Annotated in this window: 52 protein-coding genes (2 of these 52 cut by a window edge); 23 read left to right on the top strand and 29 right to left on the bottom strand. The window is 64.7% G+C overall.

Features of this window, described 5'->3' with window-relative positions; genetic code table 11:
- The 5 genes in view from C0J29_RS27650 to echA20 are tightly spaced (at most 30 nt apart) and all read right to left on the bottom strand, a layout consistent with a single transcriptional unit that may run on beyond the window.
- Positions 1-1,049, bottom strand: partial view of a fatty acid desaturase gene (locus C0J29_RS27650; RefSeq protein WP_120794185.1) — the 5' portion only. 961 nt of this gene lie to the left of the window's left edge; 1,049 of the gene's 2,010 nt are visible here — the first part of the coding sequence; it begins with the start codon at positions 1,047-1,049; its stop codon lies off the left edge, out of view.
- A 30-nt stretch (positions 1,050-1,079) separates the two neighbouring features.
- The gene (gene ipdC / locus C0J29_RS27645) at positions 1,080-2,147 is read right to left on the bottom strand and encodes a (3aS,4S,5R,7aS)-5-hydroxy-7a-methyl-1-oxo-octahydro-1H-indene-4-carboxyl-CoA dehydrogenase (protein ID WP_120794184.1); all 1,068 of its coding nucleotides are present in this window, start codon (positions 2,145-2,147) and stop codon (positions 1,080-1,082) included.
- A complete protein-coding gene (gene ipdB / locus C0J29_RS27640) occupies positions 2,147-2,890 on the bottom strand; it encodes a cholesterol ring-cleaving hydrolase subunit IpdB (protein WP_120794183.1) in 744 nt (247 codons plus the stop codon). Before ipdB ends, ipdC begins: the two co-directional genes overlap by 1 nt.
- Complete coding sequence (gene ipdA / locus C0J29_RS27635) at positions 2,887-3,768, bottom strand: cholesterol ring-cleaving hydrolase subunit IpdA (protein WP_120794182.1); 882 nt, start codon at positions 3,766-3,768, stop codon at positions 2,887-2,889. The genes ipdB and ipdA overlap by 4 nt, the downstream gene beginning before the upstream one ends.
- Positions 3,765-4,523 (bottom strand): (7aS)-7a-methyl-1,5-dioxo-2,3,5,6,7,7a-hexahydro-1H-indene-carboxyl-CoA hydrolase, encoded by a 759-nt coding sequence (gene echA20, locus C0J29_RS27630; protein ID WP_120794181.1) that lies wholly within the window; start codon positions 4,521-4,523, stop codon positions 3,765-3,767. The genes ipdA and echA20 overlap by 4 nt, the downstream gene beginning before the upstream one ends.
- A 65-nt stretch (positions 4,524-4,588) precedes the next feature.
- Here echA20 and C0J29_RS27625 point away from each other — a divergent pair, with 65 nt between their 5' ends.
- Both C0J29_RS27625 and C0J29_RS27620 read left to right on the top strand, forming a co-directional pair.
- Positions 4,589-5,386: an SDR family oxidoreductase gene (locus tag C0J29_RS27625; protein WP_174814872.1), complete on the top strand. Its 798-nt coding sequence runs from the start codon at positions 4,589-4,591 to the stop codon at positions 5,384-5,386.
- Between the two features lie 14 nt (positions 5,387-5,400).
- Positions 5,401-6,315 carry an SDR family oxidoreductase gene (locus C0J29_RS27620; RefSeq protein ID WP_065047534.1) on the top strand — a complete coding sequence of 305 codons (915 nt, stop codon included), beginning with the start codon at positions 5,401-5,403 and terminating at the stop codon, positions 6,313-6,315.
- Positions 6,316-6,392: 77 nt separating this feature from the next.
- Here C0J29_RS27620 and C0J29_RS27615 read toward each other — a convergent pair whose 3' ends face one another.
- The 3 genes from C0J29_RS27615 to C0J29_RS27605 are packed head-to-tail and all read right to left on the bottom strand — an operon-like array spanning position 6,393 to position 8,412.
- The gene (locus C0J29_RS27615) at positions 6,393-6,848 is read right to left on the bottom strand and encodes a nitroreductase family deazaflavin-dependent oxidoreductase (RefSeq protein WP_065163944.1); all 456 of its coding nucleotides are present in this window, start codon (positions 6,846-6,848) and stop codon (positions 6,393-6,395) included.
- A 9-nt stretch (positions 6,849-6,857) separates the two neighbouring features.
- Positions 6,858-7,244: a DUF8021 domain-containing protein gene (locus C0J29_RS27610; protein ID WP_065163945.1), complete on the bottom strand. Its 387-nt coding sequence runs from the start codon at positions 7,242-7,244 to the stop codon at positions 6,858-6,860.
- 4 nt (positions 7,245-7,248) lie between these two features.
- Positions 7,249-8,412, bottom strand: coding sequence for a steroid 3-ketoacyl-CoA thiolase (locus C0J29_RS27605; RefSeq protein ID WP_120794180.1), 1,164 nt, complete (start codon positions 8,410-8,412; stop codon positions 7,249-7,251).
- A 132-nt stretch (positions 8,413-8,544) separates the two neighbouring features.
- Between C0J29_RS27605 and C0J29_RS27600 the strand changes: the two genes are divergently transcribed.
- From C0J29_RS27600 to C0J29_RS27575, 6 genes are read left to right on the top strand one after another with little or no spacing between them, the layout of a single operon-like run.
- On the top strand, positions 8,545-9,795 hold the full coding sequence (locus C0J29_RS27600) for a cytochrome P450 (RefSeq protein WP_065047540.1): 1,251 nt from the start codon (positions 8,545-8,547) through the stop codon (positions 9,793-9,795).
- 5 nt (positions 9,796-9,800) lie between these two features.
- Positions 9,801-10,805, top strand: coding sequence for an acyl-CoA dehydrogenase family protein (locus C0J29_RS27595; protein ID WP_120794179.1), 1,005 nt, complete (start codon positions 9,801-9,803; stop codon positions 10,803-10,805).
- The gene (gene fadE29 / locus C0J29_RS27590) at positions 10,806-11,969 is read left to right on the top strand and encodes an acyl-CoA dehydrogenase FadE29 (RefSeq protein ID WP_055581950.1); all 1,164 of its coding nucleotides are present in this window, start codon (positions 10,806-10,808) and stop codon (positions 11,967-11,969) included.
- The gene (locus tag C0J29_RS27585; RefSeq protein ID WP_120794178.1) at positions 11,966-12,916 is read left to right on the top strand and encodes a bifunctional MaoC family dehydratase N-terminal/OB-fold nucleic acid binding domain-containing protein; all 951 of its coding nucleotides are present in this window, start codon (positions 11,966-11,968) and stop codon (positions 12,914-12,916) included. Before fadE29 ends, C0J29_RS27585 begins: the two co-directional genes overlap by 4 nt.
- Positions 12,913-13,308, top strand: a complete 396-nt coding sequence (locus C0J29_RS27580; RefSeq protein WP_120794177.1) for a MaoC family dehydratase — start codon at positions 12,913-12,915, stop codon at positions 13,306-13,308. The genes C0J29_RS27585 and C0J29_RS27580 overlap by 4 nt, the downstream gene beginning before the upstream one ends.
- Positions 13,309-13,320: 12 nt before the next feature.
- Positions 13,321-14,478, top strand: a complete 1,158-nt coding sequence (locus tag C0J29_RS27575; RefSeq protein WP_065047575.1) for a lipid-transfer protein — start codon at positions 13,321-13,323, stop codon at positions 14,476-14,478.
- Positions 14,479-14,660: 182 nt separating this feature from the next.
- Here the strand turns inward: C0J29_RS27575 and C0J29_RS27570 are convergent, their stop codons facing one another.
- From C0J29_RS27570 to kstD, 3 genes are all read right to left on the bottom strand, one after another.
- Positions 14,661-18,290, bottom strand: coding sequence for a PE-PGRS family protein (locus C0J29_RS27570; RefSeq protein WP_120794176.1), 3,630 nt, complete (start codon positions 18,288-18,290; stop codon positions 14,661-14,663).
- Positions 18,291-18,458: 168 nt separating this feature from the next.
- Complete coding sequence (locus C0J29_RS27565; RefSeq protein ID WP_120794175.1) at positions 18,459-19,322, bottom strand: MaoC family dehydratase; 864 nt, start codon at positions 19,320-19,322, stop codon at positions 18,459-18,461.
- Between the two features lies 1 nt (position 19,323).
- Positions 19,324-21,006, bottom strand: coding sequence for a 3-oxosteroid 1-dehydrogenase (kstD, locus tag C0J29_RS27560; protein ID WP_120795004.1), 1,683 nt, complete (start codon positions 21,004-21,006; stop codon positions 19,324-19,326).
- 72 nt (positions 21,007-21,078) lie between these two features.
- Here kstD and C0J29_RS27555 point away from each other — a divergent pair, with 72 nt between their 5' ends.
- From C0J29_RS27555 to C0J29_RS27535, 5 genes are all read left to right on the top strand, one after another.
- Positions 21,079-21,864, top strand: a complete 786-nt coding sequence (locus C0J29_RS27555) for a 2-keto-4-pentenoate hydratase (protein ID WP_120794174.1) — start codon at positions 21,079-21,081, stop codon at positions 21,862-21,864.
- Positions 21,865-21,886: 22 nt separating this feature from the next.
- Positions 21,887-22,801, top strand: a complete 915-nt coding sequence (locus C0J29_RS27550) for an acetaldehyde dehydrogenase (acetylating) (RefSeq protein WP_120794173.1) — start codon at positions 21,887-21,889, stop codon at positions 22,799-22,801.
- On the top strand, positions 22,798-23,847 hold the full coding sequence (gene dmpG / locus C0J29_RS27545; RefSeq protein WP_120794172.1) for a 4-hydroxy-2-oxovalerate aldolase: 1,050 nt from the start codon (positions 22,798-22,800) through the stop codon (positions 23,845-23,847). Before C0J29_RS27550 ends, dmpG begins: the two co-directional genes overlap by 4 nt.
- 221 nt (positions 23,848-24,068) lie before the next feature.
- The gene (locus tag C0J29_RS27540; RefSeq protein ID WP_162951573.1) at positions 24,069-24,752 is read left to right on the top strand and encodes a hypothetical protein; all 684 of its coding nucleotides are present in this window, start codon (positions 24,069-24,071) and stop codon (positions 24,750-24,752) included.
- Between the two features lie 5 nt (positions 24,753-24,757).
- Positions 24,758-25,282 carry a hypothetical protein gene (locus C0J29_RS27535; protein WP_120794170.1) on the top strand — a complete coding sequence of 175 codons (525 nt, stop codon included), beginning with the start codon at positions 24,758-24,760 and terminating at the stop codon, positions 25,280-25,282.
- Positions 25,283-25,305: 23 nt separating this feature from the next.
- On the opposite strand, the gene C0J29_RS34060 is transcribed toward C0J29_RS27535, so the two are convergent.
- Positions 25,306-25,932, bottom strand: a complete 627-nt coding sequence (locus C0J29_RS34060; protein WP_240743986.1) for a hypothetical protein — start codon at positions 25,930-25,932, stop codon at positions 25,306-25,308.
- Between the two features lie 120 nt (positions 25,933-26,052).
- Here C0J29_RS34060 and C0J29_RS27525 point away from each other — a divergent pair, with 120 nt between their 5' ends.
- The 4 genes from C0J29_RS27525 to C0J29_RS27510 all read left to right on the top strand — a co-directional run bounded on the left by C0J29_RS27525 (position 26,053) and on the right by C0J29_RS27510 (position 29,483).
- Entirely contained in the window at positions 26,053-26,343 is a 291-nt protein-coding gene (locus C0J29_RS27525) for a hypothetical protein (protein WP_120794169.1), read from the top strand.
- Between the two features lie 91 nt (positions 26,344-26,434).
- Entirely contained in the window at positions 26,435-27,562 is a 1,128-nt protein-coding gene (locus C0J29_RS27520; RefSeq protein ID WP_065042753.1) for a hypothetical protein, read from the top strand.
- Complete coding sequence (locus C0J29_RS27515; RefSeq protein WP_120794168.1) at positions 27,559-28,341, top strand: SDR family oxidoreductase; 783 nt, start codon at positions 27,559-27,561, stop codon at positions 28,339-28,341. Before C0J29_RS27520 ends, C0J29_RS27515 begins: the two co-directional genes overlap by 4 nt.
- On the top strand, positions 28,341-29,483 hold the full coding sequence (locus C0J29_RS27510; RefSeq protein ID WP_120794167.1) for a sulfotransferase family protein: 1,143 nt from the start codon (positions 28,341-28,343) through the stop codon (positions 29,481-29,483). The genes C0J29_RS27515 and C0J29_RS27510 overlap by 1 nt, the downstream gene beginning before the upstream one ends.
- A gap of 64 nt (positions 29,484-29,547) precedes the next feature.
- Here C0J29_RS27510 and C0J29_RS27505 read toward each other — a convergent pair whose 3' ends face one another.
- Together C0J29_RS27505 and C0J29_RS27500 are read right to left on the bottom strand one after the other, a co-directional pair.
- Positions 29,548-29,988: a hypothetical protein gene (locus C0J29_RS27505; RefSeq protein ID WP_120794166.1), complete on the bottom strand. Its 441-nt coding sequence runs from the start codon at positions 29,986-29,988 to the stop codon at positions 29,548-29,550.
- 5 nt (positions 29,989-29,993) lie between these two features.
- A complete protein-coding gene (locus tag C0J29_RS27500) occupies positions 29,994-31,178 on the bottom strand; it encodes a 3-ketosteroid-9-alpha-monooxygenase, oxygenase component (protein WP_120794165.1) in 1,185 nt (394 codons plus the stop codon).
- A 124-nt stretch (positions 31,179-31,302) separates the two neighbouring features.
- Here C0J29_RS27500 and C0J29_RS27495 point away from each other — a divergent pair, with 124 nt between their 5' ends.
- Positions 31,303-31,842, top strand: coding sequence for a gamma carbonic anhydrase family protein (locus tag C0J29_RS27495; RefSeq protein ID WP_120795003.1), 540 nt, complete (start codon positions 31,303-31,305; stop codon positions 31,840-31,842).
- On the opposite strand, the gene C0J29_RS27490 is transcribed toward C0J29_RS27495, so the two are convergent.
- Genes C0J29_RS27490 through C0J29_RS27465 form a run of 6 tightly spaced genes read right to left on the bottom strand, consistent with a single transcriptional unit; the run spans position 31,839 to position 36,797 of the window.
- Positions 31,839-32,213, bottom strand: coding sequence for a hypothetical protein (locus C0J29_RS27490; protein ID WP_120794164.1), 375 nt, complete (start codon positions 32,211-32,213; stop codon positions 31,839-31,841). The genes C0J29_RS27495 and C0J29_RS27490 overlap by 4 nt on opposite strands.
- Before the next feature lie 36 nt (positions 32,214-32,249).
- Positions 32,250-32,654, bottom strand: a complete 405-nt coding sequence (locus tag C0J29_RS27485) for a nuclear transport factor 2 family protein (RefSeq protein WP_120794163.1) — start codon at positions 32,652-32,654, stop codon at positions 32,250-32,252.
- Entirely contained in the window at positions 32,651-33,532 is an 882-nt protein-coding gene (locus C0J29_RS27480; RefSeq protein WP_120794162.1) for a TIGR03619 family F420-dependent LLM class oxidoreductase, read from the bottom strand. Before C0J29_RS27480 ends, C0J29_RS27485 begins: the two co-directional genes overlap by 4 nt.
- Positions 33,529-34,722 (bottom strand): thiolase domain-containing protein, encoded by a 1,194-nt coding sequence (locus C0J29_RS27475; protein ID WP_120794161.1) that lies wholly within the window; start codon positions 34,720-34,722, stop codon positions 33,529-33,531. The genes C0J29_RS27480 and C0J29_RS27475 overlap by 4 nt, the downstream gene beginning before the upstream one ends.
- Complete coding sequence (locus C0J29_RS27470; RefSeq protein WP_120794160.1) at positions 34,722-35,783, bottom strand: thiolase domain-containing protein; 1,062 nt, start codon at positions 35,781-35,783, stop codon at positions 34,722-34,724. The genes C0J29_RS27475 and C0J29_RS27470 overlap by 1 nt, the downstream gene beginning before the upstream one ends.
- Before the next feature lie 15 nt (positions 35,784-35,798).
- The gene (locus C0J29_RS27465) at positions 35,799-36,797 is read right to left on the bottom strand and encodes a Zn-ribbon domain-containing OB-fold protein (RefSeq protein ID WP_120794159.1); all 999 of its coding nucleotides are present in this window, start codon (positions 36,795-36,797) and stop codon (positions 35,799-35,801) included.
- Between the two features lie 67 nt (positions 36,798-36,864).
- Here C0J29_RS27465 and C0J29_RS27460 point away from each other — a divergent pair, with 67 nt between their 5' ends.
- Entirely contained in the window at positions 36,865-37,896 is a 1,032-nt protein-coding gene (locus tag C0J29_RS27460; protein WP_055582014.1) for an LLM class F420-dependent oxidoreductase, read from the top strand.
- A 57-nt stretch (positions 37,897-37,953) separates the two neighbouring features.
- On the opposite strand, the gene C0J29_RS27455 is transcribed toward C0J29_RS27460, so the two are convergent.
- Entirely contained in the window at positions 37,954-38,664 is a 711-nt protein-coding gene (locus C0J29_RS27455) for an acetoacetate decarboxylase family protein (protein WP_065161774.1), read from the bottom strand.
- A 45-nt stretch (positions 38,665-38,709) separates the two neighbouring features.
- Here C0J29_RS27455 and C0J29_RS27450 point away from each other — a divergent pair, with 45 nt between their 5' ends.
- Entirely contained in the window at positions 38,710-39,930 is a 1,221-nt protein-coding gene (locus tag C0J29_RS27450; RefSeq protein ID WP_120794158.1) for a cytochrome P450, read from the top strand.
- Between the two features lie 52 nt (positions 39,931-39,982).
- On the opposite strand, the gene C0J29_RS27445 is transcribed toward C0J29_RS27450, so the two are convergent.
- Positions 39,983-40,792 carry a crotonase/enoyl-CoA hydratase family protein gene (locus C0J29_RS27445; RefSeq protein WP_120794157.1) on the bottom strand — a complete coding sequence of 270 codons (810 nt, stop codon included), beginning with the start codon at positions 40,790-40,792 and terminating at the stop codon, positions 39,983-39,985.
- Between the two features lie 64 nt (positions 40,793-40,856).
- Here C0J29_RS27445 and C0J29_RS27440 point away from each other — a divergent pair, with 64 nt between their 5' ends.
- Positions 40,857-42,500, top strand: coding sequence for an acyl-CoA synthetase (locus C0J29_RS27440; protein WP_120794156.1), 1,644 nt, complete (start codon positions 40,857-40,859; stop codon positions 42,498-42,500).
- Positions 42,501-42,684: 184 nt separating this feature from the next.
- Here C0J29_RS27440 and C0J29_RS34055 read toward each other — a convergent pair whose 3' ends face one another.
- From C0J29_RS34055 to C0J29_RS27405, 6 genes are all read right to left on the bottom strand, one after another.
- Positions 42,685-45,396, bottom strand: coding sequence for a glycosyltransferase family protein (locus C0J29_RS34055; RefSeq protein ID WP_242460562.1), 2,712 nt, complete (start codon positions 45,394-45,396; stop codon positions 42,685-42,687).
- A 112-nt stretch (positions 45,397-45,508) separates the two neighbouring features.
- Positions 45,509-49,111, bottom strand: a complete 3,603-nt coding sequence (locus tag C0J29_RS34050; protein ID WP_242460561.1) for a glycosyltransferase — start codon at positions 49,109-49,111, stop codon at positions 45,509-45,511.
- Positions 49,112-49,231: 120 nt separating this feature from the next.
- A complete protein-coding gene (locus C0J29_RS27420; RefSeq protein WP_242460560.1) occupies positions 49,232-50,071 on the bottom strand; it encodes an FkbM family methyltransferase in 840 nt (279 codons plus the stop codon).
- Positions 50,072-50,345: 274 nt separating this feature from the next.
- Positions 50,346-52,754 (bottom strand): sulfotransferase, encoded by a 2,409-nt coding sequence (locus C0J29_RS27415; RefSeq protein ID WP_162951572.1) that lies wholly within the window; start codon positions 52,752-52,754, stop codon positions 50,346-50,348.
- A 69-nt stretch (positions 52,755-52,823) separates the two neighbouring features.
- Positions 52,824-54,611 (bottom strand): glycosyltransferase, encoded by a 1,788-nt coding sequence (locus C0J29_RS27410; protein ID WP_242460559.1) that lies wholly within the window; start codon positions 54,609-54,611, stop codon positions 52,824-52,826.
- A 191-nt stretch (positions 54,612-54,802) separates the two neighbouring features.
- A complete protein-coding gene (locus C0J29_RS27405) occupies positions 54,803-55,486 on the bottom strand; it encodes a class I SAM-dependent methyltransferase (RefSeq protein WP_162951571.1) in 684 nt (227 codons plus the stop codon).
- A 171-nt stretch (positions 55,487-55,657) separates the two neighbouring features.
- Between C0J29_RS27405 and C0J29_RS27400 the strand changes: the two genes are divergently transcribed.
- Entirely contained in the window at positions 55,658-56,833 is a 1,176-nt protein-coding gene (locus C0J29_RS27400; protein ID WP_244218046.1) for a class I SAM-dependent methyltransferase, read from the top strand.
- Between the two features lie 3 nt (positions 56,834-56,836).
- On the top strand, positions 56,837-57,616 hold the full coding sequence (locus C0J29_RS27395) for a TylF/MycF/NovP-related O-methyltransferase (protein ID WP_120794152.1): 780 nt from the start codon (positions 56,837-56,839) through the stop codon (positions 57,614-57,616).
- Positions 57,617-57,649: 33 nt separating this feature from the next.
- Here C0J29_RS27395 and C0J29_RS27390 read toward each other — a convergent pair whose 3' ends face one another.
- Positions 57,650-57,671, bottom strand: the end of a protein-coding gene (locus C0J29_RS27390; protein WP_120794151.1) for a glycosyltransferase family protein. The gene runs 821 nt beyond the window's last position; 22 of the gene's 843 nt are visible here — the last part of the coding sequence; its start codon lies off the right edge, out of view — the gene reads right to left on this strand; it ends in the stop codon at positions 57,650-57,652.

Below are 57,671 nucleotides of genomic sequence, written 5' to 3'. Positions count from 1 at the left end.
GGGACGGCGAAGGTGACCAGGGTGCTGTCGGCGGTGATGGGGTCCACGGACGCGACCGGGATGCGGTGCAGCACGGCATGCGGCGAACTGGATCGGGCCGGCATCCGCACCGGCAACAGCTTGGACAGCCGGCCGTTGAGATCCTTCCATTCCCGATACTCGTCGGGATTCAGCTGCTGCCCAAAAACGGTGTTGATGGCGGCGTTGCGCTCCAGGTAGGCCTCTTCGTTGCGTTTCCACGTCCGTAGGTATCGGTAGAACGGCACCGACGGGTGCAGGTGGTGCACCAGGTGGTAGTTCTGCGACAGCAGCACCGGGGTGAACAGCCATTCGGCGCCGACACGATTGCGGGTGGCGCGGTAGCGGTTGGTGCGCTGGGTGTCTTCCAGGCCGTGATGGGGCAGCCAGTCGAACCACCACGCCAGGATTGTCAGGCCGATGCGCTGCGGGATCAGGAAGACGACGAGCAGGATCCAGAAATTTCCGGTGACGATGGCCACGACCAGGCCGGTGAGCGACAGCGCCATCATCACCATGGTCTCGCCGACCTCGAGCACCGGCCGGCTGCGAGCACGCGGCAGGTAGTACCGCAGGTAGAAGTACTCCACCAGCGACCAGCGCAGCGGCAACTGCCACCACTTTCCGTGTGAAGCGAAGGTGTCCGGGTCCTGGTCGTCGTCGTTAGAGTGCCGGTGATGCTGGATGTGGATGTAGCCGAACGACGGGAACGCGACCACCGGGCCGACGAAGAGCCAGGCCAGCCGCCCCATCAGCCCGTTAACCCAACGCACGGAGCTGATCGAGTAATGCGACGCGTCGTGCACGACGGTGAACATCACGAACGTCACCGCGGCGTTCACCGGAATGGTCACCCACCACGGTGACCAGCCATTGATATAGCCGACCGTGCAGGTAACGAAGGCGGTCAGCGACGCGAGAAAGATCCCGATGGTGGGCAGCGCAAGCTTGGGTACCGCTTCACCCGGATCGGGCAGCGCATGCTGCGCGGCGGACCCGGAGGTTGCGGGTGCCTGCTCGACGGTCGACATAGCTGGAAGAGCTTAGTCGACACGCGTCAACTACTCCACTAGCTTCGCCGCGGCCTGCAGGTGCTCGATCGCCTCGGCCACCACCGACTCGATCAGCTCGGCGCATGAGGGCAGATCGTCGAGAATGCCGGCCACCTGACCCGACGCGAGCACGCCGGCATCGGTGTTGCCCTCGACCAGCCCGGCCTTGAGCAGCATCGGGGTATTGGCCGCCATCACCACCTGCGACCAGGTGAGCTCCTTGCCGTGCCGCATGGCCAGGCCGTCCTGGATCATCGACCGCCAGCTCATCTGCGACATCTGCTTGAACTTGGCGGCGTTGCGTACCGCCGCGGTGAAACCCCTTGCCCGCGAGCCGCTTTCCAGCTTCTCCACCAGACCGGTGCGCAGCACCCGGTGCGGCATGCCGTCGACGCGGGTGGTCACCACCGTGCCGTCCAAGGCCGACTCCAGGTACCGCCGCTTGACCGCCTCGGGGACCGTCGAATCCGAGGTGAGCAGGAAGCGCGTCCCCATGGCAACCCCGGCGGCGCCGTAGGACAACGCCGCGGCCAGTCCGCGTCCGTCGAAGAAGCCGCCGGCGGCGATCACCGGGATGCCGGTCCCCTTGACCGCGTCCAGGACCGACGGCAGCAGCAGCGTGGTGGCGACCGGGCCGGTGTGCCCACCGCCTTCGCCGCCCTGCACGATCATCGCGTCGGCACCCCAGCCGGCGACCTTGCGGGCGTGCTTGGCCGCCCCGATCGACGGAACGACCACCGCACCGGCCTCTTTGAGCCGCGCGATCAGTTCGGGCTTGGGTGCCAGCGCGAACGATGCCACCTTGACGCCCTCGCGGATCATCAGCTCGACCCGATCGCCGGCATCGGCGGCGTCGGCGCGGATGTTGACGCCGAACGGCTTGTCGGTGGCAGCCTTGACCTTGCCTATGGCGGTGGCCAACTCGTCCAGCGTCATGGTGGCCGAGGCTAAAATGCCCAACCCGCCGGCATTGGCCGTGGCCGACACGAGTCGCGCGCCGGCTACCCAACCCATCCCGGTCTGCACCACCGGATGCTCGATGCCGACCAGCTCGGTCAGCGGAGTTTTGAGCCGCACTACCGGATCTCTCTGTCGCGCAACGCCTTCGGGTCGATGACCTCACGGATCAGGCGCAGCTCGTCGTCGGTCGGTTGTCGCGTTTCGGCGGCCTCGTCGAGGCCGTGCACGTCGAACGAGGTGGCTTCGCGGACGTCGTCGGGAGCGACGCCGGGGTGCAGGGACTGCGCCCGCATGGTGTGCTCCGGCCCGCCGAAGTCAAAGACACCGAGGTTGGATACCACCCGGAAGACGTTGACGAACCGGAACGCCGGGTTGTCCGGATCGACCTTGTCGTAGCCGATGCCCGAGACGATGTCGACGGTTTCGGTGAACACCCGCTTGGAGTGGTTGCCGACCCAGTAGCTGGTGGCGTGGTTGATGGTGTTGCCCGGCGAGCCACGCACCCCGAACATCTGCCGGGTCGGCTGCTGCAGCGGACCGAACGCCGAGATGTTCTGATTGCCGTAGCGGTCAACCTGATTGGCGCCCATCACCACATGACGCCGGCCCCAGGACAGGGTCTCGAAGACCCGTCCGAAGGGCATCCAGCCCTCGACCGGGCCGGTCTTGCCCAGTGCCGGTGTGTCGGCGAGCAACTGCGCCTCGCCGTCGGTGAGCAGGATGTCGGGTGAGAACGTCAGCCGCGCCAGCCGGGCTCCCACCGCGGCCATGTTGGTCATCGGGCTGATCATGATTTCGCCGGCATCCCTGAACAATTCGGCGCAGGCGATCGCGCATATTTCGGCTCGGGTGGCGGTCATTTCGCTGCCTCCTCGGCGAACTTGCGCACGGCGGCCTGGTAATCGTCTTCGCTGCCGGACAGATACGTGGCCACGAACTGCTGCCAGCCGTCCTCGGTGGAGGCGGCTTCGGAGTAGTGCCGCTGGAACTTCTCGTCACGGCCGTAATCCGGTGCGGCGGTGGTGAAGTGGGCACCGCCGGGTGCCTCCACCACGCCGTCGACCATCATCCGGTTGATCAGCAGTGCCTGCGGCGGAACCGATTTCACGAGTTCCTCGGTGGACACCACCCGTTCTACCGACAGGAAACGCTTGTCGGCGGCCATCAGGAACAGGTCGTCGAAGTAGGGGTCGATGCCGGTGTATGCGGCGTTGCCCCGCTGGTCGCCGAGATTGAGGTGGGCAAACGCGATGTCGAGGCGCAGCGCGGGCATCGCGATCAGCTTCTCGTACCCGCCGTCGGTGGGATACGGGCTGGTGACGGTCTTGAGTTCGCCTTCCCAGAAGTCCAGCACCGCACTGCCGAGTCCGGCGCGGGTCGGCAGGAACGGCAGCCGTTGCGCGGCCGCCTGCAGGCCGTTGCGCAGCATGCCCTCGTCCATCTCGCGGGCCTCGATGGCGCCGCTGGTGCGGGCTTTGGCGAACCACGGGTCGTAGAAGGGTGGCGAATCCAGCGAGACGAAGCCGTAGTAGACCCGCTTGACCTTGCCGGCCGAACACAGCAGGCCCAGGTCCGGCCCGCCGTAGGTGACCACGGTCAGATCGGTGACGTCGGTGCGCAGCAGGGCGCGCACGAAAGCCATTGGCTTGCGCCGTGATCCCCAACCGGCGATCCCGATGGTCATGCCGCTTTGCACGTGCGCGACGGCGTCGTCCAGGGTCGTCGTCTTGTTGCTCATTCCTTCTTGCCCTTTGCCGTTCCGGCGAACGCGTCGCGGTGCTCGTCGGCGACGCCGACGAGGTTGAGCTCGAACGTAAACCCTTGTTCCATGCGGTAACTCGAGTTCACGCGTTGCACGTCGATCAGGTTCAGCGCCTCTTTGGCGGCCCGGATGACGCGGGTGTCCTTGGCGGCGATATCGCGAGCCACCCGGAGTGCGGATTCGTCCAACTCGGCACGCGGCACCACCTCGTGTACCGAGCCGAAGTGGTGCAGCGTGGCGGCGTCGACGGTGGCGGCGGTGAAGAAGAGCCGCCGCATCATGTGCTGCGGGACCAGGCGGGACAAGTGGGTGGCCGCGCCGAGGGCACCGCGCTCCACTTCGGGGAGTCCGAAGACCGCGTCGTCGGAGGCCACGATGACGTCGGCGTTGCCGACCAGGCCGATGCCACCGCCGACGCAGAAGCCGTTCACCGCGGCAATGACCGGGACCGCGCATTCGTAAACCGCGCGGAACGCAGCGAAGCAGCCGCGGTTCGCGTCGATCAGTGCGGTGAACCCTTCGGTCCGCTGCATTTCCTTGATGTCGACGCCGGCGTTGAAGCCGCGGCCTTCGGCGCGCAGGATCACCGCGTGGGTCTGTGGATCCCGCCCGGCGGCCGTGATCGCGTCGCCGAGTTCGAACCATCCCTGCGAGGGAATGGCGTTGACGGGCGGATAGTCGACGGTGACCGCGACTATGCCGGGTTCTGTGGTGGTGGAGGTGATCGTCATGGCACTTCCTGCTGAGTCTGCTGGGTCAGTTACCTAAGCAAGCACTTGCTTGGTACGCTAGCACAGTGACCGAGTCCCAATCAGCCCCCCGGAATGCTGAATCCATCAATCTGGGTCTGGCCGGGCGTGTGGTGCTGGTGACGGGCGGCGTTCGGGGTGTGGGCGCCGGCATCAGTTCGGTTTTCGCTGAGCAGGGCGCGACGGTCGTCACCTGCGCGCGGAGGCCCGTCGAGGGCTTTCCGCACGAGTTCCACAGCTGCGACGTTCGCGATGAAGAGGCCGTCAAAGCCCTGATCGAGTCGATCGTCGAGCGACACGGCACCCTCGACGTCGTCGTCAACAATGCGGGGGGATCGCCGTATGTGCTGACGGCCGGGTCCAGCCCGAAGTTCAGCCGCAAAATCATCGAACTCAATTTGATTGGTGGGCTTGTGGTTTCGCAGTTCGCCAACGACGTCATGCAGGCCCAGTCCGGCGGGGGGTCGATCGTCAACATTTGCAGTCTCAGTGGTCGACGGCCGAGCCCGGGCACCGCGGCCTACGGCGCGGCCAAAGCCGGCCTGGAGAGTCTGACCGAGACGCTGGCGGTGGAATGGGCGCCGAAGGTGCGGGTGAACGCCTGCGTGGTCGGCATGGTGGAAACCGAGCAGGCCGACCTGTTCTATGGGGACGCCGAGTCGATCGCGGCGATCTCCAAGAATGTGCCACTCGGCCGGCTGGCCAAGCCGGCGGACATCGGTTGGGCCGCAGCATTTTTGGCGTGTGACGCGGCATCGTACATCAGCGGCGCAACGCTGGAGGTGCATGGCGGTGGGGAGCCGCCGCACTATCTGGCGACCACGAACGCGGCCGCGATCAAGTAAAGGGAGAGGTAAGTATGGGTTTGCTCGACGGGCGGGTGGTCATCGTCACCGGCGCGGGCCGCGGCATCGGTCGCGCGCATGCGCTGGCGTTCGCCGCCGAGGGCGCACGCGTGGTGATCAACGACATCGGCGTGGGACTGGACGGGTCGGCCGGTGAAAGCCCGGCACAGCAGGTGGTCGACGAAATCACCGCTGCCGGTGGTGAAGCCGTGGTCAACGGTGACGACGTCGCGGACTGGACGGGTGCGCAGAACCTGATCGACACGGCGGTCGACACGTTCGGCGGCCTGGACGTCCTGGTCAACAACGCCGGGTTCATCCGCGACCGAATGTTGGCCAATACCAGCGAAAGTGAGTGGGACGCCGTCATCCGCGTACACCTCAAGGGGCATTTCGCCACCCTGCGGCACGCCGCGGGCTACTGGCGCCGGCAAATCAAGGGCGGCACCGTCGGACCGGATGACCTGCATGCCCGCATCATCAACACCAGCTCCGGCGCCGGCCTGCAGGGCAGCGTCGGGCAGGGTAACTACTCCGCCGCCAAGGCCGGGATCGCCGCACTGACCCTCGTCGGCGCGGCCGAGCTTGGGCGCTACGGCATCACCGTCAACGCGATCGCTCCCGCCGCCCGCACCCGGATGACCGAAGCCGTGTTCGCCGAGACCATGGCCGCGCCGGAGGACGGCGGGTTCGACGCCATGGCTCCGGAGAACGTCTCGCCGCTGGTGGTGTGGCTTGGCAGTGTCGAATCCCGCGGCGTCACCGGCAAGGTGTTCGAAGTCGAGGGCGGTCTGATCCGGGTTGCCGAGGGATGGGCGCACGGACCGCAGATCGACAAGGGCGCGAAGTGGGATCCCGCCGAGCTGGGTCCGGTGGTCACCGACCTGCTGGCCAAGTCGCGGACGCCGGTTCCGGTCTACGGGGCCTAGCGTTTCGCGTTGACTCTGCGTCCACGTTGCGAAAGTGCGAGTGAACTACGCCGTGGACGCAGGATCAACGCGGAAATCTAGGGGTCGCAGATGACGATCGGGATCGTCCGGTCCGTCCAGGCCTGATAGTCCTCGTAGCTGGGATACATATCCACCAGCTTCGGCCAGTACTGGGCGCGCTCCTCGTCGGTGGCATCGCGTGCGGTGAGGGCGAGCACTTCCTTCTTGATCTGCACCTGCACCTTGGGGTTGGCCTTGAGGTTGAGGTACCACATCGGGTTCTTGGCCGCCCCGCCCTTGGATGCCGCCACCACGACCCGGTTGCCGTCGCGCAGGAAGTACAACGGGCTGACCCGAGGTTCGCCGGTCTTGCGGCCGGTCGTGGTCAACAGGGCGACGGGGATGTTCTGGAAGGTGCCGCCCAGGCCTTCACCGCCGTTGCGGCGATACATCCAGGTGTTCAGCCGCGACATCCACTTGATGAAGTGATCGGTGAGCGGCGAGTTCAAGAAGCGTGGGGGAGACTTCGGCATGAAGCGATCCTAGTGCTGGATGAAGGGCCTGAAGCTGGCCCGGATGTGGTGGATCTCGGCCTTGCCGGAGACGCTCTCGGCCGGGATCACAAACGTCTCGTCGACCCGGGCCGCGATCCGGCGGCCGGCGAACGCCGCCTTGCTCAGGACGTCGTATTCGGCGTGCACCTCGTCGCCCTCGATGCGGTAGTGCGGCGGTGTCGCGTCGGCGATGACGCGGTACTGCAGCCCGCGATTGAGGCCGCGCCGCAGGTGATTTCCGGAGAAGCCGTTGGGTAGGCCCAGCTCGGTGCGGGTGCAGCCGGCCGCAAACGGCACCGCCTCGGCGTCGTGGCTGACCAGCGCGTCGATATAGCTCTGGGCCGCCGCGATGCGACTTTCCTCGGAGACGTGCACCGTCCTAGATGCGCTCGATGATGGTCCCGGTCGACAGGGCGCCGCCCGCGCACATGGTGATCAAGGCGGTGCTCTGGTCGGTGCGTTCCAGTTCGTGTAGCGCGGTGGTGATCAGCCGGGCTCCGGTGGAGCCCACCGGGTGGCCCAGCGCGATGGCGCCGCCGTTGACGTTGACCCGGTCCATGTCGGGCTCGTGCACCCGCGCCCAGGACAGCACCACTGACGCGAAAGCCTCGTTGATCTCCACGATGTCGATGTCGCCCATCTTCATGCCGGCCTTTTCCAGCACCCTGGCCGTCGATTGCACGGGACCGTCGAGGTGGTAGTAGGGCTCGGCGCCGACGTTGGCCTGGCTGACGATTCGGGCGCGCGGCCGTAACCCGAGCGCCTTGGCCTTGTCCTCATCCATCCAGAGCACCGCGGCTGCGCCGTCGGAGATCTGCGACGAGGTACCCGCCGTGTGAATGCCGCCCTCCATCACGGGCTTGAGCTGGCTCAGCCCCTCCAACGTCGTCTCGCGCAGACCCTGGTCGCGGGTGACCGGCGCGCGCTCGTCCGTCGGCCGCTTGTTCTCGTCGAGCACCGGCGCCACGATCGGCGAGATCTCACGCTCGAACCGGTTCTCCTCCCACGCCCGCTTGGCCTTCGCCTGGGAGGCGAAGCCGAATGCGTCGATCTCCTCGCGGGTGATGCCACGGCGCTTGGCGATGCGCTCGGCGGCCTCGAACTGATTCGGCATGTCGATGTCCCAGGACGCCGCGCGGATCGCCCCGCGGTCGGGGCCGGCGTTCGCGCCCAGACCCACCCGGCTCATCGCCTCGATACCGCAGGCGATGCCGATGTCGATGGCGCCGGTGGCGATCAATCCGGCGACCAGGTGGTTGGCCTGCTGGCTACTTCCGCACTGGCAGTCGATCGTGGTGGCACCGACGTGCTCGGGCAGTCCGGCCGTCAGCCACGCCACCCGGGTGATGTTGTTGGACTGTTCGCCGAACTGCGTGACGCAGCCGCCGACGAGTTGTTCGACGTCTCCGGCCTCAATACCGGCCTTCTCGACCAGTGCCTTCTGCACCGCCCCGAGCAGTTCGGTCGCGTGCAGGCCTGACAGCCATCCATTGCGCTTCCCGATGGGGCTGCGGGTGGCTTCGACGATTACCGGGTTACCCATGAAGCCAGGCTAGAACACGTTTCATTACTATGACAAGCGAGGATGGTTACCTGCCTTTTATCTGCGCAGGAGCCGTGTTTTACTGGCACTAGAACACGTTGCAAATAGTGTTGTAAAAGGAGCGCACCGTACATGGCACCCCCCAACATTCCCGCCGACTTCGACTTCCTTGACCCCGACGTCAACCTCGCAGGTTTGCCCGTCGAGGAGCTCGCCTGGCTGCGCAAGGCGGAGCCGATCCACTGGGTCGACATCCCCAACGGCGCGGGCGGGTTCGAGGACCACGGCTATTGGCTCGTCACCCGGCACGCCGACGTCAAGGAGGTGTCGCGGCGCAGCGACCTTTTCTCCAGCTGGATGAACGGCGCCATCCCGACGTGGCCACCGGAGATGAAGCGCGAGCAGGTGGAACTGCAACGCAGCGTCATGCTCAACATGGATGCACCCCACCACACCCGGTTGCGCAAGATCATCTCCCGCGGGTTCACGCCCCGGGCGATCGGGCGTCTGGAAGCCGAGCTCGCCCAGCGTGCCCAGAACATCGCCAAGACCGCGGCGACCGCGGGTAGCGGCGACTTCGTCGAACAGGTGGCGTGCGAGCTGCCGCTGCAGGCCATCGCCGGCCTGCTCGGCGTCCCCCAGGAGGACCGCGACAAGCTCTTCCGCTGGTCCAACGAGATGACCGGGGGCACCGACCCGGAATACGCCACCGTCGATCCCGCTCAGTCGTCGATGGAGCTGATCATGTACGCGATGGCGATGGCTGACGAGCGGGGTAAGAATCCCACCGACGACATCGTCACGACGCTCATCCAGGCCGACATCGACGGCGAAAAGCTTTCCGACGACGAGTTCGGCTTCTTCGTAATCATGCTGGCTGTCGCCGGTAACGAGACCACGCGCAACTCGATCACCCACGGCATGATCGCCCTGGCGAACAACCCCGATCAGTGGGAGCTGTTCAAGAAGGAGCGGCCGTCGACCACCGCTGACGAGATCATTCGTTGGGCCACACCGGTTTCGGCGTTCCAGCGTACCGCCAGCGAGGACACCGAGCTGGGCGGCGTGCAGATCAAGAAGGGCCAGCGGGTGGTGATGTCCTACCGGTCGGCCAATTTCGACGAGGACGTGTTCGACGACCCGCACAGCTTCAACATCCTGCGCGACCCGAACCCGCACGTCGGTTTCGGCGGCACCGGCGCCCACTACTGCATCGGCGCGAATCTGGCCCGTATGACGATCAACCTGATCTTCAACGCGGTCGCTGACCATATGCCGGACCTCACGCCGGTCGGTGAGCCGGAGCGGCTGCGCTCAGGCTGGCTCAACGGCATCAAGCACTGGCAGGTCGACTACACCGGCAAAAACGCGGTGGCGCACTGATCACGATGGACTTCAATCTCAGCGCAGAGCAAGAAGCCGTCGCCGACGTCGTCAAGTCGGTATTGAGCCGCGAATTGTCCTGGGCCGCAATGGCTGACGGCGGCGTGGCGGCGTTGGCGGTGCCGGAACGTCTCGGTGGTGACGGGGTGGGGCTGGCCGAGGTGGGCACCGTGCTCACCGAAGCGGGCCGCCATGGTGCCATCACACCGGCGTTGGTCACCCTCGGTTACGGCGTGGTGCCGCTGCTGGACCTGGCGTCCGAGGAGCAGCAGGACCGCTACCTCGCCGGCGTCGCGGGCGGTGGGGTGCTGACCGCGGCGCTCAATGAACCCGGGTCCGCGCTGCCGGACCGGCCGTCAATTGCGTTCAGCGGCGGACGGCTGTCCGGCGTGAAAGTCGGTGTGGGATATGCGGAATCAGCTGACTGGATGCTGGTGACGGCGGACAGTGCCGTGGTGGTGGTGTCGCCCAAGGCCGACGGCGTGGTGCTGGTCCGTACGCCGACATCCAACGGGTCCGACGAGTACACGGTGAGCTTCGCCGATGTGGCGATCGCCGATGCCGATGTGTTGGCCGGCGCGTCGGCGGCGAGGGTAAACCAGTTGGTGCTGGCCATGATTGGAGCTTATGCCGCCGGATTGGTGGCCGGGGCGTTGCGGCTGACTGCCGATTATGTGGCGGGGCGCAAGCAGTTCGGCAAGCCGCTGTCAACCTTCCAGACCGTTGCGGCGCAGCTGGCGGAAGTCTACATCGCCTCGCGCACCATCGATTTGGCGTCCAAGGCGGTGCTCTGGAAACTAGCCGAGGGACGCGACGCCGGCTCCGATCTCGACGTGCTCGGATACTGGCTGGCTTCGCAGGCGCCGCCGGTGATGCAGACCTGTCATCACTTGCACGGAGGCATGGGGATGGACATCACCTACCCGATGCACCGGTACTACTCCACGATCAAGGACCTGACCCGGTTGCTGGGCGGGCCATCGCACCGACTAGATCTGGTGGGAGTGTAGATGTTTATCGACTTGACCCCGGAGCAGCGCCAGCTGCAGGCCGAGCTGCGGGAGTACTTCACCAATCTGATTTCGTCCGACGAGGCGAAAGCGATGGAGCAGGACCGCCACAACGAGGCCTACCGCGCGGTGATCCGCCGGATGGGCAAGGACGGCAAGCTCGGCGTGGGCTGGCCGAAAGAGTACGGCGGCTTGGGTTTCGGCCCGATCGAACAGTCGATCTTCGTCAACGAGGCGCACCGCGCCGACGTGCCGCTGCCCGCGGTGACCCTGCAGACGGTGGGTCCGGTGCTGCAGCAGTTCGGCACCGAGGCGCAGAAGAAGAAGTTCCTGCCGGCGATCCTCGCCGGCGAGGTGCACTTCGCGATCGGCTACAGCGAACCGGAGGCCGGCACCGACCTGGCGTCGCTGCGGACCTCAGCGGTGCGCCAGGGCGACGAGTACATCGTCAACGGCCAGAAGATGTGGACCACCGGCGGACACGACGCCGACTATGTTTGGCTGGCGTGCCGCACCGACCCGGAAGCCGTTAAGCACAAAGGCATTTCGATCCTGATCGTCGACACCAAGGATCCCGGCTACTCCTGGACGCCGGTCATCCTGTCCGACGGCGCGCACCACACCAATGCGACGTACTACAACGACGTGCGGGTGCCGGCCGACATGCTGGTCGGTGAGGAGAACGGCGGATGGCGGCTGATCACCACCCAGCTCAACAATGAGCGGGTGATGCTCGGACCGGCCGGTCGCACCGCGGGCATCTATGACCGGCTGCACGAATGGGCGTCCAAGCCCGGTGGCAACGGCGTCACCCCGATCGACCATCACGATGTCAAGCGGGCACTTGGTGAGATCTACGCGATGTGGCGGGTCAACGAGCTGCTGAACTGGCAGGTCGCCGCGGCGGGCGAGGACATCAATGTGGCCGACGCGGCATCGACGAAAGTCTTTGGCACCGAGAAGATTCAGTACATCGGACGGCTGGCCGAAGAGATCGTCGGCAAGTACGGGAACCCGGCGGAGCCGGAAACGGCGGAGCTGCTGGAGTGGCTGGACTCGCAGACCAAACGCAACCTGGTGATCACCTTCGGTGGCGGCGTCAACGAGGTCATGCGCGAGATGATTGCGGCGGCGGGCCTCAAGGTGCCGAGGGTGCCTCGATGACCGATATCCAAGAAGCCATCGCGGAGATTGTCGCGGCTGGCGGCGGTAAGCCGCGCACCGGCCGGGATCCGGTGAACCAGCCCATGATCAACAACTGGGTCGAGGCCATCGGCGACCGCAATCCGATCTACGTGGACGAGGACGCGGCTCGCGCCGTGGGCCACCCGGGGCTGGTTGCGCCCCCGGCAATGATCCAGGTGTGGACCATGTTCGGGCTGAATGGCGCCCGCCCGGACGACGACCCCATGGGCCCGATGATGAAGCTGTTCGACGACAACGGTTACATCGGGGTGGTCGCGACCAACTGCGAGCAGACCTATCACCGCTATCTGCGGCCCGGCGAGGAAGTCAGCATCACCTCCGAAATGGGCGATGTGGTGGGGCCGAAGCAGACCGCTTTGGGCGAGGGCTTCTTCATCAACCAGCACATCGTGTGGCGGGTCGGTGACGAAGACGTCGCCGAGATGAACTGGCGCATACTGAAATTCAAGCCGGCCGCATCGGAGTCTGGTTCTGGTGTGCCCGACGACCTGGACGCGGACGCGATGATGCGTCCGGCGTCGTCGCGCGACACGGCGTTCTTCTGGGAGGGTGTCAAGGCGCACGAGTTGCGGATCCAGAAGCTGGCCGACGGTTCGTTGCAGCACCCGCCGGTGCCCGCGGTGTGGCAGGACCCGACCGAGCCCATTGACTATGCCGTGGCCAGTGGACGTGGCACGGTGTACAGCTTCGTCGTGCACCACGCGCCGAAAGTGCCCGGGCGCACTTTGCCTTTCGTGATCGCGCTGGTGGAACTCGAGGAGGGCGTCCGGATGCTGGGCGAGCTGCGGGGCGTCGATCCCGCCGCGGTGGAAATCGGAATGCCGGTGCGCGCAACGTATATCGATTTCCCGGCCGGGGATTCCGGGCCGGAGTGGACGTTGTACGCCTGGGAGCCCGAGGCATGAGCGCGCCTGCTGTGGGCTTTGCCCTGCCCGAACTGAAGTTGTACGGCGACCCGACGTTCATCATCTCAACGGCATTGGCTACGCGCGACTTTCAGGACGTGCACCACGACCGGGACAAGGCTGTTGCGAAGGGCTCGAAGGACATCTTCGTCAACATCCTGACGGATACGGGTCTGGTGCAGCGCTACATCACCGACTGGGCCGGGCCGTCGGCGTTGATCAAGTCGATCGGCCTGCGGCTTGGGGTGCCGTGGTACGCCTACGACACGGTGACCTTCTCCGGTGAGGTGACCGCGGTCGATGACGGGTTGATCACGGTGAAGGTGATCGGCGCCAACAGCCTTGGCAATCACGTCATTGCGACGGTGACGCTGACGATGGGGGACGCGTAGATGTTGTCCGGTTTGCTCAGTGGGCGAGCTGCCATCGTCGGCATTGGCGCGACCGACTTTTCCAAGAACTCCGGCCGGTCCGAGTTGCGGCTGGCCGCGGAAGCCGTGTTGGACGCGTTGGACGATGCGGGGCTGTCTCCGGGGGACGTCGACGGCTTGACCACGTTCACCATGGACACCAACACCGAGGTGGCGGTGGCGCGCGCGGCCGGCATCGGTGATCTGAAGTTCTTCTCCAAGATCGGTTATGGCGGCGGTGCGGCCTGTGCGACCGTGCAGCAGGCCGCTATCGCGGTGGCCACCGGTGTGGCCGACGTCGTGGTCGCCTACCGCGCCTTCAATGAGCGCTCCGGCATGCGGTTCGGCCAGGTGCAGACCCGGCTGACCGAGAACGCTGACTCGACCGGTGTGGACAACTCGTTCTCGTATCCGCACGGGCTTTCGACTCCGGCCGCGCAGGTGGCGATGATCGCCCGGCGCTACATGCATTGGTCGGGCGCGGGCAGCCGGGACTTCGGTGCGGTGTCGGTGGCCGACCGTCGGCACGCGGCGAACAACCCGAAGGCTTACTTCTACGAGAAGCCGATAACCATTGAGGATCACCAGAATTCGCGGTGGATCGCCGAGCCGTTGCGGTTGCTGGACTGCTGCCAGGAGACCGACGGCGCGGTGGCGATCGTGGTGACGTCGGCGGAGCGGGCGCGCGACCTCAAACACCGTCCGGCCGTCATCGAGGCGGCGGCGCAGGGATCAAGCCCTGACCAGTACACGATGGTCAGCTACTACCGGCCCGAGATCGGGTTGCCCGAGATGGGTGTGGTGGGGCAGCAGCTGTGGTCGCAGTCCGGTCTTTCGCCTGCTGACATTCAAACCGCGGTGCTGTACGACCACTTCACGCCGTTCACGCTGATTCAGTTGGAGGAGTTGGGATTCTGCGGCCGCGGCGAGGCCAAGGACTTCATAGCCGACGGTGCGATTGAGATCGGTGGGCGGCTGCCGATCAACACTCACGGCGGGCAACTCGGTGAGGCCTACATTCACGGCATGAACGGAATCGCCGAGGGTGTAAGGCAATTGCGCGGGACGTCGGTGAACCCGGTGCCGGACGTCGAGCATGTGCTGGTGACGGCGGGGACGGGCGTGCCGACGTCGGGATTGATTTTGGGCTGAGCTTGGGCGCCTGCGGTCACGATGCTTGAGGATTGGTGAACGGCGAAGTGTGAGCGGCCATCACACCCTCATTCGGGCTGTGCTGACTGCCTCGGCCCTTCCTCCAATACTTGCCAGTTCGCGCAGATACCTGGCGGAGGTTTGGCGGGTCTGGCCCTACGGACGCCCGCTCCAGTCGCGTGTCAACCGTTGGGGTTGATCACCGACACCGTGCCGCTCGTGGCGTTTGCGACATATACATAGCCGGTAGAGCTGATCGCCAACTCCCTTGGCTGCACGCCGGTTTCGATGGTGCCGACCACCGTGTTGGTAGCAGGGTCGATCACCGACACCGTATTGCCGCCGAAAGTGTTGGCGACGAAGATGTCGCCAGCTGCGGCACCGGTAGAGCTGACCGCGACCCCACCGTTGCCGCCGCTGGTGGGTAGGGTGGCAATTACCGTGTTGGTGGCAGGGTTGATCACCACCCCCCCGCCGCCGACGCCAACGGCGTAGACGTCACCAGCGAAAGCACCGGTAGAGCTCACGGCGAGCCCCTCAACTCCGAAACCGACGGGGATGGTGGCGACCACGGCGTTGGTGGTGGGACTGATCACCGCCACTGAGTTGCCCTCCTCGGTGCCGACGTAGATGTAACCCGCTTCGGGGCCGATGGCGCTGACTGCCACAGGGATGGGTCCCGCCCCGACGGCAATGGTGTGGATGACGCTGTTGGTGGTGGGGTCGACCACCGACACCGTGTTGCTGTTGAAGTTGGTGATGTAGATGTCGCCGGCCTCGGGGCCGGTGGGGCTGACCGCCACGCCGGTCGGGCCGGAGCCGGTGCCGATGGTGGCGACGACGGTGTTAGTGCTGGGGTTGATGACCGCGGTATCGCTGCCGTTGGGTACGTATACGTATCCGGCTTTGGGTCCCGTGGGGCTGACCGCGACCTGTTCCGCGCCACCGCCGACGCCGCCGAGGTTGAGGGTGGCGATGATGCTGTTGGTGGTCGGGTCGATCACCGACACCGTGCCGTCGAAGTGGGTGACGTAGATGTCGCCGGCTTCCGGGCCGACGGTGCTGATTGCGACTCCGCTCGCGCCGGCGCCTACCGAAATGGTGGTGGCGACACCGGTACCGCCGTGCCCGCCGGTGCCTGCGGCTCCGCCCTGCCCGCCAGTGGCCCCGACGCCTGCGCTGCCGGTTCCGCCGGTGCTACCCGTGCTGCCGGTGGTCGAGTAAATCCCGGTGCCGCCGACTCCGCCGTGGCCACCGTTGCCGCCGGTGCCTCCGGCACCGCTGGCGATGCCGGTTCCGCCGCCGCCGCCCTGCCCACCTTGGCCCCCGGCCCCACCCGTGCCGCCCACACCCGAGGTGTTGGTACCGCCGGTGCCGCCGATACCGCCTTGCCCGCCGGTCCCACCGTTGCCACCGGCGCCCTGGTTGCCGCCCGAACCGGCGCCCGCGGCCCCGCCGGTGCCGCCGGTGCCGCCGGTGCCACCGGATGCACCCGTTCCGCCGGTACCTGCGTCGCCCTTGGTGTCCGCCGCGCCTGCACCGCCGCCTCCTCCGGTTCCTCCGGTGCCACCGGTTCCGCCGTTGCCGGCGTTGCCGGAGACAGCGGGGCCCCCGAAACCGGTGCCACCGGCGCCGGCGGCGCCGCCGGTGCCACCGGTACCGCCTTGTCCGCCTTGGCCACCGGCCACGCCGAGGTTCAGGCTGTTGTCAGTACCTGGGCCGCCTTGGCCGCCACCACCCCCGGTACCGCCGTTTCCGCCCTTTCCGCCCGCGCCTTGCTGGCCTCCGCTCCCCGTTCCTGCGGCTCCGCCGGCCCCTCCTTGGCCGCCGGCTCCGCCGTCGGCCCCTTGAATGCCTTGGCCGCCACCCGTAGCGCCGGTGCTACCCGCTCCGCCGCTACCGCCGGTGCCGCCGATTCCGCCTTGGCCGCCGTTGCCGGCTGTCCCGGCGGCTGCGGTGCCGCCGGATCCGCTGCCCCCGGTGCCGGCGGCCCCGCCGGTGCCGCCGGTGCCACCGATCCCGCCGGCCCCGCCGGCCACCCCGGCATTAAGGCTGTTGTCGGTCCCGGTACCGCCGTGGCCGCCGGTTCCGCCGGTGCCCCCGGTGCCGCCCTGGCCGCCGGCGCCCTGCACACCGGTTGTGCCGCCATGGGCGTTTCCGGCGGCCCCGCCGGCTCCTCCTTGGCCGCCGGCTCCGCCGTCGGCCCCTTGGATGCCTTGGCCGCCGCCCGTAGCGCCGGTGTTACCCGCACCGCCGCTACCGCCGGTGCCGCCGATTCCGCCTTGGCCGCCGTTGCCGGCTGTCCCGGCGGCTGCGGTGCCGCCGAATCCGCTGCCCCCGGTGCCGGCGGCTCCGCCGGTGCCCCCGGTGCCCCCGGTGCCGCCGGCTCCGCCGGCCACCCCGGCGTTAAGGCTGTTGTCGGTGCCGGTACCGCCGTGGCCGCCGGTTCCGCCGGTGCCCCCGGTGCCGCCCTGGCCGCCGACGCCTTGCGCGCCGGTTGTGCCGCCATGGGCGTTCCCAGCGACTCCGCCTGCCCCGCCCTGGCCGCCGGCTCCGCCGTCGGCCCCTTGAATGCCTTGGCCGCCACCCGCAGCACCGGTGCTACCCGCACCACCGCTACCGCCGGTGCCGCCGATCCCGCCTTGGCCGCCGTCACCGGCTGTCCCGGCGGCCGCGATGCCGCCAAACCCGCTACCTCCGCTGCCGGCGGCCCCACCGGTGCCGCCGGTGCCCCCGGTGCCGCCGGCTCCGCCGGCCACCCCGGCGTTAAGGCTGTTGTTGGTGCCGGTACCGCCGTGGCCGCCGGTTCCGCCGGTGCCCCCGGTGCCGCCCTGACCGCCGGCGCCTTGCTGGCCGCCGGCACCGGCGCCGGGTCCGCCGCCGTCCCCGCCTTGGCCACCGTCACCACCGGCGAACCCCGTGGAACCCGTACCTCCGCCGCTAGTGCCCGCCGCACCAGTGTCGCCTTGACCGCCGGTGCCGCCCCTTCCCCCAGCGCCGCCATCGCCAGCGAACCCCGCTGTCCCTTGGCTGCCGAACAGTCCAGCGGCCCCGCCAGCCCCGGCGGCCCCACCTTGACCGCCGTTGCCCCCGGTGCCACCTACCCCACCCGTTGTCGCGTTACCGACGCCGCTGAGCCCGGCGGTACCGGTCCCGCCTGTACCGCCGGTGCCGCCACTACCGCCGCCACCGCCGTTGCCGAACAACAGACCGCCATGCCCTCCGGCCCCGCCGGCACCCCCCACGCCTCCGGCGCCGCCCGTTGCTCCGATTGCGCCGACGCCACCAGCGCCACCGCCTCCGCCGTTGCCCCACAACCCGGCATCGCCACCCCGCCCGCCAGCCCCCCCGGCTACTCCGGACCCACCATTGCCGCCATTGCCCCACAAAATCCCGCCGGCCCCCCCGGCCTGCCCGGTACCCGGAAGGCCATTTGTTCCGTCGCCAATCAGCGGGCGACCGAGTATGAGGTTTGTGGGCGCGTTGATCACGGCCAAGATGTCGTCTGCGAGGACCTGTAGAGGCGAGGCGCTGGCTGCCTCGGCGGCCATGTACGACGCCGCGGCGCTGGACATCGCCTGCACATATCGATCGTGGAATGCCGCCGCTTGAGCGCTGATTGCTTGGTATTCGTGCGCGTGCGTGCCGAACAGCGCCGCGACCAGGGTGGACACTTCGTCGGCTGCCGCTGCGGCCAAATCTGTTGTCCCAGCGGCCGCAGCAGCATTGGCTGCTTCAAGGTTCTCGCCGAGGCTGGTTAAGTCCGAGGCCGCCGCTGCAATCACATCGGGCGCTACCAGCAAGACAGGCATCCCGCACCTCCCATCGGTGACGGGCGCCCGGGACGCGTTGACTCGCATCGAAGACGAGCACTCGGCAGATGCGGAGCTTACGCTTCTCTCGGCTGACTCATACCCGGCGCAAAGAAACTTCCAGCAAACTCCCAGTTTCTAAGTTTGGCGGTAAAGTTCGGGCGCGGGCTAACCCGCAGGAACTAATTCCACGCCGCTGAGCACCACCGCGTTATCGCGCGCCGGCGCAACAACTCCGGCCAGGAAGCGGCCGTCTTCCTTCCACACGTTGACTTGCAGCGTCTCACCGGGATAGGCGACACCCGCGAAGCGAGCGCCATACGCCCCGACGGCAGCGGCGTCCCCGTCCAGCAATGCGTCGGTGATGGCCTTGCAGGTCATGCCGTAGGTGCACAAGCCGTGCAGGATCGGCTGGGGAAAGCCTGCGGCAGCGGCGAATTCGGGATCGGAGTGCAGCGGGTTGCGGTCGCCGCACAGCCGGTAAAGCAGCGCCTGCTGCGGCAGGATCGGCATCGCCAACTCCAGATCCGGCGCGCGGTCGGGCGCGGCATCCGAACCCGAGGGCCCGCGCTCGCCGCCGAAACCGCCTTCGCCGCGGGCGAAGATAGACCGCCGCTGCGTCCACAACACGTCACCGGAAGGCGCCGTCACCGTCGTCTCGCTCCAGATCACCGCGGCCTTGCCCTTGTCCCAGATATCGGTGAACCGGGTGACGGCCTTACCCGAACCCGAAGGGGGCAGCGGCCCAGGCACTTCCACCCGCTCCGACGCGTGCAACACCTTGCTCAGTTCGATGTCGATGCCCGGGAACTGCACGGTGGGTGGCTTGGTCATGTGGAAGGTGGCGGCGACGTTGCCGAAGGTGGGCAGCACCTGCGGAGTGTCGTCGATGAGGTAGCGCAGTTCGCGCGGGTCCATCGGGTCGGCGCCGGCCCCCAGGCCTAGCTGGTAGAGCTGGATATCGCTACTGGTCCAGGAGAATTCAATCGGATCCAGTTCCGCGGCCAGTGCGACTTCGACGTCGATCGGCATATCAGCGCGCTCCTGCGATGTGTAGTGCCGCCAGGTACCCGAACGTCATCGCGGGACCAATCGTGCCGCCTGGGCCGGGGTAGGTGTGTCCCATCACCGGCGCGCTGACATTGCCTGCGGCGTAGAGGCCTTCGATGACGCTGCCGTCGTCGCGCAGGGCCCGTCCGTCCACATCGGTGCGGATGCCGCCCTTGGTGCCCAGGTCACCCGGCACCATCTTGGCGGCGTAATAAGGCGCGTGGGTGAGTTCACCCAGGTTGGGATTCGGCTTGTTGGTCGGGTCGCCGTAGTACTTGTCGTAAGCACTCTCGCCACGGTGGAAGTCCTCGTCGACCCCGGCGCGGGCGAAGCCGTTGAAGCGCGCGACGGTCTTGGTGAATTCGTCGACGGGCAGGCCCGCCTTCCCGGCCAACTCCTCCAGAGTGTCGGCCTGGATGATCACGCCGGACTCCATCCACTTTCGCGGAATCCGTTGCCCCGCTTGTAATCCGGCGAATATGTAGCGATCCCGGTACTGCTGGTCGAACACCAGCCACGCCGGGATGTTTTCGCCCGGGCCGGGACCCTGACCGTACTGGCCGCCGTACATGTGATGGCATGCCTCGACGTAGGGCATCGATTCATTCATGAACCGCTTGCCGGACATGTTGACGATGATCGATCCCGGCGAGTTGCGCTCGGACAAGGCGAACCACGGGGCGCCCACCAGCGGCACCGTCGGGCCCCACCAGGCGTCCTCCATCAAATCCAATGCAGCGCCCAGCTTTTCGCCCGCAAGGATGCCGTCACCGGTATTGGCCTTGGCGCCGACGGTCCATTCGGTGGTGATGGGGGCGCGCTGATACTTCACCCGCATCTGCTCGTTGTGCTCGAAGCCGCCGGACGCCAGAATCACGCCCCGCCGGGCCCGGATCAACCGCGACTCGGCGGACTCCGGCGCCCCCGCCTCGCGCACATAGACCCCGCGCACCACCCCGTCCTCGACATAAAGGTCGGTGAGCGCGGTGTTCAGCACGACCGGAACCCCCGCCTGCTGCAACCCGATTCGCAGCGGCGCGATCAACGCCCGGCCCATGCCGACCAGGTTCTTGCCGGTCGACTTCGCCCACATGGTCCGCGCACCGACCTTCAGGCTGCGCAACACGCCGCGCGGGTGCCGCTTGAGCATGTTCAACCGCACGTAGTCCTGTTGCATGACAACCACATTGAGCGGCACCTTGCCGTAGGCAGGCTCCAGGCCCGCCTCGTCCGGACCCAGCTTGCGGGCGTCGAACGGTTTCGGCTCGATCGACCGGCCGCCGGCCCGTCCGCCCGGCGCTTCCGGGTAGTAGTCGGAGTAACGCGGCACCCAGCACATCTTCAAGGGCGTGTTCTTGAGCACGAACGACAGCATCTCGGGCCCGCGCTTCAGGTAGGTGTCGATGCGTTCGGGCTCCACGACGTCGCCGACGATGCCGTGCAGATAGGTGCGAGCCGCCTCGGGGGTGTCCTTCACCTTGTCGCGCCGCAGGACCTCGTTGTTCGGGATCCAGACGCCGCCGCCCGAGCGGGCGGTCGAGCCGCCGAAGTGGGGGGCCTTCTCGATGACTACTGTCGAGAGGCCGCGGTGGGCGGCGGTGAGGGCAGCCACCATACCGGCGCCGCCGCTTCCCACCACGACGACGTCGTACTCCTGTGCTGTCATGTAGAACACGTTATAGAATTGCCCGGGCTGGGCGCTACTGGCCCGGTCAAGCGGACGAAGGAACTTCGGTAAATGCTCAGTGATGCGACCCAAGAAGCGCTTGCCGCCGACCTGGCACAGGCCGAGCGGAGCCGCGAGGGAATCGCCCCTTTGACGCCCGCGTACCCCGACATCGACGTCGTCGATGCCTACCAGATCCAGTTGCTCAACATCCGTCGCCGGGTCGCCGAGGGCGCCCGGGTGGTGGGCCACAAGGTGGGGCTTTCGTCGCCGGTCATGCAGCAGATGATGGGCGTCGACGAGCCCGACTACGGGCACCTGCTCGACGACATGCAGGTCTTCGAGGATGTCCCGGTGCAGACGTCGCGGTACCTGTTGCCGCGGGTGGAGGTCGAGGTCGGTTTCATCCTGTCCGACGACCTGCCGGGTGCGGAGTGCACCGAAGACGACGTCCTGGCCGCCACCGAAGCGTTGGTGCCGTCGATCGAGCTGATCGACACCCGGATCAAGGACTGGCAGATCAAGATCTGCGACACCATCGCCGACAACGCCTCGTCGGCGGGCTTCGTGCTGGGAGCGGCCCGGGTGTCGCCGGCAGATGTCGACGTCAAGGCGATCGACGCGAAGCTGACCCGCAACGGAGAGTTGATCGCCGAGGGCCGCAGCGACGCGGTACTGGGCAATCCCGTCACGGCCGTTGCCTGGCTGTCCCGCAAGGTGGAAAGTTTTGGGGTGCGGCTGAAGAAGGGTGACATCGTGTTACCGGGATCGTGCACCTTCGCCGTCGACGCGCGGGCCGGCGACGAGTTCGTCGCTGACTTCGCCGGCCTGGGTGCCGTTCGGCTGTCGTTTGAATAAGTCTCAATAAGGGAGTCTTCTCATGCCTGCTAAGGCAAGCGTCGCCATCGTCGGATCGGGAAACATCAGCACCGATCTGCTCTACAAGCTGCTGAGATCCGACTGGCTGGAACCCCGCTGGATGGTGGGCATCGACCCGGAGAGTGAGGGTCTGGCGCGGGCCCGCAAGCTCGGGCTGGAGACGAGTCACAAGGGTGCCGATTGGCTCCTGGAACAGGATGAGAAGCCCGACCTGGTGTTCGAGGCGACCAGCGCCTACGTGCACAAAGCGGCAGCGCCCAAGTACGAGGCCGCGGGCATCCGGGCCATCGATCTGACCCCGGCCGCCGTGGGTCCCGCGGTGATCCCGCCGGCGAACCTGCGCGCGCACCTGGACGCGCCGAACGTCAACATGATCACCTGCGGCGGGCAGGCGACGATTCCAATCGTGTACGCCGTGTCCCGCGTCGTGGATGTGCCGTACGCCGAGATCGTGGCGTCCGTTGCTTCGGTGTCGGCGGGCCCGGGGACGCGCGCCAATATCGATGAATTCACCAAGACGACCTCGCGCGGGGTGCAGACCATCGGTGGGGCCGCCCGCGGCAAGGCGATCATCATCCTGAACCCGGCGGACCCGCCGATGATCATGCGCGACACCATCTTCTGCGCAATCCCCGAGGACGCCGACCGGGACGCGATCGCCCAGTCCATCCGTGACGTGGTCGCCGAGGTGCAGACCTATGTGCCGGGATACCGATTGCTCAACGAACCGCAGTTCGACGAACCGTCGGTGGTCAACGGCGGCAACCATGTGGTGACGACATTCGTCGAGGTTGAGGGCGCCGGAGATTACCTGCCGCCGTACGCGGGCAACCTGGACATCATGACCGCGGCCGCGACCAAGGTCGGCGAGGAAATCGCCAAAGAGACGCTGGCAGTGACTGGAGGCGCACGATGAGCGGCCACATTCTCGAAGGCGCCTGGGACATCCGGATCACGGACACTTCCCTGCGCGACGGGTCCCACCACAAGAGGCATCAGTTCACCATGGACGAGGTGCGCTCCATCGTGACGGCGCTCGACGCCGCCGGGGTGCCGGTGATCGAGGTGACGCACGGCGACGGCCTCGGCGGCTCGTCATTCAACTACGGCTTCTCGAAGACACCTGAGCAGGAGCTGATCAAGCTCGCCGCCGAGACCGCGCAGGAGGCGAAGATCGCCTTTCTGATGCTGCCCGGCGTGGGCACAAAAGAGGACATCAAAGCGGCGCAGGACAACGGCGGTTCGATCTGCCGCATCGCCACCCACTGCACCGAAGCCGACGTGTCCATTCAGCACTTCGGCCTGGCCCGCGAATTGGGATTGGAAACCGTTGGGTTCCTGATGATGGCGCACACCATTCCGCCGGAGAAATTGGCCGCGCAGGCCCGCATCATGGCCGACGCCGGTTGCCAGTGCGTCTACGTGGTCGACTCGGCCGGGGCCCTGGTGCTTGACGGTGTGGCCGACCGGGTGGCGGCGCTGGTGGCCGAACTCGGCGAGGACGCGCAGGTGGGCTTCCACGGGCACGAGAACCTCGGCCTCGGGGTGGCCAACTCGGTGGAAGCCGTGCGCGCCGGGGCCAAGCAGATCGACGGCAGCGTGCGCCGGTTCGGCGCGGGTGCGGGCAACGCGCCGGTGGAGGCGCTGATCGGGGTGTTCGACAAGATCGGCGTCAAGACCGGCATCGACTTCTTCGACATCGCCGACGCCGCCGAAGACGTGGTGCGCCCGGCCATGCCGGCCGAATGCCTGCTGGACCGCAACGCGCTGGTCATGGGCTACTCGGGGGTCTACTCGTCTTTCCTCAAGCACGCCGTGCGTCAGGGTGAGCGCTACGGGGTCCCGGCTCACGAGTTATTGCACCGGGCGGGCCAGCGCAAGCTGATCGGCGGACAGGAAGACCAGCTGATCGACATCGCGCTGGAGATCAAGCGCGAGCAGGAGAGCGCAGCGGCGAAGTAACTCCGTCGTCGAAAGTCGTCGGATGTGGGGCGGGGTAAAATGGCCCGTACGGGTCGGGGGACTCTAGCGATAGAGCTTTCCCGTGGGGCGGATGATGAAGATGAAGCAGCTGGCAGCCGGTTTCGCGATAGCTGCCGCGTTCTCCGTAGTAGCCGTTAATCCTCTAGGCATTCCAACCGTCGGTCTCGACATGCCGGTCGCCAGCGCCAAGCCCGGCGGTGGTGGTGGCGGCGGAGGCGGTGGCGGCGGCGGAGGCGGCGGTGGCGGCGGAGGCGGGGGCGGTGGTCCCGCTCCGCACGGTGGCGGCGGTGGCGGCGGTGGTCCTGCGCCGCACGGTGGCGGTGGTAATGGCGGTGGTCCCGGTGGTGGCGGTGGTGGTGGCGGTCCTGCGCCGCAGGCCGGTGGTGGTCCGGCGCCCCACGGTGGCGGTGGTCCTGGCGGCGGTGGTCCCGGTGGCGGTGGTGCTGGTGGCGGGGGCGGTCCCGCGCCGCAGGCCGGTGGTGGGCCTGCGCCGCATGGTGGTGGTCCCGGAGGTGGGCGCCCCGGCGGTGGTGGTCCCGGTGGTGGCGGTCCTGCAACGCAGGCCGGTGGCGGACCGGCGCCGCACGGTGGCGGGGGCCCTGGTGGCGGTGGCCCTGGTGGTGGACCTGCTACCGCACCCGGTCAGGGCGGGGGTCCCGGTGGACCGCAAGGACGCAACCCCGGACCGGCGGCGACGCAGTTGCGTGGCGGTTTGGGCGTACCCGGCGCAGGGCCCAATGTCGGTTTCAGCGGCGGCCAGCGCGGTCCAGGTGGCGAGTTCCGAGGGGCATTCCGCGGGACAGGCGCACCGGCGGCCGACTTCCGCGGCGCCTTCCGTGGCCCAGGCGGGCCGCGCGCAGACTTCCGGGGCGGATTGCGACTGAACGGCATGGCACCCGGAAACTTCCGGGCAGCCTTGCGCGGCCTGGCCGCGCCACCCTTTGCCCGGTGGTGGGGTCCCCGGGGAGACCTGGGCATCAACGTCCGAGGACTCGACTGGCCGCGCGCGAACGTGAACTGGCGCCTCGGCTGGCGCGGCGGCCCGGCGTGGCACTTCCGCGGTGACTTCAGGGGTCCCGGCGCCCCGATCGGGGATCTGTTCTGGAACGTCGCGTTCCGGAGCCCAGGCCTGCATCTGTTGCCGCCGCCGTGGCACGGCGGCCCCGCGCCGTGGGGCCTGGGACGCGCGCCATGGGGTTGGGGCCCACCACCTCCGCCTCCGCGCGGGTGGGGTGCGCCGCTCCGGGACGCGCTGCTCCCGTTCGGGGGCTGGGGACCCTGGCCACCTCCGGCCGGCTGGGTGGCACCGACGCTTAACTACCTGGGCTACTCGGTGCTGCCGCTGTGGGATCCCTACTACCAGCAGTGGGGCTTCTGGCTATATGGGGTGTGGGTTCCGCTGCAGCCCTACTGACCAGCCCTACTGACCCCCTGCTTCTACCAGCCGATTCCGATCTGCTGGCAGGTGGACAACACCCCTCCGTAGGCGACGATGCTGTCGGTCCACGCGGCCTCGTCGTACTGAGTGCCTGCCCCGGGACGCACGCTGGCGACGAATAACTGCATGTCGTCGATGTAGCGCTGGAGCGCGCGCGTGGTCAGGCGCGGAGGGTTGGCGTGCGCGTCGAGGGCCTGCTGGGTGCGGCCCGCCCAGTCCCGAGTGTCGGTGACGAACTTCGGCAGCGCGGCGTCTCGTTCCGGCGAACCGGCCTCACCCGTGGCCAGAAACGCGTTGCTGCGATCGTCGTTCTCCTTCATCAAGGGTCCGATCGCCTGACATAACGCCTTATCCGCGTCGGCTACGGGCGTTTTCGGCGCACTTGCCGCCGGTGCGGGCGCGGAATCGGTCAGCAGCGCGATCAGGGACATCACCAGTGCGGCGACTGCCAGCAGGATTGCCAGCCCTATGCCCAGGGTCGTGAAGGAAGGGCGGCGGCGCTGCGGGGGCTCGAGAGAGAAATCAGGTGCCGCCGTCTCGCGCGGCAATGGATCGGTCTGCGGACCAGTTGGAATCGGGCCGCCCATCCGGCGACCGCCACGGAACTCCCCACCGCGCGTACTCATGTAAATCCAGCTTAGTCGGGTCGCTTTTTGGCGGTGTGCGTCGCTCTGCGGCGCGCGTAGCCTCGAAGGCATCGGACCAGTGCCGACATGTGAATACAACCGTATTGAAGGAGCGATCCGATGACCGTGAGCAAGGGTCTTCTGGCCGGTGGTCTGCTGAGTGTCGCTGCGGCTGCCTTTATTACTGTGCCTGTGGCCGGCGCCGATCCGGGCCAGCAGTGCAACACCACGTTCGGCCAGACGGCGTCCGAGCAGGTTCAGGGCTACCTGGATCACCACCCTGACGTGAAGGCCGAAATCACGGCGCGCTCGCAGGCGTCGGGGTCGGGCACCAACCTGGTCGATTACCTGAACCGGCACCCGGACGTGCGGCAGGCGCTGATCACGCTGGCGAACCAGTGCACCTCGTGAGGTGATCGGGCTTCGTCGTTGAGCGTCGCGTGCGACACGCGCAAATGTTCGCGGTTGACTCAAAATAGGAACACGTTCTAGCGTCAAGTACGTGTTTTCTGATCCGCTCAACGAAGCGATCGCGGAAGCCGAGCAGCTTGTGGCCGCCGCCCCGCATATCGAGACCGAAGCCGACCTGTTCGAAGGCCTCCAGTATCTGGCCGGCTGCATTGCCGGCTGTATGCATCTGGCCTTCGACTACGAACGCGACCATCCCTTCCTGCAGTCCGGGACCGGGCCGTTCACCAAGATGGGACTGGACAACCCGGACACTCTGTACTTCGGAACCCGGGTGCACGCCGACCGCGACTACGTGGTCCGCGGTGTCCGCGGCACCACCACCGACCTCAGCTTCCAGCTGCTCGGGGGCGAATACACCGACGACAACGTGCCCGCCAGCCAGGCCGCGTTCGATGACCGCGAACTCGACATCGCGCCCGACGGCAGCTTCGAGTGGCGGTTGCGGCCAACCAGCGCAGGGCAACTCGTCATGCGCGAGGTCTACGGTGACTGGTCGGCGACTCGGGGCACGCTGACCATCGAGCGGTTGGACACCGCGGGCACCGCGCCGCCGCCGCTGACCCGGGAGTTGATCGAAAAGCGTTATGCCACAGCGGGTAAGCAGCTGGTTAACCGGGTAAAGACCTGGCTGCAGTTCCCGCAGTGGTTCTATCTGAAGATCCCCGTCAACACGATGGTGCCGCCGCGGCTGACCCCCGGCGGGCTGGCGACCCAGTACTCGTCGGTCGGCCACTTCGAGTTGCGGCCGGACCAAGCGCTGGTGATAACGGTGCCGGTGAGTGACGCCCCGTATCTCGGCTTCCAGCTGGGCAGCATGTGGTACATCTCGCTGGACTACATCAACCACCAGACGTCGCTGAATAACACTCAGGCGCAGGCGGATCCGGACGGCAAGGTACGCATCGTGGTCAGCGACCAGAACCCCGGCGTGACCAATTGGGTTGAAACGCTTGGCCACCGCCGTGGGTTCCTGCAGTTCCGCTGGCAGCGGGTGTCTCGGGAGCTCACCGAGGCCGACGGACCGACCGTCGAGTTAGTCGACGTCGATGCGGTACCGGCTTCGCTGCCCTACTTCGAGCACAACAAGATTTCCGAAGACGACTGGCGAGCGCGTATTGCGCTGCGCCAGTTGCAGATTGCGGCAAGGATGCTGGGATGACCGATCTGCTCGACGGCAAGGTGGTAGTGATCAGCGGCGTCGGCCCGGGTCTGGGCACCACGCTGGCGCGCCGGTGTGCGCTCGAAGGAGCCGACCTGGTATTGGCGGCACGCAGCGCCGACCGGTTGGACGACGTGGCCAAGCAGGCGGTCGACCTGGGCCGCAAGGCGGTCGCGGTGCCCACCGACATCACCGACGATGATCAGGTGAAAAACCTGGTCGACGCTTCCCTGGAGGCGTTCGGCAAGGTCGACGTGCTGGTCAACAACGCGTTCCGGGTCCCGTCGATGAAGCCGTTGGCCGGCACCACCTTTCAGCACATCCGGGACGCGATCGAACTCAGCGCACTGGGAGCGTTGCGGCTGATTCAGGCCTTCACGCCGGCACTGGCCGCCGCGAACGGTTCGGTCGTCAACGTCAACTCCATGGTGATCCGGCACTCGCAGGCCAAGTACGGCGCCTACAAGATGGCTAAGTCGGCTTTGTTGTCCATGTCGCAGTCGCTGGCGACCGAGCTCGGCGAGCAGGGTATTCGCGTCAATTCCGTTGCGCCGGGCTATATCTGGGGCGACACGCTGCAGGGTTACTTCAACCACCAGGCCGGTAAGTACGGCACCACCGCCGAGCAGATCTACCAGGCGACCGCCGCGAACTCGGATCTGAAGCGGTTACCCACCGAGGACGAGGTGGCATCGGCCATCCTCTTCATGGCCAGCGATCTGTCCAGCGGCATCACCGGCCAGACCCTGGACGTCAACTGCGGGGAGTACCACACCTGATGGAGCGCACCGACGTAGGCACCGTCGATGACCTGCACGCATCGGCGACCAAACTGACCGGGCTGGACGATTTCGGCACCGACGACGACAACTACCGCGAAGCGCTGAGCGTGTTGCTGGATTCGTACAAGCGCGAAGCGGGCCTAACGGCGTTGGGCAGCAAGATGAATCGGTTCTTCCTGCGCGGCGCGCTGGTGGCCAGGCTGCTGTCCGAGTCGGCGTGGAAGCAGCACCCGGCATACGCGGACGTCGCCATCGAGCGGCCCATTTTCGTGACGGGACTGCCGCGCACCGGAACGACCGTGCTGCATCGGCTGCTGGGCGCCGATCCGGCGCACCAAGGACTGCATCTGTGGTTGGCCGAATTCCCACAGCCCCGTCCGCCGCGGGACACCTGGGACTCGAACCCGTGGTACAGCCAGCTGAATGAGCAGTTCAACAAGCATCATGCGGAGAACCCGGAATACACCGGCCTGCACTTCATGGCGGCCTACGAGTTGGAGGAGTGCTGGCAGCTGCTGCGCCAGTCGCTGCATTCGGTGTCCTATGAGACGTTGGCGCACCTGCCGAGCTACGCGCAATGGCTGGCCCGGCAGGACTGGACCCCGTCCTATCAGCGGCACCGGCGCAATCTGCAACTCATCGGGATGAATGACGCCGACAAGCGTTGGGTGCTCAAGAATCCCAGCCACCTGTTCGCGTTGGACGCGTTGATGGCGACCTATCCCGACGCACTGGTGATCCAGACGCACCGGCCCGTGGAGACGATATTGGCCTCGATGTGCTCGTTGGCGCAGCACACCGCCGAGGACTGGTCGACGAACTTCACCGCTGACCAGATCGGTGCTGACGCAATGGAAACTTGGTCACGCGGGCTCGAGCGGTTCAATGCCGTTCGCGCATCGCAAAATCCGGCCCAGTTCTGCGATGTGGATTACCACGACCTGATCGCCGACCCGCTCGGCACCGTCGCTTCGGTGTACCGGCATTTCGGTCTGACGCTGACCGACGAGGCGCGAAAGGCCATGGAGGACAGCCACGCCGAAAGCCAGACTGGTGCGCGGGCCCCGAAGCACAAGTACTCGCTGGCCGACTACGGGTTGACCGCCGAGGAGGTCAAGGAGCGCTTCGCGGGGCTGTGATCGGGGTTTGCCTGCCGCGTCGCTGAGACCGGCGGCATTATGTTTGCCCGCCTCTCAGCGACAACTACTCGGCAGCCTCGAGAATCCCTTCGGCCACGGCATGTTCGATGCTGTCGGAAAGCCGAGGGCAGGACCGGGTCCGCGCGGTGTTCCCGCCGCAGGCGCGAACTTCGGCGAAGTGCGCACAGCGCTGCGAGGACTCGGTATTCCATTGCACCGCAGTGTGACCGGGACCCAACCAGCGCACCGACACGGTGACGTGGCAGAACCGGCAGTCCACCGGATGTAGCCCGGCCGTCAGATAACGCTCCCGATCCGCGCGGCTGGCCTCGGCCACTGCGGCGGCCCGTTGCGGGTCGTTGGCCAAATCCCTTGATTTGGACCAGGAACCGGAGCCGCCGTTCGCGGCATGCGGTTCGTCGTGATCATGGTGGTCGCCACGCAGCATCAGCATCGACCGGGCAAGCCGATCGACGTCGGGAACGGCCGGCTGATTCTCAGACATGTCCGTCAGTGTTGCTCGGCGGGCACTTCATCGGAAACCGCGTCGTCGGAAACCGCTTCCGCGTCCTTGGCTTTCAGGTTCTCGGCGACCTCGGCGTTCCAGAACTCGTTGGCGCGGGCGGTGTCGACCTCCATCTCGAAGCGCTCCACCATTTCCGGTGTGATGTCGGCGACGTCCACGTAAAACTGCTGATACCAGCGACGCATCTGATAGACGGCGCCGTCCTCCTCGACCAGCAACGGGTTGTCGATGCGGGTCTTGTGCTTCCAGATCTCGACGTCCTGCATGAAGCCCTTGCTGACGCCTTCGGTGAAGACGCGGGAGAGCTTGTCGCTCATCTTTTCGTCCAGGCCCTTGGGCTTTTCGACGATGACGCCCCACTGCAGCACGAAGGAGTCTTGCGTGACCGGGTAGTGGCAGTTGATCAGGATCGACTCGGACTTGTAGCCGCTGTAGCTGTTGTGCAGCCAGTTGATCATGAACGACGGCCCGAAATAGGAAGCCTCCGAGTCCAATTCCGCTTCGCCGTACGAGGTGCCCAGATCGTTGACGTCGGGACGGCCCACGTTGTGCAGGTACTGCGACGCGATGTGACCCTCGAAGACGTTCTTGAAGTAAGTCGGCAACCCGAAGTGAATGTAGAAGAAGTGCGCCATGTCGGTGACGTTGTCGATGATGTCCCGGCAGTTGGAGCCTTCGATGAGGATCCGGTTCCAGCGCCAGTCGGTCCAGTCGTCGCTGTGGGCTTCGGGAATCTCCGGGATCTGGACCGCGGGGTCCGGCGGGTTTCCTTCGTGGTCGTGCCAGACGAACAGCAGCCCGCCACGGACGTCGGTGGTCCAGGCGCGGGTGCGGGCCGTCTTCGGAGTGCGCTTGGCGTAGGGGACCAGTTTGCAGCGGCCGTCGCCGCCCCACCGCCAGTCGTGGAAGGGGCAGGCGACCTCGTCGCCCTGGATGGTGCCTTCGGACAGGTCACCGCCCATGTGCCGGCAGTAGCCGTCCAGAATCTTGATGTCGCCATTGGAGTCGGCGAAGACGACCAGCTTCGTGCCGAACGCCTCGACGGAGTGCGGCTTGCCGTCGCGGAAGTCCTCGGCGACGCCCAGGCAGTGCCAGCCTCGGGCATATCTGGTGGGCAACGCGCCGGCATCGATCTCCCGGACACCGACGCCAGTTGTGTCGGTACTCACCTGTCACCTCCAGATCTTGGGTACTAACTAGAACACGTTACAGTTTTGGGGCGGGGGAGCGCAACGACGGCGAGTCCTGCTGGGTTTGCTGAAGGCGTATGCGCATTAGGGGTATATGTATTTGATGCCGCTGTTCTCGTTCGAAGGCCGCTCGCCGAAGGTCGATCCGACGGCGTTCGTGGCCCCGACCGCCACCCTGATCGGCGACGTCACAGTCGAGGCAGGGGCGTCCGTCTGGTACAACGCCGTGCTGCGCGGCGACTACGCGCCCGTGGTGATCCGTGAGGGCGCCAACGTGCAGGACGGCTCGGTGTTGCACGCACCGCCGGGAATACCGGTCGACGTCGGCCCTGGGGCCACCGTGGCGCATCTGTGTGTGATTCACGGGGCGCATATCGGGTCTGAGGCGTTGATCGCCAACCATGCGACGGTGCTGGACGGTGCGGTGATCGGGGCGCGCTGCATGGTCGCCGCCGGTGCTGTGGTGGTGGGCGGTACGCAGATTCCGGCCGGGATGCTGGTGACCGGTGCGCCGGCCAAGGTGAAGGGGCCGATCGAGGGCACCGGCGCCGAGATGTGGGTCAACGTCAACCCGCAGGCCTATCGGGATCTGGCGCAGCGGCATATCGCGGGCGTGGAGCCGATCGAGGCTTCCTCGGACTAGGCGTGGTGCGGGCTGGCGGCGCTGATCAACGCATCGGGGTCGGTCACGCTGACGTACAACGTCCTGAGCTTGATGGGCAGTCCCATGACGCGTGCGCGCGCCGCTGGATCGATGGTCAACTCGACTATTCCGTTCGAGGACCCGTTGACCAGCCAGCGGCCCCGAAAGCCGTGGGCGCCCCAGGACAACACCCGCTCGTCGTTGGGTTTGGCGTTCACGATCGATGACAGAGGAATGGCGGCGTCGAAGCCCCAGCCGAACTTGACGCGTAAGGTCCCGTCCTGAATCCGCACCTGGCTGCGCTTGGGCCCCAGCCCCAGCGGAACAGACAGCGGGAGAAACCAACGGTCATAGCGCATTTCGAGAGTCATGCCGCGAAGTCTAGGCGCGCCCAGACGGAAAATAATCTATATTTTTTTCACGCTGGCGACGGCGCGGTCCATCTCCCAGTACGCGCGCAGTGCCACCATCTGTCCGTCGTCGTTGGCCTTGTAGGTGAAAACGCCTTCGGCCGTGGTCTGATAGTCGCCGGTGGTGATCAGGATGTGCCCGACGTTGGCTTCCTCGTTGCCACACTGGTAGGTGTCGCGGAAGAAGAACTCGATGCGGGTGGTGGGCGCGATCGCTTTGTCCCAGAACGCCGATATGGCGTCACGGCCCCGGTGCCCCTTGCCTTCGGGGTCGAAAGCCGATGGGCCGATTGGATCTTCGACGATGGCGTCCTCGGCGAACACAGCCAGCCAGGCGTTCTTATCGCGGGCGGCTACCGCCTCGCGGGAGCGCCGGCCGGCCTCGTGCGCCGGGCTGGTCACTTGTCCTGCCAGCCCGAGTGAATGTAGGTGTCGGCGAAGCGCTTCATCGAGTCCTGCTTCTTATCCAACGGCGCGTCGAAGGCCAGCCCGTCGAAAACCCACGGGATGGTGATGTAGTCCGTCACCCCGATCTCGGCCAGCTCCCGATGGCCGTCCACGCCGAACTTGTCCATACAGACGGCCTGGTATTCGAAAGGATCGTCCGCACGGCCGTTTTCGGCAAGGAGCGTCTTGAGCTTCTTGATCGTCTCGTCCAGTTCCGCATGCGTCATCATCGCGCTCGTCCACCCGTCGCTGACCCGGGCGGCACGCTTGAGCGCGACGTCGGTGTGGCCGCCGACATAGAACGGCACCGGCTCGCTGGGGGCGGGGCTCATCTGCAGGCGGTCGAAATCGTAGAACTCACCGTGGAATTCGACCATGCCACCGGCCAGCACCAGCTTGATCACTTCAATCATCTCGTCGACACGCTTGCCGCGACGGGCATACGGCACTCCGCACCACTCGAATTCCTCAGGTGCCCAGCCGATTCCGACGCCGAAGCCGAAGCGGTTGTTGGTCAGGTTGGCCACCGAGCCGACCTGCCGGGCCAGCAGCAGCGGATTGCGCGAACCCAGCTTCAGCACGTTGGTGTAGAACCGCAGCTTCGAGGTGACCGCACCCATCGTGCCCGCCAGAATCAGCGGATCGACCCAGGGGGAGTGCTCATCGAACATTCGCTTGCCGTCGGCGGTGTAGGGGTAGTCGACGGACTGTTGCTCGAAGTAGAAGATCGAATCCGGCAGCGCGATGGAGTCGAACCCGACTTCCTCTGCGGTCTTGGCGAGCTCGGTCAGCTGGTCGATCGGGCTGAACGCGATACTGAGGGTGTACTTCATTTCGCGGTCTCCCCCGGCTTGTCGCTGCCGACTACCCACATGGAGTAATACTGTGATCCGCCGCCGTAGGCGTGGCCCAACGCTTTCCGGGCATTCGGCACCTGATGGTCACCGCCCTTGCCCATCACCTGAATCGCGGCCTCGGCGAAGCGGATCAGGCCGGAGGCGCCGATCGGGTTGGAGGACAGCACGCCGCCCGACGGGTTGACCGGGATGCGCCCGCCGATCGCCGTCTCACCGGCTTCGGTGAGTTTCCAGCCTTCACCCTCGGGCGCAAACCCGAGGCTTTCCAACCACATCGGCTCGAACCAGGAGAACGGCACGTAAATCTCCGCGGCGTCGATCTCGTCGATGGGGCTGGTGATTCCGGCGGCCTTCCACAGAGCGGCGGCCGCGTCACGACTGGCCTGCGGGCTGACCTGGTCACGGCCGGAGAACTGCAGCGGCTCGGTGCGCAACGCGGTGGCGTGGATCCATGCGACGGGGCGGCCCTCAGCCACCTTGGCGTCGGCCGTTTCCTCGTCACCGATGACGACGGCGGCGGCACCATCGGAGGACGGGCAGGTCTCGTCGTAGCGGATCGGGTCCCACAGCATGGGCGACTCCATCACCTTTTCCAGGGTGATGTCGGGCTGGTGTAGGTGGGCCAGCGGGTTGCGGACCCCGTTGAGCCGGTCCTTGACCGCGACCATGGCACCGATGTTGAGCGGCGCTCCGGAGCGGCGGATGTAGGACCGGACGTGCGGGGCGAAATACCCACCGGCGCCCGCACCCACGGGCTTGATGAACGGGATGGGGATCGAAAGTGCCCACATGGCATTGGATTCCGACTGCTTCTCCCACGCCATCGCCAGGACCCGGCGGAGTTTGCCGGACTGCACCAGGCTGGCCGCCACCACGCCGGTGGAGCCACCCACGGAACCCGCGGTGTGCACCCGGATCAGTGGCTTGCCGGTCGCGCCCATGGCGTCGGCCATGAACAGTTCCGGCATCATGACGCCCTCGAAGAAGTCGGGCGCCTTGCCGACGACGACGGCGTCGATGTCGTCGAAGGTGCAACCGGAATCTTCCAGTGCCCGGTCGATGGCCTCGCGGACCATGCCGTTCATCGAAACGTCTTTGCGCTTGGCGACGTACTTGGTCTGCCCGGTACCGAGTACCGCGGCGAGGTGCGCTCCTGCGCCGGCCATCAGTTCTGTCCTTCCATGACCGCGACCAGATTCTGTTGCAGCGCAGGCCCGCTGGTGGCGTGCGCGAGCACCCGCTGTGCCGATCCGTTCCAGATGTGTTGGGCCGCCAGGCCGATACGTTCCAGGCCGGCGACGAACATGGGGTTGGCCGCCAGTGCGCCGCCGGACGGGTTGACCTTCGTCTTGCCGGTCAATCCGATGGCCTCGGCCAGGATCAGGTGCTGGTGGGTGAACGGCGCGTGGATTTCGGCGATGTCGATACCGGTGTCGCCACCGGTGGCCGCTTTGGCGGACACCGCGGTGGACGGTGACGCGGTCAGGTCGCGCGCACCGAGCACCGGGGTTTCGATGCGGTGCTCGATTCCCGTTATCCAGGCCGGGTTTTCGCGCAGCTCGCGGGCTCTGCCATTGGCGGCGAGGACGATTGCGGCCGCGCCGTCGGTGATCGGAGCGATGTCGTGGCGGCGCAGCGGATCGTTGAAGAACGGGCGGGCCAGCAGTTCGTCGATGCTCTTGGCCGGCTTCTCGGAATCGTTGCGCTCGGACTGGGCGAACGAATCGAGGGCGACCTGAGCCATCTGCTGGGGCGTCCATTTGCCGGAGTCCAGGCCGATGCGCGCCTGCAACCCCGCCATCGACACCGAGTCCGGCCACAGCGGCGCAACGGTATAGGGGTCGGTCTGGCGGGTCAGGATCTGGCGCAGAATGCCCGCCGAGGACTTGCCGAAGCCGTACACCAGCGCCGTCTCGACCTCGCCGGTGAGGATCTTGATGTAGGCCTCGTACAGTGCCCAGGCGGCGTCCATCTCAACGTGCGACTCGTTGATCGGCGGTACGGCGCCAATCGAGTCGATCGCCGAGATGAACGAAAATGCCCGTCCGGCAAGATAGTCCGACGACCCTGAGCACCAGAAGCCGATGTCGGACTTGTTGATGCCGAGGTCCTGATACAGCTGGGCGAAGCACGGCATCAACATCTCGACGCCATTGGTGGTGCCGTCGGTGCGGCGGACATGCGGCGCGTGGGCGAAGCCGACCACCGCGACATTGCGATCACTCATGTGTAGCTGTGCCCTTTACAGGTGGTGCTTGTAGGTGTCGTATTCGGCGTCCGGTTCGCCGGTAGGCCGGAAGTATTCGATGTTGTCGATGCCGAATCCCCACTCCTCGCGGGGTTTCCACACCGCCTCGACGCGCATGCCCATGCGCACCTCGTGCGCGTCGATGTCGGCGACCAAGTGCAGGAACGGAATATCGGCTCCGTCAAGCAACACATAGGCCGCCACATAGGGCGGCTTGATGCGCTGGCCCTGGAACGGGATGTTGATGATCGCGAACGTCGTCACCGTGCCCTTGTCCGGCAGTTCGACGAACTCGGTGGTGGGCAGGCCGGTGGCCGGGTCGGCGCCGTGCGGCGGGAAGTACACCTTCCCGGCCTCACCTGTCCTGGCGCCCAACAGCTTTCCTTCGGCGATCGCGCGCAGGTAGGCGCTCTCCTCGTGGGAGGCGGTGTGCTGAATCGTCAGCGAGATCGGCGTGACGATCATGGTCACCGGGTCCAGTCCGGCCTGGGGTTCCGGCACGTCCTCGGCCTGGTCGCCGGGTGCGAAGTAGGCGATATCGGTGATGGCGCCGACGGTCTCGTCGGCCCAGTGCACGTGCACCCGGTCGCCCGTCTTGATGCCCGAAGGACCCGCGGCTCCGACATCCACGGCGTGGATCAGCGGGGTGTCCGCGCCGTCGAGCTTGATCAGCGCCCAGGCGAACGGCCGGTCCAGCGGTTCCCCGCCGATCGGCGCGGGCTGCCAGGTCCAGGAGACCACGGTGCCGACGCTTTCCACCGGTACCATTTCGCCCAGCGGTTCGTAGGTGACCGGGTCGTATTCCGGCGGCGGCACATGTACCCGGCCATCGGAACCACGTACTCCCAGAACTCGGCGCTCACGCAGTGCAGTGAAAAACTTGCCCAGCGTGGGACCCACCGAACGGGTGTAGTCGAAGGACAACGTCAACGGTGCAGAGAGGGGCGGCTCAGGGTGATCGATCAGGGCCGGGCCGCTTGAACTGGCTGTCACGCATTCGAGTAGAACAGGTTCTAAGAATGGTTTCAACTACGCGCTTTGACGGCTTGGGAGGCTGCGCATGAAGCTCGGACTGCAACTGGGATATTGGGGCGCTCAGCCGCCGGAGAACCACGCGGAGCTTGTCGCCGCCGCCGAGGAAGCCGGATTCGACGCCGTGTTCACCGCCGAGGCCTGGGGTTCGGACGCCTACACGCCGCTGGCCTGGTGGGGTCGGGAGACGCAGCGGGTGCGGCTGGGCACCTCCGTGGTGCAGCTGTCCGCGCGCACGCCGACCGCCTGCGCGATGGCGGCGCTGACGCTGGACCATCTGTCCGGCGGCCGGCACATCCTCGGCCTCGGTGTGTCCGGGCCCCAGGTGGTCGAGGGCTGGTACGGGGCCCGGTTCCCCAAGCCGCTGGCCCGCACCCGCGAATACATCGACATCGTGCGCCAGGTCTGGGCCCGGGAGAAGCCGGTGACCAGCGATGGTCCGCACTATCCGCTGCCGCTGACGGGCGAGGGGACAACAGGTTTGGGTAAGCCGCTGAAGCCCATCACCCACCCGTTGCGCGCCGACATCCCGATCATGCTGGGCGCGGAAGGTCCGAAGAACGTTGCGCTGGCGGCCGAGATCTGCGACGGCTGGTTGCCGATCTTCTACTCGCCGCGGATGGCCGACACCTACAACGAATGGCTGGATGAGGGATTCGCCCGGCCCGGCGCCCGCCGCAGCCGCGAGGACTTCGAGGTGTGCGCCACGGCGCAGGTGGTGGTGACCGAGGACCGTGCCGGGACGTTCGAGGCGGTCAAGCCGTACCTCGCGCTCTACATGGGCGGCATGGGCGCCGAGGACACCAACTTCCACGCCGACGTCTACCGCCGGATGGGGTACTCCGAGGTGGTCGACGAGGTCACCAAGCTGTTCCGGTCGAACCGCAAGGACGAGGCGGCGAAGGTCATCCCGGACGAGTTGGTCGACGACGCCATGATCGTCGGTGATCTGGACTACGTGCGTAAGCAGATCGTGGCCTGGGAGGCGTCCGGCGTCACCATGATGGTGGTGGGTGCTCGCAGTGTTGAGCAGGTACGGGACCTCGCCGCGCTGACCTGAGGCCGGTGCTTGCGGGGGTGTTAGAACACGTTCTAGATTGGCCGGATGGAGTTGATGTCAGACGGCGCGTGCGTCGCCGAACGACATCTCCACGTTGGTGACCGACTGCGTCATCAGCGCCCGCTTGGGCAGTCCCAGCGTCGCGAGTTCCTTGGCGTAGGGGTGCTCGCCGAGACGGATCTTGGCGCCGCCGAGCCGGGTCCGCACACCCGTGCTCTGCATGGTCGAGGTGGTCTCGCGGGTCACGCCGTCCAGGCAGGAGTAGGTCGTCAATGTCTGGGGTTTGGGCGCGGGGTGGGGCAGGCCGCGGCTGAACTCGATGGCGGTGATCAACTGACCGTCGGCGCTGACGTCGAACTCGAACTTGCGTCCCTCGCGAACGTTGAAGTCCGCCATGATCTTTGGGTATCCCCAGATGGTGCGGCCGGCCTCGAGGGTGAACTCCTGGTCGACCGGCAGTTGATGGATGAGGGTGGCCGCGCCGGCCATCGCGCGGATGCCTTTTTCATGGCTGCCGGGCTTGTTGACCAGGAACGCGGTGCCGTACTCGTGGTACTTGCCGAGGTCGCCGTCGATGTAGCGGACGAGCAGTTGCAACAGAATCGCCCGGCCGGGCAGGTATTGAAAGATTTCGAGGCCGCTGTAATCGATGAGTCGCTGGGCGGCGTCGGCGTCGACGGAGAACATCGCCGAATGCTGGTCGGCCTTGCGAATGACCACCGGCATGGTGAGGACGGTTCCGGCGATGGTGTGTTGCGAGACAGGCATGGGGCTTACTGTAATGGCCTCGAGGCAGAAAACTGGAGGCTGTAGATGACGTCAACGATTCCGGACACGATCCTGAACATCGATCTGGCGGACGGCAATTTCTATGCCGACGGTGTGGCGGCCCGGGAGGCGTATCGCTGGATGCGGGCCAACCAGCCGGTGTTCCGGGACCGCAATGGATTGGCAGGCGCGACAACGTATCAGGCCATCCTGGACGCGGAGCGCAACCCGGAGCTGTTCTCCAGCACTGGCGGCATCCGCCCCGATCAGCCGGGTATGCCGTACATGATCGACATGGACGACCCCGCGCATCTGGTGCGGCGCAAGCTGGTCAACGCCGGCTTCACGCGCAAGCGGGTGAAGGACAAAGAGGCGTCGATCGGGGAGCTGTGCGACACCCTGATCGACGCGGTGTGCGAGCGGGGGGAGTGCGACTTCGTCCGCGATATCGCCGCGCCGCTTCCGATGGCGGTGATCGGCGACATGCTGGGGGTGCTGCCGTCCGAGCGGGGGATGTTGCTGAAGTGGTCGGACGATCTGGTGTGCGGGCTGTCGTCGCACATCGACCCGACCTCGGTGGAGTTCCAGACGGTGATGGAGGCGTTCGCCGGGTACACGGCGTTCACCATGGACCTGATCGGCAAGCGCCGTGCGGAGCCGACCGACGACCTGTACTCGATCCTGATCAACGCCGAGGTCGAGGGTCAGCGGATGTCGGACGAAGAGATCGTCATGGAGACGCTGCTGATCCTGATCGGCGGCGACGAGACGACCCGGCACACGTTGAGCGGGGGCACCGAGCAACTGGTGCGGCATCAGGATCAGTTCGCGGATCTGGTGGGCGACGTGGGCCTGCTACCCGGTGCCATCGAGGAGATGCTGCGCTGGACGTCGCCGGTGAAGAACATGTGCCGCACGCTGACCGCGGACACGGAGTTTCATGGCACCTCGTTGAGCGCGGGGGAGAAGATCATGCTGTTGTTCGAGGCGGCGAACTTCGACGAGTCGGTGTTCGACCAGCCAGAGAAGTTCGATATCCGGCGTAACCCGAACAGTCACTTGGCTTTTGGCTTCGGCACTCACTTCTGCATGGGTAACCAGCTGGCCCGGTTGGAGCTGTCGATGATGACGTCGCGGGTGTTGCAGCGGTTGCCCGACCTGCGGTTGGCCGATGAGTCCGCGTTGCCGTTGCGGCCGGCGAACTTCGTGTCCGGCCTGGAGTCGATGCCGGTGGTGTTTACGCCGAGCGCGCCGGTGTTGGGGTAGACGCTCGGATGATGTTCGCCCTCGCAGCCGAGGGCTCAGGAGTGTGAGCGGTTCAGCGGTTCTTGAACTCCGGCTTGCGCTTCTCGGCGAACGCCCGGGGGCCTTCCTTGGCGTCGTCGGACAGGAACACCTGAATGCCGATCTGGGTGTCGATCTTGAACGCCTCGTTCTCGTGCATACCTTCGGTCTCGCGGATGGTCCGCAGGATTGCCTGCACCGCCAGAGGGCCGTTGTTCTCGATGATCTCGGCGAGTTCGAGTGCCTTGGTCAAGGCCTGACCGTCCGGGACGACGTGCCCGATCAAGCCCATCTCGAGGGCCTCGGTCGCGGTGATGTGGCGTCCGGTCAGCAGCAGGTCGCACGCAACCGCGTAGGGGATCTGGCGGACTAAGCGGACGGCCGACCCACCCATCGGGTACAGGCTCCACTTGGCCTCGGAGATGCCGAACTTGGCGCTCTCGCCGGCCACCCGGATGTCGGTGCCCTGCAGGATCTCGGTGCCGCCGGCGATCGCCGGTCCTTCGACGGCTGCAATCAAGGGCTTGGTGAGTCGGCGACCCTTGAGCAGAGCGTCGATGCGCGACGGGTCGTAGCTGCCGTCCTTGAAGGAGTCGCCCGGCGGCTTCTGGGTTGCGGTCTTGAGGTCCATGCCCGCGCAAAAGTAGCCACCAGCACCGGTCAGGATGCAACAGCGGATGTCGGGATCGTTGTCGACGCGGTCCCACGCCTCGACCATGATCTGCATCATTTCAGTGCTCAGCGCGTTGCGGCGGTGCGGCCGGTTCATGGTCACGATGAGCGTGTGACCACGCTGCTCCACCAGTGCGTCAGGTCCAGATTCGTTTGCTGGCTGCTCCGCCACGGCTACCGCCTCTTCATCGACATGGGGTGTGAGCTTGTCAAGAAATGTAACACGTTCTAATTTGGTGGCCGTGGCTCTGAATATTGCTGACCTAGCCGAGCACGCCATTGACGCTGTGCCGGATCGTGTTGCTCTCATCTGCGGTGACGAGCAGTTGACGTATGCCCAACTGGAAGAGAAGGCCAATCGCTTCGCGCATTACCTGATGGACCAGGGTGTGCGCGAGGGCGACAAGGTCGGCCTCTACTGCCGCAACCGCATCGAGATCGTGATCGCGATGCTGGGCATCATCAAGGCGGGCGCCATCCTGGTCAACGTCAACTTCCGCTATGTCGAGGGCGAACTTCGCTACCTCTTCGACAATTCCGACATGGTGGCGCTGGTGCACGAGCGCCAGTACTCAGACCGCGTCGCCAACGTGCTGCCGGACACCCCGAACGTCAAGACGGTGCTGGTCGTGGAGGACGGCAGCGACCTCGACTATCAGCGCTACGGCGGCGTCGAGTTCTACTCCGCGATCGCCGACAGCTCACCCGAGCGCGACTTCGGTGACCGCACCGCGGACGCCATCTACCTGCTCTACACGGGCGGCACCACCGGCTTCCCGAAGGGCGTGATGTGGCGCCACGAAGACATCTACCGTGTGCTCCTCGGCGGAACCGACTTCGCCACTGGGGAATTCGTCAAGGACGAGTACGATCTCGCCAAGGCGGCCGCCGCGAATCCGCCGATGGTCCGGTACCCGATTCCACCGATGATTCACGGGGCCACCCAGTCGGCGACCTGGATGTCGCTGTTCTCCGGCCAAACCACCGTCCTCGCACCGGAGTTCAACGCCGAGCAGGTGTGGCGGACCATTCACAAGCACAAAGTGAACCTGCTGTTCTTCACCGGTGACGCGATGGCCCGTCCGCTGCTCGACGCACTGCAGAAGGACAACGATTACGACCTGTCGTCGCTGTTCCTGCTGGCCAGCACCGCCGCCCTGTTCTCGCCGAGCATCAAGGAGAAACTCCTTGAGCTGCTGCCGAATCGGGTCATCACCGACTCAATCGGCTCGTCCGAGACCGGGTTTGGTGGCACCAGCATCGTCGCCAAGGACGCGCCGCACAGCGGCGGCCCGCGGGTGACCATCGACCACCGCACCGTCGTCCTCGACGACGAAGGCAACGAAGTGAAGCCCGGCTCGGGCGTGCGCGGGTTCATTGCCAAGAAGGGCAATATTCCCGTCGGTTATTACAAGGACGAGAAGAAGACGGCCGAGACGTTCAAGACGATCAACGGTGTGCGGTATGCGATTCCGGGCGACTACGCCCTGGTCGAAGAGGACGGCAGCGTGACGATGCTGGGCCGCGGATCGGTGTCGATCAACAGCGGCGGCGAGAAGATCTACCCCGAAGAGGTCGAGGCGGCGCTGAAGGGCCACCCCGACGTGTTCGACGCACTGGTGGTCGGTGTGCCGGACCCGCGTTACGGCCAGCACGTCGCGGCCGTGGTGCAGGCCAGGGAAGGAGCGCGGCCGTCGTTGTCGGAGCTGGACAGCTTCGTGCGCTCGGAGATCGCGGGATACAAAGTGCCGCGCAGTCTTTGGTTCGTCGACGAGGTGAAGCGGTCACCCGCTGGCAAGCCGGATTACCGCTGGGCCAAGGAGCAGACCGAGGCGCGGCCGGCTGATGATGTGCACGCAGCGCACGTAGCCAGCGGTTAATCTACTTCTTCAAGCGACATCCCGACATCCCGACGTTCCGCACGGCCATTTCGCGTGCGAAGCCGCAGGCTGCGGTGGCTCTCAAGTGTCGACGGGGGAGCGCCCCGCGCTGAGGTGACATTCAGGGCACTATTCCTGCGATCTGTTCGGTCGGGCTTTGGCGGTGATCCACGGTGTGCGCCGGTCAGAGTGTCGTGATGCAGAGGACTTCGTCGAGGCTGCCGGTGTTTAGTCCGAGGGTGGCCGCGCGTTGTGCGAGTTTGGTGATCGGATGGGTGCCAGGTATGCCGCCGGCGCGCGCCAGGCGTGTGGTGTCGAACATCGCTGGGCCGGTGGTTATTGCGCCGGTGAGGAGGTAGCGGCCGGTCTCTGCTGTGCGGCGGACGGCGGTTTCGGGTGCGCTGGTGCCGGTGAGTTTCGCTGCGTCGGTGTAGTTGATGGCGACCTGGAATACGTGTGGTTCGGCCTGCAGCACGGCTGTCAGGCGGGTGATGAGGTTTTCGGGGGCGAAAAACCGCCAACCCTCGCCCAGATGAAGCCAGAACCTTGCATCAATGTGCTGGTAAAGGTGGGCGAGGTGGTCGTTCGGCCCGTTGCCGGGGTCGAGGAATTCGAGGAAGTGGTAATGCTGCGCAAGTAGTGCGCGGTCCTTTGCAGACAGGCCGCCATCGAGGACCAGGAACCGACCGACCCGCGAGATATCGGTGCAGCAGTGAACAAATGTGTTCAGCGTGTGCTCGGTGCTGGCCAGGTCCGGCCCGGCGATGAGGCTAATGACAATCTCGGGCTCACCGGGGTTGGCCAGCAGGGACTGCACTACCGCGTCGGGGTAGGAGGACGCCGCTTCGAGCATTGTCGGTACACCCAGGTCGCGGTTTTCGGCAATTCGTTGCCGATCAGTCTCGGGCAAATCGGGTCGGGCCAACAGGCGCCGGCACAGCGTGAAAGTCTCGGCCTGCTTGCCGATCCAGGAGGCGCACACCGCCTGCTCATCGAGCGCACGCCAGGCATAGACGTCAGGGCGGACAAATAGTCTGTCTGATTCCGGATACGGGATTTCGGCGGCGGCCTCGGCAAACAGATATCCGAGTTCCCAGCGCTGCTCTTCCCGGCAGCGCCGCGCGACTTCGTGCAACGGTTCGGCGCGAGTGGGTCGAAACTCCCACGCTCGCAGGTAAGCGTCCTGGACCGCGGGCCTCGACTCATCGAGTTGAGCCATCGACTCGGCGACCCGCCACATCGCGGCGTACGCTTGCTCCTCCCAGCCGACCTTTCCGGCAAGCATCTCGGCCAACCGCGCATACCAACTGCGCGCGTCAACGAAATCGCCTCGAGCGTAGCAATTTTCAGCGATTCGGAAGACCCACCGCGCATCCTCGGGGTTCCGCTCGACCTCGGCCAGCAATAGATCGCGGTCGCAGGCGAGCTTGACTTGCGGATCCCCGCTGCCGACGGTTTGGCGAGGGGATTCGATGTGATACTGCCCCTCAACGCGCGTGCCGATAACAGCTTCGGCGTCGTCCGCGGCGTATTCGGAGATGGCGCTGTCGTAGTCCACGCGTAATCCGTCGCGGAACAGCCGCGCGCGCCAGCAGGTGTTGCCGTTGGTGTCGAGATGCCGTAGCCAGTAGATGTCAGCGCCTAGCCGGGTCAGGTCGGGTGTGCCCACGAGTGTGTCGCCGGCGTCCAGGATCCATATGTAGTCACCGTGGTCCTGCGCAAGGTTAAGCCCCTGATTTCGGCCAGAAGGGAGGTTGGCCCGAGCGCGTTCATACAGCTGGCCGGGGATTCCCGCACTGGCCATGCTGGTCCGGACGAAATCCTGGGTCCCATCTGTTGAGCCCGAGTCAACGATTACCCATGAACTAATCAGGGGCGCAACTCGGTCCAACACGTCCCGCAGGTGGTGCCTGTCGTTTTCCAGAACCATGTTCAAGCAGATCGCTGGGCGCGTGGTCACGGGATCGGGCAGAGCCAGATCTAAGCCGGCGATCGCGTGGCGCGCAGCGGTGCGCGTCGACTCACCGAAGAGTTCCGCGAAGTCCCATTCGTTGCAGCGCAGGAAATTGAGCCAAGCCGGAAGCGTACGGGAAAGCCGGTCGGTGTGAATGTGTCGCGAGTACGGATGAAATATGCGAAGGCCGCACGGATCCATGAGGTGCAACAGCACGTATCGATCCTGGCATTCTTCCTGGACACTGTTCAGCATGGTGTAGTAGGGGTGCGGATCGGTCTTGCGAAAAATGGGACCGGTATACCACTGCGTATAGGAATGCCGGGTACAGAAGTCGAAGCCCCAGTATTTTGCGAGCGTCGGAATGGTGTATTCCAGGAATCCCATCTCTGGGCTTTTTCGCCTGGAGAATTTATCAAGAAACGTGCGGGGAAAGACCGCCACGATGAGTGGGCAATACCAGGAATCGCGTTCTTGCAAATCATATTCACGCAGGAATTCTTCATATTCCCGGTAATGGTCATATTGCGGCATCACCCAGTAACAACAGTCTTGCACTTCGTTTACCGGCCGCAGGCTGGGCAGCAGAAGTTCATCTTTCTTGATGTCCGGAAATAACCTTTCAACGGGTGCGAAGACGAGCATATCCCACTGGATGAGCGCGATCGAGTCCCATTCCAAGAGATGCCCGCGTTCGCGGAACCATCTCGAGATAAGCATGTCCCCGTGCTTCCATTTCCACTGCGGAGATCGCGCCTCGGTGAATACAAAAAAATCATCGGCGTACGGACCTAATTCACTTTCGAAAATCGGCACGTCGCCCGGTGCGCCACCGAACAAGACATAGATGGGTGTATTGGCATTGTAATGACGTAGAAGACGTAGCCGGTCTGCGCAGAGCTGGGCTTCTTTATAGCACCAGAATAGGATGGCTAAATCCATATCAGCGCCTACGTTTCCGATTCTGCACCGCGTTTTTACGGGGTTGTGCGTTCAGTCGCTGCCATACAGTCTCCTGGATCATGATCCGTTAGGTTCCACAGCTCAAGGTTGGTCAGCAATTCGTGATGCAGAGGACTTCGTCGAGGCTGGCGGTGTGTAGTCCGAGGGTGGCCGCGCGTTGTGCGAGTTTGGTGATCGGTTTGTTGCCTTTGATGCCGCCGGCACGCTCTACCCGGGTGGTGTCGAACATCGCTGGGCCGGTGGCTATTGCGTCGGTGAGAAGGTAGCGGCCGGTCTCCGGTGCGCGGCGGACGGCGGTTTCGGGTGCACTGGTGCCGGTGAGTTTCGCCGCGTCGGTGTAGTTGACGCCCACCTGGAATACGTGTGGTTCGGCCCGTAGTACGGCCGTCAGGCGGGTGATGAGGTTTTCGGGTGCGAAGAACTGCCAGCCTTGGTCCAGATGTAGCCAAAACCGTCCATCGATGTTGCTGCAAAGGCGGGCAAGCTGCGCGCCGGGACGGTCTTTGGGGCCGCGATCGAGAAATTCGAGGAATCCGTAACGCTGTGAAAGTAGTGCGCGGTCTTCGGCGGACATGCCGGTATCGAGAGCCACGAAACGCCCGACTCGCGAGATATCGGTGCAGTTGTGCACGAAAGAGTTCAGCGTTTGTTCGGTGCTTTCTCGGTCTGGCCCGGCGATCAAACTAACGACAACCTCGGGCTCGCCTGCGCCGACCAACAGGGACTGCACCAGCGCGTCAGGGTAGGAGAGTGCGGCCTCGAGCACGGTGGGCACACACACGTCTCGGTTCCCGGAAATGCGTGGGCGATCTTCGTCGGGCAGGTCGGCTCGGGCCAGCATGCGCCGGCACAGAGTGAATGCTTCCGGTTGCTTGCCGATCCAGGAGGCGCACACCGCCTGTTCATCGAGCGCGCGCCAGGCATAGATATCGGAGCGGACAAATAGTCTGTCCGTGTCCGGATACGGGATTTCGGCGGCAGCCTGGGCAAACAGATATCCGAGTTCCCACCGCCGCTCTTCGCGATAGCACGTGGCGATCGTGTGTAGGGGTTCGGCACGGTTGGGGCGGAACTCCCAAGCTTTGAAGAAAGCTTCCTGGACTTCGTCCCACGGCGCGCCGAGTCGCAGCATCGACTCAGCGACTCGGAGCATGGAGTAGAAGACCTCTTCCTCCCAACCCCCCATCTCAACCCGGCGCTCATACCATTTGAGCGCGCTGACAAAGTCGTACGTTTGCTCGCGTGTTCGGCCAAGGTCAAAGCAGCTCTGGGCCAGGTAGAACACCGACCGCGTGTCATTGGGGTTGCGTTCGACCTCGGTCAGTAGCAGATTGCGGTCGTGCGCGTATTTCAGCGGATCCTGACTGCGTGCGCCGACGGTGCGAGCCTCGATGTGGTACTCGCCCCCGAGCTCCGCGGAAACATATGGGCCATCCCACGACGCGTACTCATGGACGACACCCTCGTAGCGCACGTCTATCCCGTTGCGGAATAACTGCGGCCGCCAGTAGACGTCGGCCCCAAGTTGGTAACGCAACAAATAGATATCGGCGTTCAGCCGGTTGAAATCGGGTTTTCCGGCAAGTTTGTCGTCGGCGTCCATTATCCAGATGTAGTCACCGTGGTCCTGGGCGAGGTCTAATGCTTCCGACCGGTTGTGCGCGAAGTTATGCCAGCGCCGTTCGTGCAGGGTACCGGGGATGCCGAGGCCGGCCATGTGGCGGCGGATCACATCCTGGGTCCCGTCGTCAGAACCGGTATCGACGATCACCCAAGAACTGATGTAGGGCGCGACCGAGTCGAGTGCCTCGTGGATTATGTGTGCCTCGTTTCGGACGATCATGTTGAGGCAGATCCCACTTTGTGCAGTTTTTTCAGGCGCCGACGCACCCGGAGCTGAGTCTGCGTCCGCGGCCACGCAGAGGACCTCGTCAAGGCTGGCGGTCTGCAATCCGACTGCGGCCGAACGTCGCTCGAGTTCAGTGATGGGGTCTGAGTCGTTGTCCAGCACACCGCCGGCGAGATCCAGACGCATGTTGTCGAACATCGCCGGGCCGCGGGCGACTGCCTCGGTCAGGGCGTAGCGGCCGGCATCCGGTGCGCGGCGCACCGCATCTTCTGCTGCGCAGGTGCCGGTGAGCCGTACTGCATCGGCGAAATTTATTCCGACCTGAAATACCTGGCACTCGGCGTCGAGTACGGCCCCGAGACGGGTGATGAGATTCTCGGGTGCAAAAAAACGCCAGCCCTTGCCGAGATGTAGCCAAAACCGCGCATCGACGTGCTCGCGGAGGTGAGCGAGGTCTGACGCGGTTCCGTCGGCTGGGTCAGTGTCAATGAATTCGAGGAACCGATAGCGCTTTGAGAGTTCTGCTCTATCGTCAATCGATAACCCGGCGTCGAGAGCAAGAAACCGGTGGACGCGCGAGATGTCGGTGCAGCAGTTCACAAACGAGTTGAGTGTCTTCTCAGTGCTGTCTCGGTCCGGCCCGGCGATCAGGGTGACGACCACCCGGGCGTCGCGGGCGCAGGCGGGCTGATGCTGCAGCGACTTCATCAGCGCGGTATCGGGGTACGACGACGCCGCATCGATCATCGTGGGCACACACACGTCACGGTTGCCCGCAATCCTCTGCCGATCTTCCTCGGGGAGGTCGGGTAGGGCCAGCATGCCCCGGCACAGTGTGAAGGCCTCGGGCTGCTTCCCGATCCAGGAGGCGCACACCGCCTGTTCATCGGTAGCGCGCCACGTGTAGACGTCCCCATTTACCAGCGATAGATCCTGGTCGGGAAACGGGATTTCTGCGGCAAGCTGGGCAAACTCATAGCCCAGTTCGTAGCGATTCTCTTCGCGATAGTGCCGGGCGATGGCCCATAAGGGTTCGGCGCGGGTGGGTCGATATTCCCACGCGCGCAGATACGCGTCTTGGACAACTGGCCACGGCTCACCGAGTTCCACCATCGAGTCCGCGGCACGGATCATCGCAACATAGGTGTCCTCATCAGATCCGCCCAAGTTGGCCCGTCGCTCATACCATTTATGCGCCTGAACGAAATCGCCCAAACAAAAGTAGCTTTGTGCCAGAAAATAGATTGACCGCGCATCCTCGGGATTCTGTTCCACCACTTCCAGCAGAAGGTCACGGTCTCGCGCATACCTATCTGGATCTAGATTGCGGGAACCAAGGCGACGAGATTCGATGTGATAAGGGCCTACGAGGCGCTCCTCGACGTAGGGGTCGTCCCACGCGACGGTCTCATGCACGACGCCCACGTACCGCACGCGCAACCCGTCGCGAAATAGTTGCGGTCGCCAATAGACGATGGAGCCTTCGGTGATGAGCATGAAGTAGATGTCGGCGTTTAGCGAGTTGAAGTCCGGCTTGCCCTCGAGTATGTCGTCGGCATCCATGACCAAGATGTAGTCACCGTGACCTTGGGCCAGGGTCATTGCCTCGGTCCGGTTATGGCCGAAATTGAGCCATGGCCGTTCATGCAATTCACCGGGTATGCCAAGGCCGGCCATGTGATTACGGATCAGCTCTTGCGACCCGTCGTTCGAGCCGGTATCGACGATCACCCACGAACTGATATAAGGCGCAACCGAGTCGAGCGCCTCGCAGACGATGTGCGCCTCGTTTCGGACGATCATGTTGAGGCAGATCGCCGCACGCGCGTTCGCCGAGTCAGGCACTGCCAAATGGTATCCGGCAACCGGGGTCCACGACGAGATCACGGATAAGGGAGCAATGTCAAAACCTGCCGGTGCGCGCCCTTTAAACGGCTCCGAAGTGGGCGCGCTCTTGCTCGTCATTCATTGATTCCGCCACGCCATGGGCTCTGTCCAGGGTGGAGTTCGTGCGTTGAGTGTCTCGAGGTAGCGTTGCCCGCTCCCAGCCTCCACCGCGCGCCTGTCTTCCAACAACCTCACACACACATGCGCTAAGTCGAACGATCCGTAACAGTGATGCGCGATCAACGCCAAATGCTTCAACTGCTCATCGGCCAAAGTGCTTGGCCGGGTCACGTCCCGCACGTAGACGATGTCGGCTTCCAAGAGCTGGTTCAATGGACGGCGAGGATCGTTGCCGACCATAAACTCACCAATCGGCCAAGATTTGACGCCGACGAAGCAATGCGGAATGAACCCCTGCCGCCGTAATTCTAAGTCGACCTCTCCGAATGGAGGCTGGTTCTTATAAAGGGTTACAAACGACACCTCGGCTTGAACTGCTACAGTCTCGGAGAGCTTATTTCGTCCATTTTGGAATACAGCCAGTTCACTTCCTTGGACGTCGATCTTCAGGAAGTCGATGTGGGTAATCTCTTCTAGGTCGTCAAGCCTCCGGGTGTCGAGTGGAATACGTTGGGTCACTTCGCTGAAAGCTTCGAAGCCCCTGAACAGCCGAATGGTTAAGGGGTCAGGTTCGAACAAGCTGGTCATTCCCGATGCTGGCGTGCAGACGTGCAAAATATGACGGTTGCCGTCGCCGAGCGCGTACGGCAAGTACGACTCGTTCGGGCCGCACGTCCCTTGCAGCAAAAGAAACGCCTCCGGCTCGGGCTCAAACCCGGTCAGGTGACACAAGCCGGCCCTGAGCATCGGCAGATATGGCAGATCGCTGCCGTACGGGTTCGCCCCCACGTCCACCACGTGTGTGATGCGCGATGGTGAGAGCAGGTCCCGCAGTGGACTCGAGTCAGGCACTGTCAGCCTGGCCCCGCGCGGCCAGCAGCAGGGCGGTGGTGAGCGTCGACATTCGTCACTGTTGCTTCGCTCAAGGGCTTGGTGTTCCTTTCAATGCTCCCGCTTTCAGACCCTGGTCTACCGAACACAGTACGTTCGCAGCGGCCTCCGCCGGGATGCGCTGGGCGGCATGAAGTCGAGACCCTGCTGTCGCGGTTCCGTCAGTCCTCACAGGTGGAAGTCACCCAATCCTTATCGACACATCGACGCGGCCGAGTTCTGCTGGGGGCAGGCCGAGAAAAGCGCAAATTTTCTCGCCTGCCTGGGGTTGCTGTAGACCTAAGAAAAGGCAATTTTCCCGGTCTCCGAAATAAGTTAAGACATCTTGATGGTGTGTCACGTAAGCGGAATAGAGTGCCGCATCATCTATTCCCCGCAGCGAGGCCGGTTGATCAGGAAGATACCGCCAGTACTGTACCCGCTCAAACGGGTCCAGGTCGCGATTGCCAACGTGGACGCGAACGGATCGCACCCAGTCAAGAGGATTTCTGAACATCAAGATGAACGCGCTATTTGGATAAATTGAGTCGAGCACGTCGTACAACCCTGGAATGGGCACGTCATTCACAGCTTCCACTGCATTTATCACCGGTGCCAACGTCGTGGCTACGTACAGCCTGTCGTTCTCGTGGCCGGCAACCTGCTCCTCGTAATTGACATCTCTGAAAATGTTTGGCCAGTGAATTGATGGAATGCCGGATCGGAGCAAAAGCTCATGAACACTCTTGGTCCCACTTCGGTGCAAACTCACGTTGAAAATTTTTTCAAATCTTGCCCGGCAACGTTTTCTGCCCGTAGTGACGACCGCCGGCAGCGGCTCCTCCGCTCGGTCGGTGACACAGAGGACTTCGTCGAGGCTGGCGCTGTGTAGTCCGGCGGCGGCCGCCGGTCGTTCGAGTTTGGTGATCGGATGGGTGCCAGGTATGCCGCCGGCGCGCGCCAGGCGTGTGGTGTCGAACATCGCTGGGCCGGTGGTTATTGCGCCGGTGAGGAGGTAGCGGCCGGTCTCTGCTGTGCGGCGGACGGCGGTTTCGGGTGCGCTGGTGCCGGTGAGTTTCGCTGCGTCGGTGTAGTTGATGGCGACCTGGAATACGTGTGGTTCGGCCTGCAGCACGGCTGTCAGGCGGGTGATGAGGTGTTCGGGGGCGAAAAACTGCCAGCCCTCGCCCAGATGAAGCCAGAACCTTGCATCAATGTGCTGGTAAAGGTGGGCGAGGTGGTCGTTCGGCCCGTTGCCGGGGTCGAGGAATTCGAGGAAGTGGTAATGCTGCGCAAGTAGTGCGCGGTCCTTTGCAGACAGGCCGCCATCGAGGACCAGGAACCGACCGACCCGCGAGATATCGGTGCAGCAGTGAACAAATGTGTTCAGCGTGTGCTCGGTGCTGGCCAGGTCTGGCCCGGCGATGAGGCTAATGGCAATCTCGGGCTCACCGGGGTTGGCCAGCAGGGACTGCGCTACCGCGTCGGGGTGGGAGGACGCCGCTTCGAGCATTGTCGGTACACCCAGGTCGCGGTTTTCGGCAATTCGTTGCCGATCAGTCTCGGGCAGATCGGGTCGGGCCAACAGGCGCCGGCACAGCGTGAAAGTCTCGGCCTGCTTGCCGATCCAGGAGGCGCACACCGCCTGCTCATCAAGCGCACGCCAGGCGTAAATATCCGCGCGGATATCGATAATGTCCTCTGCGGGTAAGGGGATTTCGGCAGCGCGCTTGGCAAACTGGTAACCGAGGTGGTAACGCTGCTCGATGCGGTACCGATGAGCGATGGCATACAGCGGTTCGGCGCGGGTCGGTCGAAATTCCCAGGCTTTGAGGTAGGCGTCTTGAACGTCAGGCCAGGACTCATCGAGGTTCGCCATCGACTCTGCCAGCCTGTACATCGCGTAGTAGACCTCCTCCTCCCAGCCGCCCAGCTCAACCCGCCGCGCATACCACTTGCGTGCGTTGGCATAGTCGCCCAGGCAGAAGTAGCTCAAGGCCAGATAGATCACCGACCGCGCATCCCTGGGGTTGCGTTCGACTTCGGCCAGCAACAAGTCGCGATCACGGGCGAACTTCTGCCCCGATAAGTTGCGGACACTGAGCTGCCGATCTTCGATGCGATACTCACCCTCGAGGCGTGCCTCGGTCCGGGGGCCGTCCCACTCGGCGTATTCGTGCGTGGCGCCCACCCAGCGCACGGGGATCCCGTTACGGAACAGCTGTGCGCGCCAGAAGATGCAGGAGTCGTCGCCGCAGCGTAGCCAGATGATGTCGGCGCTGAACTGCGAGAAGTCGGGCGTGCCTACGAGTATGTCGTCGGCATCCATGGCCCAGATGTAGTCACCATTGCCCTGTGCCAAGGTGAGTGCCTCGGTCCGGTTATGGCCGAAGTTCACCCATGGCCGCTCGTGCAGCTCACCGGGGATGCCCAGATCAGCCATGCGGTTTCTGATCAGGTCCTGGGTCCCATCGTCGGAGCCGGTGTCCACGATCACCCACGAATTGATGTATGGGGCAACGGAATCGAGCGCCTCCCGGACGATGTGCGCCTCGTTGCGCACGATCATGTTCAGGCAGATCGTCGGGCGCGCGGTTACCGGCTCGGGCACGGCCAAATCGTACCCAGCGATCGCGAATCGAGGCGTCTGATCGGACTAGCACGTCGCGACCGCAGGCGGTCAGAGTGCGGTGATGCAGAGTACTTCGTCGAGGCTGGCGAAGCGCAGCCCGGCGGCGGCCGCTTGTCGACCGAGTTTCTTGATCGGGTCAGGGTCGGTGGCCCGGGTGGCACCGGCGCGATTCAGGCGTGTGGTGTCGTACATCGCTGGGCCGTTGGCCATCGTGTCGGTGAGCAGGTAGCGGCCGGCTTCGGGTGCGCGGCTTACCGCGGTTTCGCGCGCGCTAGTGCCGGTCAGGCTGGCTGCGTCGGCGACGTTGATGCCCACCTGGACCACGAGCGGTTCGGCCTGCAGCACGGCCGTCAGGCGGGTGATCAAATTTTCGGGCGCGAAGAATCGCCAACCTTTGTCCAGATGCAGCCAATACCGCGCTTTTATGTACTGGCGGAGGTGGGCGAAGTGGGCACCTGGCGTGTCGCGGGGATTAAGTGGAACAAAGTTAAGGAACTCGTAGTGGTCAAGGAGTATCCCACGGTCGTGGGCTGACAGCCCGGTGTCAACGGCCAGGAAATGCCCGACCTGCGATACGTCCGTGCAGCATTGCAGGAACGAGTTCAAAGCGCGTTCGGTGGTATCCCGGTCCGGACCGGCAACCAGGCTGACGACCAACTCGCCCTCGCCTCGGCTTGCCAACACAGACTGCACCGCGGCCTCGGGGTATTGGCAAGCCGCATCGAGCATCGTCTGCACCAAAGCGTCGCGATTTCTTGCGATCCGCACCCGTTCCTCGTCGGGCAGGTCGGGTACGGCCAGCATTCGCCGGCACAGCATGAACGCTTCATCTACCCTGCCGATATAGGAGGCGCACACCGCCTGCTCATCCATCGCACGCCACGAGTAGATATCCGCACGGGTATACAGCATTTCGCTGTCTTCCTCCGGAAACGGGAGTTCAGAGGCACGCTTGGCGAACAGGTAGCCGAGGTGATACCGCTGATTGACGCGATTCAGACAAGCGATGGACCACAGCGCCTCGGCGCGGGTCGGTCGGAGCTCCCAGGCCTTCAGGTAGGCATTCTGAACTTCCGCAAACGGCGCGCCCAGTCGATCCATTGATTGGGCGATTTGGAACGTCGCGAGGTACACCTGTTCTGCTGAGCCGCCCATCTCGGCGCGCCGCTCATACCACTTGCGCGCGTTGGCGAAATCGTCCAGCGAGAAGTAGGTCTGGGCAAGCAGGAAAACCGACCGCTCATCCTGCGGGTTGCGTTTGACCTCGGCCAGTAACAGGTCGCGATCTTGCGCATATTTCTGCCCAGATGCGCTGCGGGCACCGAGTTGACGATATTCGATGTGGTACTTGCCTTCGAGGCGCACCGCGACGTAGGGGTCATCCCATGCGGGGTACTCGTGGATGACGCCCTCGTAGCGCACGCGCAATCCGTCGCGGAACAACAGCGGGCGCCAGAATCTGTAAGCGACGCGGTCCACGTATCGCATGTAGTAAATGTCTGCGTCCAACCGGGTGAGGTCGGGCTCGCCGACGAGCGGGTCGTCGGCGTCCATGACCCAGATGTAGTCGCCGTGGCCCTGGGCAAGCTCGAGCGCCTCGTTCCTGTTATCGGCGAAATTGCGCCATGCGCGTTCATGGAGTTCACCGGGGATGCCCAGGCGGGCCATGTGTCTGCGGATCAGGTCCTGGGTCCCGTCATCGGAGCCGGTGTCGACGATCACCCACGAGCTGATGTGCGTCGCAACGGAGTCGAGCAATTCCTGGATCACATGTGCCTCGTTCCGCACGATCATGTTGAGGCACAGCGCGGGACGCGCGGTTATCGGTCCAGGCACGGGGAAATGGTATCCGGGAATTGCGGATCGAGGCACCGGATTGCGTTCGGCATCAAGTTGGTCTGGCATGGGGTGGCTTAGGATCGTGGCGCATGCCGGTACCGAGCAACCGTGGCGCGTCGGGGAGCTGGCGAATCGTGCTGATCGGGCTTCATTGTCGGCGTCTGAGCTTACGGATAAGCAGAGCCATACTACGTCGTGCGTATTAACAGGCCTTGCCCAGTTGGGAGGGAGATGGGCGATTCGATGCCCAGAGAATCGCACACCTTGTTTATTTGATGGTATTGATATTCGTAACCCATGTACGCATAGTCATCAAGCAGGACTACGCCACCAACGGATAGCAGGGGATACAGTCTTTCCAGCGCATAAACTTCCGGAACCGAATTGTTCATATCTATGTGTAAGAAACTTATCTCGCCACGTGAAGCTATGCCGGCAACAACGTCATCCGTCATTGATGGTGGAATCGCGCCCTGGACAAATCTTATCCTGTCAGACGCACCAGAGGTAGCGTCGAAGTAGGCTTTTATTCTCTGAAATGTTGTGTCTCCGTAGCTATGTACTCGTGTTCTTTCTTCGACCGAGCACCCCCAATGGGCCAGTTCCTCCGGATCCACTATGTCTGGATCGATTCCAGTGAAGGTATCGAATAGGGTCATGAAGGGTATGACCGCATAATTTTGTCTGAAGTACCTGATGATGGAAAGACTCAACCACCCTTCGCCAACGCCGCATTCAACAAAATTGAGCGACTTGCGTCTTGCTGCGGATGCGAGTTTGATTCCGATGTAGTTGCGCCACATCCATCCGTAGTCTTTACCTAGAAGATCGCTGACATAGTTGTAAGCATCCTTGAACTTGGAATCGTCCATAAAAGAGTGATTATGAACAGTACTCAAGCCATCTCCATGGTAGACCATGTGTGGATCCTATCCCTCTTCGCTGAAGCCACTCAGAATATAGTTACTGCGACATATTGACGGCAGGCACGCGGCTTCCTTAACCAGTCGCTGAAACGTCACGGCTCCCGTCGAATAGTCGGGATGGGTGCTACGGTTCGAGAGCTTGGAATGCAGCGTCTCGCGGAGGTCATAGCACTGTCGAACGACACCTCGCCGATCGAAAGACTCCTGCTGGCCGCAACTTTGCCCGAACCGGAAATTTCCGCTCGGGTGGCCGACCTCGGTCCTGACGTCGTTGCCGAGGCGCTGCTAGCAGAAGTGGCCTGTCGGGCCGGCCTGATAAACGGCCCTACGGACGGTGTGGTGATTCAGTGCGACCTCGGTTTCGGCGACTCACGGCTGGCCTATCACTTCGTGCTCGACGGTGATGGTGCCCATGTCGAGAAGGGCTGGTACGAGCAAGCTTCCGCGATCCTCCGGCAGGACCTGGTGGACATGCTGCGCGAGGTCTTCGGGCCGCCGGGGCCGTACGGTGCAACCCGGGAGCTTGTGAATAGGTGGGGTATGGGCGCGGTGGTAGTGGGGTTGCGGCAATTGATCGGTGCATTGTCGCAGCGTCCGAAGAGTTTGTCCGACCTTGCCGTCCGTTTTGGCTCAGACAAGTGGGGATTTCACTGGTACACAACGCATTACGAGAAGTACCTGGAACCATACCGGGAGTTGGCGGTGAAGGTGCTGGAGATCGGAGTAGGCGGTTACGACGCCCCGGACGTAGGCGGCGAATCCCTGCGCGTCTGGAAGCATTATTTTCGTCGTGGACTCATCTACGGGCTGGACGTTTTTGCCAAGACAGGCATCGCAGAGAGCCGGCTGGAACTCATACAGGGTGACCAAGGCGATGGGCGATACCTTGATGCGATGGCCCGCGAATTCGGACCCTTCGATATCGTCATTGATGACGGTAGCCACCTAAACTGGCACGTCATCGCCTCCTTCAACGCACTATTCCCACACGTGCGAGACGGTGGCCTCTACGTAATCGAAGACCTGCAGACTTCCTACTGGCCCGCCTGGGGCGGCGATACCGACCTGCAGGCGCAAGGCACCTCAATGGGCCTGATCAAGACTTTGCTGGATGGTCTGAATCATCAAGAGCAGATACGCGAAGGCGGACATCAACCCTCGTCGGCAGAACTAACGGTCACGGGCGTTCACGTACACCACAACCTCGCCCTGATCGAAAAGGGACGCAACACTGAACAGGGCGCCCCAACTGGATGGCGTGGACCGGCAGCCGACGACGGGTGTGGAGGCTGAGCGATGAATGGATACCAGGAGGGCGGCCGCGCCAGAGTTGTGCAGCGGTACCTGAATCTTCTTGAGGCGTCGCTGAATGGGATGCTTGTCCGAGATGCGCCAGTCGACCCTTGGTCGGGAGGCACGTTCGAATCGAACACACGTTTCCTGGGAAGAGATTGGCCGTCGTTGGCCTTCTCCATGATTGGCAGCGTGCGTATGCGCAACCTCCGCTATGTATGTGAGACGGTGCTGCTCGATGGCATCGCGGGTGACTTCATAGAGACAGGTGTTTGGCGAGGCGGCGCCTGCATCATGATGAAGGGCATTCTCGAAGCGTACGGCGATGACGAGCGACGTGTCTTTGTTGCTGATAGTTTCGCCGGGCTTCCGCCGCCGGACTCAGACAATTTTCCTGCCGATGAAAATTCTGACCATCACACTTATACCCAGCTTCAGGTTCCGCGTGCCGATGTTGAAGATAATTTCCGCCGTTTCGATTTGCTCGATGAACGGGTGATTTTCATGGAGGGTTGGTTCAAAGATACATTGCCGTATGCACCCATCGATCGATTAGCTGTGTTGCGGCTTGACGGCGATATGTATGAATCGACGATGGAGGCTATGGAAGCCCTCTACCACAAGGTGTCCTACGGCGGCTTCGTGATAGTCGACGACTACTTTCTGCCGGCGTGCGCGCAGGCGGTCCATGAATTCCGTGACCGCCACGGGATCACTTCGCCCATACTCCCTATTGACGGTATGGGTACCTACTGGCGAGTCGACCACAAGCCGATACGATAAATCGCAGGTTGGATATGCCCCAGGACGCGTCGATCACGAGTCGAGGCTTGCCGAT

This window comes from Mycobacterium paragordonae (assembly GCF_003614435.1).
Taxonomy (GTDB): domain Bacteria; phylum Actinomycetota; class Actinomycetes; order Mycobacteriales; family Mycobacteriaceae; genus Mycobacterium; species Mycobacterium paragordonae.
Note: the sequence above shows the minus strand (reverse complement) of the source record. Positions and strands in the feature narration are given on the sequence as shown.

Coding starts and splice junctions, on each gene's coding strand:
- ipdB (WP_120794183.1), bottom strand. CDS start 2,890: ATGACCGCCACCCGAGCCGAAATATGCGCGATCGCCTGCGCCGAATTG.
- ipdA (WP_120794182.1), bottom strand. CDS start 3,768: ATGAGCAACAAGACGACGACCCTGGACGACGCCGTCGCGCACGTGCAA.
- echA20 (WP_120794181.1), bottom strand. CDS start 4,523: ATGACGATCACCTCCACCACCACAGAACCCGGCATAGTCGCGGTCACC.
- C0J29_RS27620 (WP_065047534.1), top strand. CDS start 5,401: ATGGGTTTGCTCGACGGGCGGGTGGTCATCGTCACCGGCGCGGGCCGC.
- C0J29_RS27615 (WP_065163944.1), bottom strand. CDS start 6,848: ATGCCGAAGTCTCCCCCACGCTTCTTGAACTCGCCGCTCACCGATCAC.
- C0J29_RS27605 (WP_120794180.1), bottom strand. CDS start 8,412: ATGGGTAACCCGGTAATCGTCGAAGCCACCCGCAGCCCCATCGGGAAG.
- C0J29_RS27600 (WP_065047540.1), top strand. CDS start 8,545: ATGGCACCCCCCAACATTCCCGCCGACTTCGACTTCCTTGACCCCGAC.
- C0J29_RS27595 (WP_120794179.1), top strand. CDS start 9,801: ATGGACTTCAATCTCAGCGCAGAGCAAGAAGCCGTCGCCGACGTCGTC.
- fadE29 (WP_055581950.1), top strand. CDS start 10,806: ATGTTTATCGACTTGACCCCGGAGCAGCGCCAGCTGCAGGCCGAGCTG.
- C0J29_RS27585 (WP_120794178.1), top strand. CDS start 11,966: ATGACCGATATCCAAGAAGCCATCGCGGAGATTGTCGCGGCTGGCGGC.
- C0J29_RS27580 (WP_120794177.1), top strand. CDS start 12,913: ATGAGCGCGCCTGCTGTGGGCTTTGCCCTGCCCGAACTGAAGTTGTAC.
- C0J29_RS27570 (WP_120794176.1), bottom strand. CDS start 18,290: ATGCCTGTCTTGCTGGTAGCGCCCGATGTGATTGCAGCGGCGGCCTCG.
- C0J29_RS27565 (WP_120794175.1), bottom strand. CDS start 19,322: ATGCCGATCGACGTCGAAGTCGCACTGGCCGCGGAACTGGATCCGATT.
- kstD (WP_120795004.1), bottom strand. CDS start 21,006: ATGACAGCACAGGAGTACGACGTCGTCGTGGTGGGAAGCGGCGGCGCC.
- C0J29_RS27555 (WP_120794174.1), top strand. CDS start 21,079: ATGCTCAGTGATGCGACCCAAGAAGCGCTTGCCGCCGACCTGGCACAG.
- C0J29_RS27550 (WP_120794173.1), top strand. CDS start 21,887: ATGCCTGCTAAGGCAAGCGTCGCCATCGTCGGATCGGGAAACATCAGC.
- dmpG (WP_120794172.1), top strand. CDS start 22,798: ATGAGCGGCCACATTCTCGAAGGCGCCTGGGACATCCGGATCACGGAC.
- C0J29_RS27535 (WP_120794170.1), top strand. CDS start 24,758: ATGGCACCCGGAAACTTCCGGGCAGCCTTGCGCGGCCTGGCCGCGCCA.
- C0J29_RS34060 (WP_240743986.1), bottom strand. CDS start 25,932: ATGAGTACGCGCGGTGGGGAGTTCCGTGGCGGTCGCCGGATGGGCGGC.
- C0J29_RS27525 (WP_120794169.1), top strand. CDS start 26,053: ATGACCGTGAGCAAGGGTCTTCTGGCCGGTGGTCTGCTGAGTGTCGCT.
- C0J29_RS27515 (WP_120794168.1), top strand. CDS start 27,559: ATGACCGATCTGCTCGACGGCAAGGTGGTAGTGATCAGCGGCGTCGGC.
- C0J29_RS27510 (WP_120794167.1), top strand. CDS start 28,341: ATGGAGCGCACCGACGTAGGCACCGTCGATGACCTGCACGCATCGGCG.
- C0J29_RS27505 (WP_120794166.1), bottom strand. CDS start 29,988: ATGTCTGAGAATCAGCCGGCCGTTCCCGACGTCGATCGGCTTGCCCGG.
- C0J29_RS27495 (WP_120795003.1), top strand. CDS start 31,303: ATGCCGCTGTTCTCGTTCGAAGGCCGCTCGCCGAAGGTCGATCCGACG.
- C0J29_RS27490 (WP_120794164.1), bottom strand. CDS start 32,213: ATGACTCTCGAAATGCGCTATGACCGTTGGTTTCTCCCGCTGTCTGTT.
- C0J29_RS27480 (WP_120794162.1), bottom strand. CDS start 33,532: ATGAAGTACACCCTCAGTATCGCGTTCAGCCCGATCGACCAGCTGACC.
- C0J29_RS27475 (WP_120794161.1), bottom strand. CDS start 34,722: ATGGCCGGCGCAGGAGCGCACCTCGCCGCGGTACTCGGTACCGGGCAG.
- C0J29_RS27470 (WP_120794160.1), bottom strand. CDS start 35,783: ATGAGTGATCGCAATGTCGCGGTGGTCGGCTTCGCCCACGCGCCGCAT.
- C0J29_RS27460 (WP_055582014.1), top strand. CDS start 36,865: ATGAAGCTCGGACTGCAACTGGGATATTGGGGCGCTCAGCCGCCGGAG.
- C0J29_RS27455 (WP_065161774.1), bottom strand. CDS start 38,664: ATGCCTGTCTCGCAACACACCATCGCCGGAACCGTCCTCACCATGCCG.
- C0J29_RS27450 (WP_120794158.1), top strand. CDS start 38,710: ATGACGTCAACGATTCCGGACACGATCCTGAACATCGATCTGGCGGAC.
- C0J29_RS34055 (WP_242460562.1), bottom strand. CDS start 45,396: ATGGATTTAGCCATCCTATTCTGGTGCTATAAAGAAGCCCAGCTCTGC.
- C0J29_RS27405 (WP_162951571.1), bottom strand. CDS start 55,486: ATGGACGATTCCAAGTTCAAGGATGCTTACAACTATGTCAGCGATCTT.
- C0J29_RS27400 (WP_244218046.1), top strand. CDS start 55,658: ATGGGTGCTACGGTTCGAGAGCTTGGAATGCAGCGTCTCGCGGAGGTC.
- C0J29_RS27395 (WP_120794152.1), top strand. CDS start 56,837: ATGAATGGATACCAGGAGGGCGGCCGCGCCAGAGTTGTGCAGCGGTAC.